The 55,588-nt window shown below is 64.4% G+C and carries 53 protein-coding genes (1 of these 53 cut by a window edge); 35 read left to right on the top strand and 18 right to left on the bottom strand.

Annotated elements, in window-relative coordinates; all coding sequences use genetic code 11:
• From RIN79_RS17520 to rpsU, 4 genes are all read left to right on the top strand, one after another.
• Positions 1-1,580: the 3' portion of a nitrite/sulfite reductase gene (locus RIN79_RS17520; RefSeq protein ID WP_309085970.1), read on the top strand. It extends 91 nt beyond the left edge of the window; only the last 1,580 of its 1,671 coding nucleotides appear in the window; its start codon lies beyond the left edge, outside the window; it ends in the stop codon at positions 1,578-1,580.
• Positions 1,555-2,292, top strand: a complete 738-nt coding sequence (locus RIN79_RS17515) for a phosphoadenylyl-sulfate reductase (protein WP_309085969.1) — start codon at positions 1,555-1,557, stop codon at positions 2,290-2,292. The genes RIN79_RS17520 and RIN79_RS17515 overlap by 26 nt, the downstream gene beginning before the upstream one ends.
• Position 2,293: 1 nt before the next feature.
• Entirely contained in the window at positions 2,294-2,827 is a 534-nt protein-coding gene (locus RIN79_RS17510; RefSeq protein WP_309085968.1) for a DUF934 domain-containing protein, read from the top strand.
• A gap of 194 nt (positions 2,828-3,021) precedes the next feature.
• Positions 3,022-3,252, top strand: coding sequence for a 30S ribosomal protein S21 (gene rpsU, locus RIN79_RS17505; protein WP_309085967.1), 231 nt, complete (start codon positions 3,022-3,024; stop codon positions 3,250-3,252).
• A gap of 84 nt (positions 3,253-3,336) precedes the next feature.
• Here rpsU and RIN79_RS17500 read toward each other — a convergent pair whose 3' ends face one another.
• The gene (locus RIN79_RS17500; RefSeq protein ID WP_309085966.1) at positions 3,337-3,546 is read right to left on the bottom strand and encodes a hypothetical protein; all 210 of its coding nucleotides are present in this window, start codon (positions 3,544-3,546) and stop codon (positions 3,337-3,339) included.
• A gap of 148 nt (positions 3,547-3,694) precedes the next feature.
• The gene (locus RIN79_RS17495) at positions 3,695-4,795 is read right to left on the bottom strand and encodes a cis-3-hydroxy-L-proline dehydratase (protein WP_309085965.1); all 1,101 of its coding nucleotides are present in this window, start codon (positions 4,793-4,795) and stop codon (positions 3,695-3,697) included.
• Between the two features lie 163 nt (positions 4,796-4,958).
• On the opposite strand from RIN79_RS17495, the gene cpaB reads away from it, so the two are divergent.
• The 7 genes from cpaB (at position 4,959) to RIN79_RS17460 (ending at position 12,841) form a co-directional block, all read left to right on the top strand.
• Positions 4,959-5,774, top strand: coding sequence for a Flp pilus assembly protein CpaB (gene cpaB / locus RIN79_RS17490; RefSeq protein WP_309085964.1), 816 nt, complete (start codon positions 4,959-4,961; stop codon positions 5,772-5,774).
• Positions 5,775-5,793: 19 nt separating this feature from the next.
• Positions 5,794-7,305 carry a type II and III secretion system protein family protein gene (locus RIN79_RS17485; protein ID WP_309085977.1) on the top strand — a complete coding sequence of 504 codons (1,512 nt, stop codon included), beginning with the start codon at positions 5,794-5,796 and terminating at the stop codon, positions 7,303-7,305.
• A gap of 11 nt (positions 7,306-7,316) precedes the next feature.
• Positions 7,317-7,997 carry a CpaD family pilus assembly protein gene (locus tag RIN79_RS17480; protein ID WP_309085963.1) on the top strand — a complete coding sequence of 227 codons (681 nt, stop codon included), beginning with the start codon at positions 7,317-7,319 and terminating at the stop codon, positions 7,995-7,997.
• A gap of 29 nt (positions 7,998-8,026) precedes the next feature.
• Positions 8,027-9,295: a CpaE family protein gene (locus tag RIN79_RS17475; protein ID WP_309085962.1), complete on the top strand. Its 1,269-nt coding sequence runs from the start codon at positions 8,027-8,029 to the stop codon at positions 9,293-9,295.
• A gap of 150 nt (positions 9,296-9,445) precedes the next feature.
• Complete coding sequence (locus RIN79_RS17470; protein WP_375165963.1) at positions 9,446-10,825, top strand: CpaF family protein; 1,380 nt, start codon at positions 9,446-9,448, stop codon at positions 10,823-10,825.
• A complete protein-coding gene (locus RIN79_RS17465) occupies positions 10,825-11,838 on the top strand; it encodes a type II secretion system F family protein (protein ID WP_309085960.1) in 1,014 nt (337 codons plus the stop codon). Before RIN79_RS17470 ends, RIN79_RS17465 begins: the two co-directional genes overlap by 1 nt.
• A 1-nt stretch (position 11,839) precedes the next feature.
• On the top strand, positions 11,840-12,841 hold the full coding sequence (locus RIN79_RS17460; protein ID WP_309085959.1) for a type II secretion system F family protein: 1,002 nt from the start codon (positions 11,840-11,842) through the stop codon (positions 12,839-12,841).
• Here RIN79_RS17460 and RIN79_RS17455 read toward each other — a convergent pair.
• The 3 genes from RIN79_RS17455 to RIN79_RS17445 are packed head-to-tail and all read right to left on the bottom strand — an operon-like array spanning position 12,838 to position 14,898.
• A complete protein-coding gene (locus RIN79_RS17455; RefSeq protein WP_309085958.1) occupies positions 12,838-13,248 on the bottom strand; it encodes a Fur family transcriptional regulator in 411 nt (136 codons plus the stop codon). The genes RIN79_RS17460 and RIN79_RS17455 overlap by 4 nt on opposite strands.
• On the bottom strand, positions 13,245-14,066 hold the full coding sequence (locus tag RIN79_RS17450) for a metal ABC transporter permease (RefSeq protein ID WP_309085957.1): 822 nt from the start codon (positions 14,064-14,066) through the stop codon (positions 13,245-13,247). Before RIN79_RS17450 ends, RIN79_RS17455 begins: the two co-directional genes overlap by 4 nt.
• Entirely contained in the window at positions 14,056-14,898 is an 843-nt protein-coding gene (locus RIN79_RS17445) for an ATP-binding cassette domain-containing protein (RefSeq protein WP_309085976.1), read from the bottom strand. The genes RIN79_RS17450 and RIN79_RS17445 overlap by 11 nt, the downstream gene beginning before the upstream one ends.
• A gap of 107 nt (positions 14,899-15,005) precedes the next feature.
• Here RIN79_RS17445 and znuA point away from each other — a divergent pair, with 107 nt between their 5' ends.
• The 3 genes from znuA (at position 15,006) to RIN79_RS17430 (ending at position 18,815) form a co-directional block, all read left to right on the top strand.
• The gene (gene znuA / locus RIN79_RS17440) at positions 15,006-16,007 is read left to right on the top strand and encodes a zinc ABC transporter substrate-binding protein ZnuA (RefSeq protein WP_309085956.1); all 1,002 of its coding nucleotides are present in this window, start codon (positions 15,006-15,008) and stop codon (positions 16,005-16,007) included.
• Between the two features lie 96 nt (positions 16,008-16,103).
• Positions 16,104-17,309, top strand: coding sequence for a zinc metallochaperone AztD (aztD, locus tag RIN79_RS17435; RefSeq protein WP_309085955.1), 1,206 nt, complete (start codon positions 16,104-16,106; stop codon positions 17,307-17,309).
• Between the two features lie 120 nt (positions 17,310-17,429).
• Positions 17,430-18,815, top strand: a complete 1,386-nt coding sequence (locus RIN79_RS17430; RefSeq protein WP_375165962.1) for a cytochrome P450 — start codon at positions 17,430-17,432, stop codon at positions 18,813-18,815.
• Between the two features lie 18 nt (positions 18,816-18,833).
• On the opposite strand, the gene RIN79_RS17425 is transcribed toward RIN79_RS17430, so the two are convergent.
• On the bottom strand, positions 18,834-19,211 hold the full coding sequence (locus tag RIN79_RS17425; protein ID WP_309085954.1) for a YraN family protein: 378 nt from the start codon (positions 19,209-19,211) through the stop codon (positions 18,834-18,836).
• Positions 19,201-20,112 carry a 16S rRNA (cytidine(1402)-2'-O)-methyltransferase gene (gene rsmI, locus RIN79_RS17420; protein WP_309085953.1) on the bottom strand — a complete coding sequence of 304 codons (912 nt, stop codon included), beginning with the start codon at positions 20,110-20,112 and terminating at the stop codon, positions 19,201-19,203. Before rsmI ends, RIN79_RS17425 begins: the two co-directional genes overlap by 11 nt.
• A gap of 107 nt (positions 20,113-20,219) precedes the next feature.
• Between rsmI and RIN79_RS17415 the strand changes: the two genes are divergently transcribed.
• Positions 20,220-21,428, top strand: a complete 1,209-nt coding sequence (locus RIN79_RS17415) for a penicillin-binding protein activator (protein ID WP_309085952.1) — start codon at positions 20,220-20,222, stop codon at positions 21,426-21,428.
• Positions 21,429-21,430: 2 nt separating this feature from the next.
• Here RIN79_RS17415 and hemW read toward each other — a convergent pair whose 3' ends face one another.
• Genes hemW through rph form a run of 4 tightly spaced genes read right to left on the bottom strand, consistent with a single transcriptional unit; the run spans position 21,431 to position 24,371 of the window.
• A complete protein-coding gene (gene hemW, locus RIN79_RS17410; protein WP_309085951.1) occupies positions 21,431-22,594 on the bottom strand; it encodes a radical SAM family heme chaperone HemW in 1,164 nt (387 codons plus the stop codon).
• Positions 22,591-23,238 carry an RdgB/HAM1 family non-canonical purine NTP pyrophosphatase gene (rdgB, locus tag RIN79_RS17405; RefSeq protein WP_309085950.1) on the bottom strand — a complete coding sequence of 216 codons (648 nt, stop codon included), beginning with the start codon at positions 23,236-23,238 and terminating at the stop codon, positions 22,591-22,593. The genes hemW and rdgB overlap by 4 nt, the downstream gene beginning before the upstream one ends.
• Positions 23,235-23,648: a VOC family protein gene (locus RIN79_RS17400; RefSeq protein ID WP_309085949.1), complete on the bottom strand. Its 414-nt coding sequence runs from the start codon at positions 23,646-23,648 to the stop codon at positions 23,235-23,237. The genes rdgB and RIN79_RS17400 overlap by 4 nt, the downstream gene beginning before the upstream one ends.
• A gap of 6 nt (positions 23,649-23,654) precedes the next feature.
• On the bottom strand, positions 23,655-24,371 hold the full coding sequence (rph, locus tag RIN79_RS17395) for a ribonuclease PH (protein ID WP_309085948.1): 717 nt from the start codon (positions 24,369-24,371) through the stop codon (positions 23,655-23,657).
• Between the two features lie 147 nt (positions 24,372-24,518).
• Here rph and hrcA point away from each other — a divergent pair, with 147 nt between their 5' ends.
• The 4 genes from hrcA (at position 24,519) to RIN79_RS17375 (ending at position 27,333) form a co-directional block, all read left to right on the top strand.
• A complete protein-coding gene (gene hrcA / locus RIN79_RS17390; RefSeq protein WP_309085947.1) occupies positions 24,519-25,589 on the top strand; it encodes a heat-inducible transcriptional repressor HrcA in 1,071 nt (356 codons plus the stop codon).
• Between the two features lie 19 nt (positions 25,590-25,608).
• Complete coding sequence (locus tag RIN79_RS17385) at positions 25,609-25,905, top strand: putative quinol monooxygenase (RefSeq protein WP_309085946.1); 297 nt, start codon at positions 25,609-25,611, stop codon at positions 25,903-25,905.
• Positions 25,906-25,985: 80 nt separating this feature from the next.
• The gene (gene grpE / locus RIN79_RS17380; RefSeq protein ID WP_309085945.1) at positions 25,986-26,654 is read left to right on the top strand and encodes a nucleotide exchange factor GrpE; all 669 of its coding nucleotides are present in this window, start codon (positions 25,986-25,988) and stop codon (positions 26,652-26,654) included.
• A 46-nt stretch (positions 26,655-26,700) separates the two neighbouring features.
• Entirely contained in the window at positions 26,701-27,333 is a 633-nt protein-coding gene (locus RIN79_RS17375; RefSeq protein WP_309085944.1) for a trimeric intracellular cation channel family protein, read from the top strand.
• 14 nt (positions 27,334-27,347) lie between these two features.
• On the opposite strand, the gene RIN79_RS17370 is transcribed toward RIN79_RS17375, so the two are convergent.
• Positions 27,348-28,340 (bottom strand): adenosine kinase, encoded by a 993-nt coding sequence (locus RIN79_RS17370; RefSeq protein ID WP_309085943.1) that lies wholly within the window; start codon positions 28,338-28,340, stop codon positions 27,348-27,350.
• Positions 28,341-28,519: 179 nt separating this feature from the next.
• On the opposite strand from RIN79_RS17370, the gene RIN79_RS17365 reads away from it, so the two are divergent.
• The 7 genes from RIN79_RS17365 (at position 28,520) to RIN79_RS17335 (ending at position 36,903) form a co-directional block, all read left to right on the top strand.
• A complete protein-coding gene (locus RIN79_RS17365; RefSeq protein WP_309085942.1) occupies positions 28,520-29,239 on the top strand; it encodes a sulfate transporter family protein in 720 nt (239 codons plus the stop codon).
• A gap of 160 nt (positions 29,240-29,399) precedes the next feature.
• A complete protein-coding gene (locus tag RIN79_RS17360; RefSeq protein ID WP_309085941.1) occupies positions 29,400-31,190 on the top strand; it encodes an acyl-CoA dehydrogenase C-terminal domain-containing protein in 1,791 nt (596 codons plus the stop codon).
• Between the two features lie 115 nt (positions 31,191-31,305).
• Positions 31,306-32,514 carry an acetyl-CoA C-acetyltransferase gene (locus RIN79_RS17355; protein ID WP_309085940.1) on the top strand — a complete coding sequence of 403 codons (1,209 nt, stop codon included), beginning with the start codon at positions 31,306-31,308 and terminating at the stop codon, positions 32,512-32,514.
• A gap of 179 nt (positions 32,515-32,693) precedes the next feature.
• Positions 32,694-34,916, top strand: a complete 2,223-nt coding sequence (locus tag RIN79_RS17350; RefSeq protein WP_309085939.1) for an FAD-dependent oxidoreductase — start codon at positions 32,694-32,696, stop codon at positions 34,914-34,916.
• Between the two features lie 26 nt (positions 34,917-34,942).
• Complete coding sequence (locus RIN79_RS17345) at positions 34,943-35,491, top strand: thioesterase family protein (protein WP_309085938.1); 549 nt, start codon at positions 34,943-34,945, stop codon at positions 35,489-35,491.
• Between the two features lie 61 nt (positions 35,492-35,552).
• Positions 35,553-36,170 carry a 2-hydroxychromene-2-carboxylate isomerase gene (locus RIN79_RS17340; RefSeq protein WP_309085937.1) on the top strand — a complete coding sequence of 206 codons (618 nt, stop codon included), beginning with the start codon at positions 35,553-35,555 and terminating at the stop codon, positions 36,168-36,170.
• A 91-nt stretch (positions 36,171-36,261) separates the two neighbouring features.
• Entirely contained in the window at positions 36,262-36,903 is a 642-nt protein-coding gene (locus RIN79_RS17335) for a helix-turn-helix transcriptional regulator (RefSeq protein WP_309085936.1), read from the top strand.
• 21 nt (positions 36,904-36,924) lie between these two features.
• Here RIN79_RS17335 and RIN79_RS17330 read toward each other — a convergent pair whose 3' ends face one another.
• Positions 36,925-38,586: a lysine--tRNA ligase gene (locus tag RIN79_RS17330; RefSeq protein ID WP_309085935.1), complete on the bottom strand. Its 1,662-nt coding sequence runs from the start codon at positions 38,584-38,586 to the stop codon at positions 36,925-36,927.
• A gap of 171 nt (positions 38,587-38,757) precedes the next feature.
• On the opposite strand from RIN79_RS17330, the gene RIN79_RS17325 reads away from it, so the two are divergent.
• Positions 38,758-39,171 carry a tellurite resistance TerB family protein gene (locus tag RIN79_RS17325; RefSeq protein WP_309085934.1) on the top strand — a complete coding sequence of 138 codons (414 nt, stop codon included), beginning with the start codon at positions 38,758-38,760 and terminating at the stop codon, positions 39,169-39,171.
• 28 nt (positions 39,172-39,199) lie between these two features.
• Here the strand turns inward: RIN79_RS17325 and RIN79_RS17320 are convergent, their stop codons facing one another.
• On the bottom strand, positions 39,200-40,036 hold the full coding sequence (locus RIN79_RS17320; RefSeq protein WP_375165961.1) for a transporter substrate-binding domain-containing protein: 837 nt from the start codon (positions 40,034-40,036) through the stop codon (positions 39,200-39,202).
• 387 nt (positions 40,037-40,423) lie between these two features.
• Between RIN79_RS17320 and RIN79_RS17315 the strand changes: the two genes are divergently transcribed.
• Positions 40,424-42,427: a glycosyltransferase gene (locus RIN79_RS17315; protein WP_309085932.1), complete on the top strand. Its 2,004-nt coding sequence runs from the start codon at positions 40,424-40,426 to the stop codon at positions 42,425-42,427.
• On the opposite strand, the gene ppk2 is transcribed toward RIN79_RS17315, so the two are convergent.
• On the bottom strand, positions 42,349-43,248 hold the full coding sequence (ppk2, locus tag RIN79_RS17310; RefSeq protein WP_309085931.1) for a polyphosphate kinase 2: 900 nt from the start codon (positions 43,246-43,248) through the stop codon (positions 42,349-42,351). The genes RIN79_RS17315 and ppk2 overlap by 79 nt on opposite strands.
• Before the next feature lie 78 nt (positions 43,249-43,326).
• Between ppk2 and RIN79_RS17305 the strand changes: the two genes are divergently transcribed.
• Entirely contained in the window at positions 43,327-44,589 is a 1,263-nt protein-coding gene (locus RIN79_RS17305) for an ATP-binding protein (protein WP_309085930.1), read from the top strand.
• A gap of 105 nt (positions 44,590-44,694) precedes the next feature.
• On the top strand, positions 44,695-45,426 hold the full coding sequence (gene phoU, locus RIN79_RS17300; RefSeq protein ID WP_309085929.1) for a phosphate signaling complex protein PhoU: 732 nt from the start codon (positions 44,695-44,697) through the stop codon (positions 45,424-45,426).
• A 21-nt stretch (positions 45,427-45,447) separates the two neighbouring features.
• Here phoU and pgi read toward each other — a convergent pair whose 3' ends face one another.
• The gene (gene pgi, locus RIN79_RS17295) at positions 45,448-47,085 is read right to left on the bottom strand and encodes a glucose-6-phosphate isomerase (protein ID WP_309085928.1); all 1,638 of its coding nucleotides are present in this window, start codon (positions 47,083-47,085) and stop codon (positions 45,448-45,450) included.
• 143 nt (positions 47,086-47,228) lie between these two features.
• On the opposite strand from pgi, the gene RIN79_RS17290 reads away from it, so the two are divergent.
• Complete coding sequence (locus tag RIN79_RS17290; RefSeq protein ID WP_309085927.1) at positions 47,229-48,719, top strand: PLP-dependent aminotransferase family protein; 1,491 nt, start codon at positions 47,229-47,231, stop codon at positions 48,717-48,719.
• 16 nt (positions 48,720-48,735) lie between these two features.
• Here the strand turns inward: RIN79_RS17290 and RIN79_RS17285 are convergent, their stop codons facing one another.
• Positions 48,736-50,538, bottom strand: coding sequence for an IlvD/Edd family dehydratase (locus RIN79_RS17285; protein ID WP_309085926.1), 1,803 nt, complete (start codon positions 50,536-50,538; stop codon positions 48,736-48,738).
• Positions 50,539-50,668: 130 nt separating this feature from the next.
• On the opposite strand from RIN79_RS17285, the gene RIN79_RS17280 reads away from it, so the two are divergent.
• The gene (locus tag RIN79_RS17280; protein WP_309085925.1) at positions 50,669-51,139 is read left to right on the top strand and encodes a carbon monoxide dehydrogenase subunit G; all 471 of its coding nucleotides are present in this window, start codon (positions 50,669-50,671) and stop codon (positions 51,137-51,139) included.
• Here RIN79_RS17280 and RIN79_RS17275 read toward each other — a convergent pair whose 3' ends face one another.
• The gene (locus RIN79_RS17275) at positions 51,140-52,321 is read right to left on the bottom strand and encodes an Mrp/NBP35 family ATP-binding protein (RefSeq protein ID WP_309085924.1); all 1,182 of its coding nucleotides are present in this window, start codon (positions 52,319-52,321) and stop codon (positions 51,140-51,142) included. It lies immediately after the preceding gene.
• Positions 52,322-52,475: 154 nt separating this feature from the next.
• Here RIN79_RS17275 and RIN79_RS17270 point away from each other — a divergent pair, with 154 nt between their 5' ends.
• The 3 genes from RIN79_RS17270 to RIN79_RS17260 all read left to right on the top strand — a co-directional run bounded on the left by RIN79_RS17270 (position 52,476) and on the right by RIN79_RS17260 (position 55,497).
• Positions 52,476-53,372: a LysR family transcriptional regulator gene (locus tag RIN79_RS17270; RefSeq protein ID WP_309085923.1), complete on the top strand. Its 897-nt coding sequence runs from the start codon at positions 52,476-52,478 to the stop codon at positions 53,370-53,372.
• 98 nt (positions 53,373-53,470) lie between these two features.
• The gene (locus tag RIN79_RS17265) at positions 53,471-53,944 is read left to right on the top strand and encodes a formate dehydrogenase subunit gamma (protein WP_309085922.1); all 474 of its coding nucleotides are present in this window, start codon (positions 53,471-53,473) and stop codon (positions 53,942-53,944) included.
• Complete coding sequence (locus RIN79_RS17260; protein WP_309085921.1) at positions 53,941-55,497, top strand: NADH-quinone oxidoreductase subunit NuoF; 1,557 nt, start codon at positions 53,941-53,943, stop codon at positions 55,495-55,497. The genes RIN79_RS17265 and RIN79_RS17260 overlap by 4 nt, the downstream gene beginning before the upstream one ends.
• The last annotated feature ends 91 nt before the right edge of the window (positions 55,498-55,588 follow it).

Below are 55,588 nucleotides of genomic sequence, written 5' to 3'. Positions count from 1 at the left end.
TCACGGAGGACCAGTTCAAGCCGCTCAGGCTGATGAACGGGGTCTATCTCCAGCTGCACGCCTATATGCTCAGGATCGCCATCCCCTATGGCACGCTGTCGTCGCGGCAGATGCGCATGCTCGCGCATATCGCACGCACCTATGACAAGGGCTACGGCCATTTCACGACGCGGCAGAACCTGCAGTTCCACTGGCCGGCGCTGAAGGATATCCCGGACATCCTGGAGAAGCTCGCATCGGTGGAGATGCACGCCATCCAGACCAGCGGCAACTGCATCCGCAATGTCACGGCCGACCACTTCGCCGGTGCCGCCGCCGACGAGGTTGCCGACCCGCGCCCCTATGCCGAGATCCTGCGGCAGTGGTCGTCCCTGCATCCGGAATTTTCCTATCTTCCCCGCAAGTTCAAGATCGCCGTGACCGGAGCGGAACGCGACCGCGCCGCCGTTCAGGTGCATGATATCGGCCTGCATCTGAAGAAGAATGCGGCCGGGGAGCTCGGCTTTGCGGTCTATGTCGGCGGCGGGCTCGGCCGCACGCCCATGGTGGCCAAGAAAATCCGCGACTTCCTGCCGGAGGAGCACCTCCTCTCCTACTGCACGGCCATTCTGCGCGTCTACAACCTCCATGGCCGGCGCGACAATAAATACAAGGCGCGCATCAAGATCCTGGTGCATGAGACCGGCACGGCGGAGCTGACGGCCCAAGTGGAGAAGGAGTTCGAGGCTCTGAAGGAGAGCGAGCTCAAGCTGCCCGAGGCCGATATCCGCGCCATCGGAACCTATTTCGCGCCGCCCGCCTTGCCGCCCCGCCCAGAGGGCGACCGGGCGCTTGCTGCGTCGGCCAATGCCGACCGGGGCTTTGCCACATGGCTGCGCCGCAACCTGCACACGCACAAGAATCCCGACTACGTTTCCGTCACGATCTCCCTCAAAGGCATCGGCGAGGTTCCAGGCGACATGTCCGCCGACCAGATGGACGCCGTCGCCGATCTCGCCAACGCCTACGCCTTTGACGAGATCCGCGTCAGCCACGAGCAGAACCTGGTCCTGCCGCACGTCGCGCGCGCCGACCTGAAGGCGGTTTATGACAGGCTGGTGGAGATCGGGCTCGCGACGGCCAATGCGGGGCTGGTGACCGACATCATCGCCTGCCCAGGCCTCGACTACTGCGCGCTTGCCAATGCGCGCTCCATTCCCGTGGCGCAGCAGATTTCGAACCGCTTTGCCGACCAGGCGCGGCAGGAAGAAATCGGCGATCTCAAGATCAAGATCTCCGGCTGCATCAATGCCTGCGGCCACCACCATGTCGGCCATATCGGCATATTGGGCGTCGAGAAGAAGGGCGCGGAACTCTACCAGGTCACGCTTGGCGGCTCGGGCGACGAGAACACGGCGCTGGGCGACATCATCGGCCGCGGCTTCGGACCGGACGAGATCGTCGACGCGGTGGAGACCATCGTCGACACCTATCTCGGCCTGCGCTTGGACAATAACGAAAACTTCCTCGCCGCCTACCGGCGGCTTGGCCCCGCACCCTTCAAGGAGGCGCTTTATGGCAGCGAAGCCAAAGCCGCTTGATTCGGAAATCGAGGCGATCGAGCTCGAGGCTCGCTACGGCCATCTGGAAGCCGAGGCGATCATCGAGATTGCCGTGGAACGGTTCCGCGCCGAGGGCGGGATCGCGACGGTCTCCTCCTTCGGAGCCGATTCGGCGGTGCTCCTGCACATGGTGGCGAATGTCGACAGCACGCTGCCGGTGCTCTTCCTCGACACCGGCCAGCACTTTGGCGAAACGCTGCAATATCGCGACCAGCTGGCGGATGACCTGGGCCTCACCAACCTGATCGTTGTGCACCCCCAACGCGAGGCGCTTTCCGCCCGCGACGCGAAGAACGACCTCCACAAGTCCGATCCCGACCTGTGCTGCGAAATCCGCAAGGTCGAGCCGATGGCGCGCGCGGTGAGCCCCTATGCCGCGTGGTTCACCGGACGGAAGCGTCACCAGGCGCAGACCAGGGCGCAGATGCCGGTCTTCGAGGCGGTAGGCCCCCGCATCCGCATCAACCCGTTGGCGCGCTGGACCACAGCCGATCAGGCCGCCTATATGCGGGCGCATGACCTGCGCGAAAACCCGCTGGTCGCCTTCGGCTATCTGTCGATCGGCTGCTTCCCCTGCACCCAGCCGGTAAAGCCGGGCGAGGACGAGCGCAGCGGCCGCTGGGCCGGTTTCGCCAAGACGGAATGCGGCATACACCTTCCCGTTCTCGAAAACCTCACGACGGCCGCTTAGGATGGATACGGGCGAACCCCAGACCGCACCGCGGCTTTGGACCGCGGAAGGCTTCCGCGAGGACCTGTGGGAGCGAACAGACGGGGCCGAGGCGCTGCGCGGGAATGGCAATCTCATCCTGCCGCTCGCGGCCTTCCTCGCGCTCGATCCGACGCTGCGCGACGGTCCGCTTGGCCGGCTAGGCGTCGAGGTGCTGCCGGGCGAGGCGATCGAGCCGCTCGTGCCCTTCCTCGATCGTTTGCCGCTCGTTGCGCTCGCCTATCCAAAGTTCAATGACGGGCGCAGCTATTCGAAAGCCGAGCTGTTGCGCTCGCGCTACGGCTACCAGGGCGACATCCGGGCCACGGGCGAGGTGCTGATCGACCAGATACCGCACATGCTGCGCTGCGGGTTCTCGAGTTTCGAAGTGAGGAACGAACCGACCTTGAAGCGCCTCGAGGAAGGACGCCGCGGTGGCATCCCGCTTCACTACCAGCCCAGCGCTGCCGCGCCCGCCGGAACGGGCAGATATTCCTGGCGCCGCGCCGCTCAGTAGCGTGCCGCTTTCCGCCCTACCCCCTGGAAGCGGAGCCGGCCTGCATTATATTTCTTTTTCATGATGCAGCAGGCGCGATTGCTGCTATAGCTCGCGCCTCTCCGAGTCGTCCCAGCCGGCGGCTTTGTAAGCCGCCTCAGCGCCGAAAGGCGCCGGCGGCATTTGCAGAAACACAAACGGAATGAGGAAATACATTGCAGGTCGTCGTTCGTGACAACAATGTCGATCAGGCCCTCCGGGTACTGAAGAAGAAACTTCAGCGCGAGGGCGTGTTCCGCGAGATGAAGGCGCGCCGCGCCTATGAGAAGCCCTCCGAGCGCCGCACGCGCGAGAAGGCCGAGGCCATCCGCCGCGCCCGCAAACTGGCGCGCAAGCAGGCACAGCGCGAAGGTCTGTTGCCGGCCAGCAAGAAGCGCGCTGCGTAAGCTGCGGACGACTTCATGCCCGCTCAAAGATGAAGAGCCGGACAGGCTAGCGCCTGCCCGGCTCTTGCATTTGCACTCCTTGGTTCAGCGGGTGCCGTGCCGGCGCTGCGCGGAGGCGCTCTCCGCCTCCTGCAACTTGCAGAGGAGATCGAGCAGCGACCCGGGCAGCTCCCGCTGAAGCTCGAAGCCCGGCAGTCGGCGCAGAAATCGCGCATTTTCCGCGTGACGAATCTGCCGGCTGATGAGACGCGCCGTCTCGGACGCACCATCTGCCTTTTCGTCCCTTCGCAGCATTTTCTCTCTCGCAAGTTTCATGGCGCTCTGGCTCATGGGCGTAACAAAGCCGGACAAAAAACGTTCCGGAACAGCCGAGAAGTGCTTTGATCAGATATAAATAGAGTGAAGTTTTCGTAAAAGTTTATGGTCCGCCGGGTCCGCTCCTTCAGAAAGACAGGACTGGAGATCCAAGAACGGCAAAATCGGGCTCGATTCCGAGCCCATGCCCCTCCGGTGTCTTCATGGCACCGCCAACGCGCCTGGGGGCATTGTGCGCAATCGTCTTGCTCACGTAGGAGTTGAAGTCCGTGGCGGAGAAGACGAACTCCGCCGGAGTGGATTGCGCGAGATGAGCAATCGCAGCCGTGACGATGTCGCCGCCCCAGGTGTCCTCGATCGTCATCGAAATGCCGTGGGCGACGCAGAGATCGCGCATCGCCCGCGCCTTGGAGAACCCACCCACTTTCGAAATCTTCAGGTTGACGATGTCCATCGCATCGTCGGCGATCGCACGCACCAGGGTTTCAAGCCCGGTGATGTTCTCGTCGAGCACGAAGGGCTTGCCCGTGCGCCGGCGGATGGAGAGGCACTCCTCATATGTGAGGCAGGGCTGCTCGATGTAAAGATCGAGGTCGGCCACCGCCGCTATCACGCGCGCCGCCTCGTGCCGCGTCCAGCCCGTATTCGCATCGGCCACCAGGATATCGCCTTCGTGCAGGATCTTTCGGCAGGCATGGATGCGCGCAATGTCTTCACGAGGATCACCGCCGACCTTGAGCTGGAACTTCGTATAGCCTTCGGCTTTGTAGCCGGCGATCTTCCTGGCCATCGTCTGCGGCTCTTCCTGCGAAATGGCGCGATAGAGCTTCACATCGGGCTGAGCTGCACCGCCGAGCAGTTTGACCAGCGGCAGCTTGGCCACCTTGCCGAGCAGATCCCAGCAGGCGATGTCGATGGGCGACTTTACGTAAGGATGGCCGTTGAGCGCCGCATCCATCGCCTGGTTGACGGCAACGATGTCGGTGGGGTCCAGTCCGATGAGTTTCGGGGCGATTTCCTCAAGTCCGGCCCTAACGCCGCGGGCATAGGCCGGCAAGTAGGCGGAGCCCAGGGGGCAGCATTCGGCGTAGCCGGCGAGCCCCGCATCCGTCTCTATCGCCACCACGGTCGAATCGAAGACCTCGACGAAATTGCCGTTTGACCAGGCGTAGCGGCCTTCCTTCAGCGGGAGATCCACCTGGTAGACATGAATGGCAGTGATTTTCACGAAGTCTCCCCGTTCCGCGCGTCGATCCTCGGAGCGCCGGACTGCGACGTCCGCAGCGCAGGCAAGGATCAGTTAATCATGCTTGTAACCGAAGTGTTAACCATAATTTGACCTTTGCGTGATCAGGTCTGCCCCGGGGTAGGTTGCGTCGAGGGGCAGTGGAATGAACAAGTCCCGCATCATGATACTGGGCGTCGCAGTCGCTGCGGCGGTCGGCGCGGGCTATCTCGCCAAGAATCTCGCTGCCTCGCAAGAAGTCGTGGTGGTGCAGCCCGGGCCTTCCGAACCGGCGATCAAGACAAGCGAGGTCCTCGTGATCGCCGAGGACGTGCCAATGGGCGAGACGCTTGGCAGCGCCGTGCGCTGGCAGGCCTGGCCGGCGGACTCGATCAACGACACCTTCATCACAAGAGATCGCGAACCCAAGGCGGTTGAGGAACTGCAGAACGCGGTCGCCCGCGTTACCCTCTATGCCGGCGAGCCGCTGCGCCGCGCCAAGCTCGTCCAAGGCGCGGGCCAGAGCTTCATGTCGGCAATCCTGCCGCCGGGGAAGCGGGCCGTCGCCACGCAGATCGCCGCCGACACCTCGGCCGGCGGCTTCATCCTCCCCAACGATTATGTGGATGTGGTGATGACGCGCCGGTCCGATGACGCGGCCGCCACCAACGGCTTCGTCACCGAGACCATCCTGGAGAACATCCGGGTATTGGCCATCGACCAGACCATCCACGAGGACGAGGAAGGCCGCCGCGTGAAGCTGGGCGAAACCGCAACGCTTGAGCTTACGCCGGAGCAAGCCGAAGTGATCACGGTGGCCCAGCAGATGGCGGACCGGCTGACACTGTCGCTTCGCTCGATCGCGGATACGAGCCAGGCGCCGGCCGATCCCGGCCTCTACCTCGTGACCGGCAAGGGGCGCGGCAACAGCGTGCGCCTCATCAAATCAGGCGAAGTCAGCGTCGTCGGCACGCGTCGATGAGCCGGAGGAAGGGATGAGGATGCTCGGATCGGGCGCAAGAAGATGCAGGCCGCTGCTGCTGGCGGCGATCTGCCTGTTTTTCGCGGCGGGTCTGCCAGGCCTGCCATCCCCAGCGCGAGCCAACGACGTCGTCAGCGCCTCGGGCGTGGGATCGCAGCGGCTTAAGCTCGGCCTCAACAAATCGCTCGTCATCGATTTGCCGCGCGAGGCTTACGATATCCTCGTTGCCAACCCTGCGGTGGCCGACGCGGTCACGCGGACCGCGCGCCGCATCTATCTTTTCGGCAAGCAGGTCGGCGAGACCAATATCTTCGTGTTCGGTCCCGATGGCGAGCAGGTCGCCAGCCTGGACGTGGCGGTGGAACGGGACGTCGCCGGGCTCGAGGAACATCTGAAGCGCTTCATCCCCAATTCGGATATCCGGGTCGAGCTCATCAACGACAATGTCGTGCTCACCGGCACGGTGGAAACGCCCATCGACGCATCGCGGGCCGCGCAGCTGGCCACCATCTTCGTCACCGGAGGCGAGGCGACGACCGGGCAATACTCCCAGACGGCGGCCGCCCCCACCGATGGCGGCGGCGTATGGATCGACAACCCCGATTCCCAGCGCCGCCAAAGCCAGATCGTCAACATGCTGCAGATCGTCGGCGAGGACCAGGTGACCCTGAAGGTCACGGTGGCCGAGGTGAGCCGCTCGGTCATGAAGCAGCTCGGCATCAACATGATCGGCTCGGGCAATGTCGACGGCATAAAATGGGGCGTGGAGTCTTTCAACCCGCCGGGCCTCGGTAAGCAACTGACCGGCTTCGGCGGCGGCCTCGCCGGATCCCTGATCAGCGCGAATCTCAATGCCATGGAACAGGCCGGCGTGATGAAGACGCTCGCTGAACCCGTCCTGACGGCGATCTCCGGCGAGAAGGCCACGTTCCGCGTCGGCGGCGAGTTCAACCTCGTGACCGGCGTCACCTCCGCAAAGTCGGAGGAGAACAAGGACGGCGATCGTATTTACGAGATCGAGAAGGTCGAATACGGCATCGGCTTGGAATTCCAGCCGACGGTGTTGTCAGCCGGCCGGATCAGCCTGAAAGTGCGCACGCAGGTCTCCGAGCCGACCATGCAGGGTTCGGTCGATCTCGGCGACACCAACATCATCTCGATCCGCAAGCGCCTCGCCGACACCACGGTGGAGCTGCCGTCGGGCGGCTCGATGATGATCGCCGGACTGGTGCAGGACGACATACGCCAGGCGGTAAACGGACTGCCCGGACTGTCCAAGGTGCCGGTCCTCGGCACGCTTTTCCGCAGCCGCGACTTCGTGCGCAATGAGACCGAGCTCGTGATCATCATCACGCCCTATCTCGCCCGGCCGGTTGCCCGCACCGAACTGGCCAAGCCCGATGATAATTTCAACGCTGCGAGCGACGGCGCCGGGATGTTTCTGGGGCGAGTGAACCGCGTCTACGGAACCATGAAAACGAACCTGCCGAACGGCCGCTATCACGGTGTCGTGGGGTACATCTACAAATGAAGGGGGCCGTCATGTCTGTTGTCCGGGGCGGCGGCGCAGCCATCCTGATGCTTGCTCTAGCCGGCCTTGCGGCGGGCTGCGCAAAGCGGGACTCCATCACGGTGGGCGCCGTACCGGACGACTACCGCACGAACCATCCCATCGTGCTGACGGAAAAGGAGCAGGTGCTCGATCTTCCGATCGGCCTGCTCGCCTACCGCATGACGCCGCAGCAGAAAGCCTCGATAGACGGTTTTCTCGAAAACTACGGCGACAGCGGCGAGTCAGTGGTCACCATCCTGGTGCCCTCCGGATCGGCAAATGCTCCCTCGGCAAGCCGCGTTGCCCAGGACATGGCCGCGTTCCTTCACCGCCGCGGCCTGCCGCGGGGCCATCTGCAGATCCTGTCCTATCAGGCGCCCGGCGAGCAGACGGCGCCGATCCGCATCTCCTATTCAACCATCAAGGCGTCAACCGGGCCGTGCGGCCGGTGGCCGGCGGATATCCTCGTCAATCCGGACAACAAGCACTACGCCAATTTCGGCTGCTCCTATCAGAACAATCTCGCGGCCCAGATCGCAAACCCGATGGATTTGCTCGGGCCGCGCAAGACGACGCCGATCGATGCGGAAAACCGCGACACGGCGATCGGCCGGTACAAGACCGGCGAGGTGGCCGAGGAGTTCTGGCGTCGCTCGGAAGTGGACTACTAGCCGGTGGCTGTGGGCAAGAGGCGTGACAGATGAGCAGCGTTGCTTTCGACACGAGCCACGAGAACTGGAGCGGCGAGCCGGACAAGGCGCTCCAGGCATTGCGGCCAGTGCCGCGCATTTCCATCCAGGCCTTCTGCGAAACCGAGGCGGTTGCGCATCCGATCGAGCGCGCCTCGCAGGACCGGCGGATGGCGAAGGCGCATCTGAAAGTGCATATGGGCGGCATCGCCACGGCGATTGAGCTCTACCAGAGCGCGGCGACGCCCAATCTTGTCATCATCGAATCGCGCGACGAGCCCAAGCAACTGATTGCCTCGCTCAAGGAGCTTGCAGAGGTCTGCGATCCGACCAGCAAGGTGATCATCGTCGGACACTATAATGATGTATGGCTCTATCGCGAGCTGATCAGATCCGGCATTTCGGAATATGTGGTGGCGCCGATCTCGATGGCGGATATCGTCAGCGTCATCGCCAACATCTTCGTCGATCCCCACGCTGCGCCGCTCGGCCGCTCCATCGCCTTTGTCGGCGCCAAAGGTGGCGTCGGCTCCTCAACGATCGCACACAATCTCGCCTGGGCCATGTCGAGCCTGTTTGAGAGCGAAGTCCTGGTCGCCGATCTCGACCTCCCCTTCGGCACGGCCAACATCAATTTCGACCAGGACCCGGCCCAGGGCATTGCCGAAGCGGTGTTTTCGCCGGAGCGGATAGACGAGGTTTATCTCGATCGTCTGCTCGCACAATGCGCCGAGCGCCTGTCCCTGCTTGCCGCCCCCTCCACGCTGGACCGGGTGTATGATTTCGAAGCGGAGGCCTTCGCGCAGGTTATCGACACCGCGCAACGGAGCGCACCGCTCGTCGTTCTCGATGTTCCGCATCTATGGACGAGCTGGACCAGGACCACGCTCGCGCGGGCCGATGAAGTGGTCATCACCGCCACGCCCGAGCTTGCCAACCTGCGCAATACCAAGAACCTGGTCGACACGCTGAAAAAGCTGAGGCCCAACGACGAAGCGCCGAAGCTTATCATCAACCAGGCCAATGTGCCGAAGCGCCCGGAAATCAGCGCCGCGGACTTTTCCGAGCCGCTGGGCGTCACGCCCCTCGCCATCATTCCGTTTGAGCCGCAGCTTTTCGGGAACGCGGCGAACAACGGCCGCATGCTGGGCGAGATGGAGCGCAATCATCCCATCGTTCAGACCTTCAACGAGCTGGCGCACGTGCTCACCGGCCGGCGCGAGATCAAGCCGAAGAAGAGGTCCGGACTTTCGGCGCTCTTCAGTCGGCGCAAGAAGTAGCGGGCACCCATGTTCGGCAAGAGAGGGTCAGGCGGGACCACGGGCGGCGATCACACGCGCTCCGCCCAGCCCATCGCAATCCCCGGGTCGAGCGGGCACACGGCTGTGTCGGAGCGGACCCCTCCCCGGGCCCCCGACGCGTTCACGACAATGCCTGCCCCATCTCCCGGCGAGGCGCAGGCCAAACGCACGAAGCACGCGGCCGTACCGGCAAGTACGCCGCCAGCGCGACCAGGGCGGGAGCGCGGAGAGAGCTACTACGATACAAAGACGCAGGTCTTCTCGGCCCTGATCGACACCATCGACCTGTCCCAGCTCGCCAAGCTCGACGCCGACAGCGCGCGCGAGGAAATCCGCGACATCGTCAACGACATCATCGCGCTCAAGAATCTGGTGATGTCCATCGCCGAGCAGGAGGAGCTCCTCGAGGACATCTGCAACGATGTGCTGGGTTTCGGGCCGCTGGAGCCGCTTTTGGCACGCGACGAGATCGCCGACATCATGGTGAACGGCGCGCGCAACGTCTATATCGAGGTGAACGGCAAGGTCGAGCAGACCAATATCCGCTTCCGCGACAATCAGCAGCTTCTGAATGTCTGCCAGCGCATCGTCAGCCAGGTGGGCCGCCGGGTGGACGAATCGAGCCCGATCTGCGACGCGCGCCTGCCGGACGGCTCGCGCGTCAACGTCATTGCACCGCCGCTGGCCATCGATGGCCCGTCGCTGACCATCCGCAAGTTCAGGAAAGACAAGCTCACGCTTGACCAGCTTGTCCGTTACGGGACCATTTCGCCCGAAGGCGCGGAGGTTCTGAAGATCATCAGTCGGGTGCGCTGCAACGTCGTCATCTCCGGCGGCACCGGTTCCGGCAAGACCACGCTGCTCAACTGCCTCACCAACTATATCGACCGCGACGAACGCATCATCACCTGCGAGGATTCGGCCGAGCTGCAGCTGCAGCAGCCGCATGTGGTGCGGCTGGAGACCAGGCCGCCCAATCTGGAGGGTGAGGGTGAGGTCACCATGCGCGACCTCGTGCGCAACTGCCTGCGCATGCGCCCCGAGCGCATCATCGTCGGCGAGGTGCGCGGGCCGGAGGTCTTCGACCTCCTGCAGGCCATGAACACGGGCCATGACGGCTCCATGGGTACGATCCACTCGAACAGCCCGCGCGAGTGCCTGAACCGCATGGAATCCATGATGGCCATGGGCGGCTTCAACCTGCCGCAGAAGACCGTGCGTGAAATCATCGTCGGCTCGGTGGATGTGATCATCCAGGCCGCCCGCCTGCGCGACGGCACGCGCCGCATAACCCACATCACCGAGGTGATCGGGATGGAAGGCGACGTCGTGATCACGCAAGACCTCGTGCTCTTCGACATTCGCGGGGAGGACGCATCGGGGCGCATCCTGGGCAAGCACGTTTCAACCGGCATTGGCCGGCCTGCCTTCTGGGAGAGGGCGCGCTACTACGGCGAGGAGGCGCGCCTCGCCGCCACCCTTGAATCCATGGAAAAGCAGGGGAGCTGATGTTCGGCCTCAGCCCCGCTCTGCTCGGCTTCGTCCTGCTCGCCGCAGGCAGCGCCGGCGCGTTGGCCTATGCGCTGCTTTTCAACACCATCGCCAGCGAGAAGACCAGCGAGAGGCGGCTGGAGGCCATCAAAAAGGCAGAAACGGACAGCACCGCCATACGGGCGAGGCGAGACCGGGCTGCGGAGATCGCCAAAAGACGCAAATCCATCCAGGAAACGTTGAAGGAGCTGGAAGCCAAGCAGAAGGACCGGGACCGCCTGATGGCCAGGCCCTCGCTGAAGACACAGATTCGGCAAGCCGGCCTGGAGGTGAGCCTGCGACGCTTCTATGTCCTGTCAGGCGGCTGCGCAGTGTTCCTGGCGTTTACGGTCTTCATCCTCGGCGCCCCCGTTTGGGCGGCTGCCGGCGCTATGGTCGCCGGCTTTTTCGGCCTGCCGCGCTGGATCGTCTCCTACTTGCGTAAGCGCCGCGTGAAGGCGTTCCTGAACGAGTTCCCGAACGCGCTCGACATTATCGTACGCGCGGTCAAATCAGGCCTGCCGATGAATGACGCGGTGCGCATGATCGCGACGGAATCGCGAGAGCCGGTGCGCTCCGAGTTCCGGCGGCTGGTCGAGGGGCAGCAGCTTGGCCTGTCCATGGCGGAAGCCTCGATGCGGATGACCGAGACCATGCCGTGCCCGGAAGCCAACTTCTTCGGCATCGTCATCCAGATCCAGTCCCATGCGGGCGGCAATCTGTCCGAGGCGCTCGGCAATCTCTCGCACGTTTTGCGCGAGCGCAAGAAGATGAAGGCCAAGGTGCAGGCGCTCTCCATGGAAGCGAAGGCCTCGGCGGCCATCATCGGCGCCCTGCCGGTGGTCGTCGCCCTGCTGGTTTATATCACGAGCCCCGGCTACATCATGCCCCTCTTCAGCACGAGCGTCGGGCATCTGATCCTCGGCGTCTCCGCCGTCTGGATGAGCATCGGCATCTTCGTCATGCGGCAGATGATGAATTTCGAGGTGTAGCATGGCGGAAGACGTTGCCCGCACTCTCACCGACCCAAGTTTCCTGATCGCGCTGCTCGTCGCCGTCGCCGTCTTCGCCACGATCTTCACGCTCGTGCCGATCACCGGCGGCGATACGCTGAAGGCGCGCATGAAGTCAGTGGCGCTGGAGCGCGATGAGCTGCGCGCCAAGCAGCGGGCGCGGTTTGCGGCAGAGGCCGAACGCAGGCGGCGCGGAGGCGGCCTGCGCCGGGAGGATGCTTCACGGATGCGCGCCGTGGTCGAGCGGCTGGACCTGCGCCGGGCGCTCGCCGACGAGGCGGCGCTCACAAAGCTCAATACGGCTGGCTATCGCGGCCAGGGGCCTTTGACGAAGTTCCTCTTCTTCCGCCTGGTGCTGCCCTTCGCCGGCCTTGCAATTGCCGGCTTCTACATCTTCGTTCTAGGGACGTTGCCGCAGCAGCCGCTCTTCATCCGCCTGTTCGTCTGCATCCTGGCCGCCTATGCCGGTTTCTATCTTCCGGTCCTCTATGTCTCGAACAAGGCCGCCAAGCGCAAGAAATCCATCCAACGCGCTTGGCCGGACGCACTCGACCTGCTGCTCATCTGCGTGGAATCGGGCATTTCGATCGAGCAGGCATTCCGCCGCGTTGCGGACGAGATCGGTTCGCAGTCCGTGCACCTGGCGGAGGAACTTGCGCTCACGAATGCCGAGCTCTCCTTCCTCCCCGAGCGCCGGCAGGCTTATGAGAACCTTGCCAACCGCACGGGGCTTGAAGCGGTGAAAAGCGTCACGCAAGCGCTCATCCAGGCCGAACGCTACGGTACACCCGTAAGCCAGGCCCTCCGGGTCTTGGCAAATGAGAGCCGGGAGGCCCGCATGAACGCGGCGGAGAAGAAGGCGGCCGCATTGCCGCCGAAACTCACCGTGCCGATGATCCTCTTCTTCCTGCCGGTCCTCTTCGCCATCATTCTCGGGCCGGCAGCGATCCAGCTCACGCAGAAGGGAATGCTCGGTAACTAGGCCCGCTCGGCAAGGCCCGCGCATGCGGCGCAGTTGCCGCGGATTTCAATCGTGGTCTTTTCCGGCTTGAAGCGATGGGCGCTCACCCACTTCCCAAGCCTTTCCTCGACCACCTCGTCGGAAAACTCATCCACCCGGCCGCAGGTCTGGCAGATCGCAAAGGCGATCATCGCATGGCCGTGGCAGTTGGGATGCGCGCAGGCCACGAAAGCGTTGATGCTTTCCAGCCGGTGGACCAGGCCGAATTCCTGCAGCTTTTCCAGCGCGCGGTAGACCTGCAGCGGCGCGCGAAACCCGTCGTCGCGCAGACGGTCGAGGATGGTATAGGCGCTGAGGGGGCCGTCCGCCTTGTCCAGCGCCCTCAGCACCAGGCTCTGGTTGCGGGTGAGTTCCGGATGAGCGGTCATGAAGGTCCTCCGGATTTGATCGGGGTAGGCCGCCTGGAAGGCAGCCGGGCGAGACTCAGCAGGAAGATGATGAGCGCGGCTACGACGATCGATGGTCCGGACGGCGTGTCGAAGCGAAGCGAGGCCGTCAACCCGCCAATCACCGCAAGGGCGCCCGCCAGCGAGGCGGCAACGGCCATCACCTCCGGCGTGGATGCGAAGCGGCGTCCGGCCGCAGCCGGGATGATCAGCAGCGAGGTGATGAGCAGGATGCCCACGATCTTCATGGCTATGGCGATCATGGCCGCCATCAGAAGCATGAAGATGAAGCGCGCGCGCTCCGGCCTCATGCCTTCCGCCTCGGCGATCTCCGTATTGACGGTCGCGGCGAGAAGAGGGCGCCAGAGCCAGGCCAGCACCGCCAGCACCAGCACGCCCCCGCCATAGATCATCGCGATGTCGACGCGCGAGACGGCGAGGATGTCGCCGAAGAGGAACCCCATGAGGTCGATCCTGATCCAGCTCATGAACGCCACCATGACGAGCCCGAGCGCCAGGGTCGAGTGGGAGAGGATGCCGAGCAGCGCGTCGGTGGAAAGGGAGCCGTGCCGCTGCAGGAACAAGAGAGCGAGCGCCGCGCCCGTCGCGACGATGAAGACCCCGGCTGTCAGATTGATCTCGAAAAGGAAGGCAAGCGCCACGCCCAGGAGCGCCGAGTGGGCCATCGTATCGCCGAAATAGGCCATGCGCCGCCACACCACGAAGCAGCCGAGCGGACCTGCCACCAACGCGAGGCCGACGCCGGCGACCATCGCACGGGTGAAGAAGTCATCGAGCATGTCCGCGCTCCTTCACCCGGAGACTTCCATCCCCATCGTCATGCGCATGGTGATGGTCTTGGCAGTTTTCGGTGATCGTGCCGTCCGCCTGGCGCACCCGACCGTCGGCCAGATGCGTGTGGTCGTGGTGATGGTGGTAGATCGCCAGCGTCTCACCGGCGCGGGCGCCAAAGAGCCGCATATATTCCGGACTCTTCAGCACATTCTCCGGCGTGCCGCGGCAGCATACATGGCCATTGAGGCAGAGCACCGTGTCGGTCTCGGCCATCACCACATGCAGGTCGTGCGAGATCAGGAGAATGCCGCACCCTGTGCGGTCGCGGATGTCGCGGATGAGCTGGTAAAGCGCGATCTCGCCGGAAAAGTCGACGCCCTGCACCGGCTCGTCCAGCACCAGGAGATCGGGTTCGCGCGCCAGCGCCCGGGCAAGCAGGGCGCGCTGGAACTCACCGCCCGACAGATTCTGAACCTCGGCGCGGGCAAGATGGGCGATGCCGGCCGCCTCCAGGGCTGCGGCGATCCGCTTGCGGTCGAGCCGCCCGGTGAGCTTCATCAGCCGCTCGACATTGAGCGGCAGGGTCCAATCCACCGCCACCTTTTGCGGTACGTACCCGACCTTGAGCGCCGATGCCCGCTCGACCGAACCCTCATCCGGCCGGACGACGCCGATCGCCGCTTTTGCCGTCGTGCTCTTGCCCGAACCATTGGGGCCGATCAGCGTGACGATCTCGCCGCGCCGGACGGTCAGGTCCACGCCGCGCACCAGCCAGCGTCCGCCGCGATGCACGCCGGCATTCCTCATCTCCACCAGTGTCCCGGGGCCATTCACCATCGCCTGCAACAATCTTCCTTCACCTTCTTGCCAATGCATATGGCACACGTTATAGCGTTACGCAATCAGATGTAATGTCATAACATTCATGTGCATGAGGGAGCCCCATGAAACCACCACGTCTTCTTCTTCTGGCCACCGCGCTCGCGACGACTCTCGCCTCGGGACAAGCTGCCGCTATGGAAGGCGTCGTCGCCTCGATCAAGCCGGTCCATTCGCTCGTCGCGGCGGTGATGCAGGGCGTGGGAGAGCCGCAGCTCCTGGTAAAGGGCGCGGCCTCGCCGCACACCTATTCCATGCGGCCCTCTGATGCCGGCATGTTGGAGGAAGCGAAACTGGTCTTCTGGGTCGGTTCGGGCGTGGAGACCTTCCTGGAAAAGCCGCTCGGAACGCTCGCCGGCGGTGCAAGCATCGTGGCCCTTTCCGAGGCGCCCGGCGTCACATTGCTCGACATGCGCGAGGGTGGCGCCTTCGAGGCGCACAGCCATGGGGACGAGGATCACGACCATGGCGCCCATGCCGAGGAAGGTGGTCATGAACAGGATCATGCTCACGCAGATGACCATGATCACCACCACCACCATGGCGGTAAAGACATGCATATCTGGCTCGATCCGGAAAATGCCCGGCTGATGGTGCGCCAGATCGCAGCCAGTCTTAGCGAGGCGGATCCCGCCAACGCGGCAGCCTATGACAAAAACGCGGTCGCTCTGGACCAGCGCTTGAACGAGCTCGCCTCAGAGATCGAACAGACACTGGCGCCGGTGCGCGGCAAGCCCTTCATCGTCTTCCACGACGCTTACCACTATTTCGAGAACCGGTTCGGGGTGGAAGCGGCGGGGTCGATCACCGTCAGTCCCGAGCAGGTGCCGAGCGCCCAGAGGCTGGAAGAAATCCGCCAAAAGATCGCCGAGACGGGCGCAGCCTGCGTCTTTGCCGAGCCGCAGTTCGAGCCGAAGCTCGTGCGCATCGTGATGGAGGGAAGCCAGGCGCGCACAGGCGTCCTCGATCCCGAAGGAGCAAGTTTGGAAGAGGGGCCGGACCTCTACTTTGCCCTTCTCCGCAACCTTGCAGACTCCCTGGCCGACTGCCTTTCAGGCGCGCGGTAGCCACGCCAATCGTCCGGACGGAAACGCCGCCTGCCGCAGCGGCAGGCGGGAATCTGCCCGGCCTTGAATGTTACGTTATGACATAAAGGAGGCAATATGAAGAGCATTCCGTGCAGCGCCCTGGGCCTTTTCCTCGGGCTTTCAATCGCACCGGCACAGGCGGAGGAGAAGGCCGAGAGCGTCTGGCGCCTTTTCGTCGCGGACCGGCACCAGCCCACCATGCATGTGCTCGATGCCGCCAATGGCAAGATCATCGAGACTTTCGAGCTGAAGAGCCAAGGGCGCCTTTATCCCACCGAGAGCGGCAAGGCGGTGTTCGCGGTGCAGGCCGATGCCGATGTGGCGGCTGCCTATGCAACGGGGATCGGTACGGACGATCATGGCGACCACGCCGATCTGGAAATTTCCGATCCGAAGGCGCTGGGCGTGGAGATCACGGGCAAGAAGCCGGTACATTTTGTGCCGCATCATGGCGACATTGCCATCTTCTACGACGGCGAGGGGGTGGTGCGGATCATAAGGGAGTCGGATGTCCTCGCCGGAAAAGCGGAGCCGAGGCAGATTGAGACGGCCGCACCCCATCACGGCGTCGCGGTCCCGATCGGGGACCACACCATCATTTCGGTGCCGAACGAGCAGGATCCTTCCGAACTGCCGGTCGGCGTGCGGGTGGTCGATGCCTCCGGCGCGCCGATGGGCGACATCTCCGAATGCCCCGGCCTGCACGGCGAGGCGCCCTCCGGCAATCTCATCGCCATCGCCTGCGACACGGGGCTCCTGATCGTGCGCGAATCGGGCGGCAAGCCCGAGATCACGCACCTTGCCTATCCGAGCGGCCTGCCCGAGGACGCCAAAGTCTCCACGCTTCTGGGCGGCAAGGGCCTCCAGTATTTTCTCGGCAATTTCGGACAGAAGGCGGTGGTGCTGATCGACCCGGAGGACGAGAATGCATTCCGCCTCATCGATCTGCCCGTCCGGCGCGTGCATTTCGCGGTCGACCCCGTGCGGCCGAAATTCGCCTATGTCTTCACGGAGGACGGGCGGCTGCACCAGATCAATGTCCTGTCGGCAAAGATCGCAAAATCCGTCGAAGTGACGGAGCCCTATTCCATGGACGGCCACTGGAACGACCCGCGCCCGCGGATCGCGGTGGCCGGGGACGAGATCATGATCACAGATCCCTCAAGGGGTCTGATCCACGCGCTCGACGCGCAGAGCCTAGAGAAGACGCGCGAGCTGATCACAGGCGGCGCACCTTACGAAATAGTCGCCGTGGGCGGCTCGGGCGCGGTGCACGAGTAAGGGTACTTTCCCGCCGACTGGCCCGCGGCTCCGGCCGCGGGCTTTTTTTGCGACGCGCGGCGGTTCCGGAATATCTGCGCGGCGATTGAACCGCCGGGGGTCCAAGCCTAGCTATCGAGCATGGCCCTGCTCACAGAACCGAAACCATCCTTCCGCCCGCCCGCACCAACCCCGCGGCAAAACCCGCCCTCCACGCTGCAGATGATGCGGATCGTCTACCGCAATCCGCTGGAACTCTGGGGCGAGCCTTCCTACAACGAGCCATGGATCTTCGTGACCGGCGGCATCGGCGGGCCGCTGCTCATCGCCAATGATCCGGGCCTTATCCGCCACGTGCTCGTGGACAATGCCAAGAACTACAAGATGGCGCGCGTGCGCCAGAAGATCCTGCGCCCGATCCTGCGGGACGGATTGCTGACGGCGGAAGGCGAGGTCTGGCGGCGCTCGCGAAAAGCCATGGCGCCCGTCTTCACGCCGCGCCACATCGCCGGCTTCGCAGGGCCGATGCTGGAGAAGGCCACCACCTTCGCCGAGCGTTACGAGCAGGCGATCGGCGGACGAGTCGACGTCTCGCGCGACATGACCATGCTCACCTTCGATATCCTCGCGGAGACGCTTTTCTCGGGCGAGGTGGCAGGCGAGCCGGAAGGCTTTGCGCATCAGGTCGATCGGCTCTTCGAGACCATGGGCCGCGTCGACCCGCTCGATCTTCTTGGCGCGCCGGACTGGCTGCCGCGCATCACGCGCATCCTCGGCCGCAACTCCCTCGCCTTTTTCCGCGGCATCGTCGCGCGCACCATGGATATGCGGAAGGAGAAGCTGGCGAGCGAAGACAGCGAAGCGCCTGAAGATTTCCTCACGCTTCTCCTGCGCGCGGAGGGGCCGGACGGGCTGACCCGTGAGGAGATCGAGGACAACATCATCACCTTCATCGGCGCCGGGCATGAGACGACCGCCCGCGCGCTCGGCTGGACGATCTACTGCCTTGCGAACCTTCCCGAGGAGCGCGAGCGGATCGAGGACGAGATCGATGCCGTGCTAGCCAGGGAGCCCGACCCGGTAAACTGGCTCGACGATATGCCTTTCACCCGTGCCGCATTCGAGGAAGCGATGCGGCTATATCCGCCCGCGCCCTCGATCAACCGCGAGGCGATCCAGAATGACTTCTATGCCGACCTGGAAATCCCTAAAGGAGCCCAGGTGCTGGTGATGCCGTGGACGGTGCACCGGCACCGGAAACTGTGGGACGATCCCGAGGCCTATATCCCCTCGCGGTTCCATCCAGAAAACCGCGACAGGATCGGCCGCTTTCAGTATCTGCCTTTCGGCGCGGGCCCGCGCGTCTGCATCGGCGCCACCTTCGCCATGCAGGAGGCGGTGATCGCGCTCGCCGTTCTCATGTCGCGCTACCGCTTCGATCTCTTGCCGGAGACTAATCCCTGGCCGGTCCAGAAGCTCACAACGCAGCCCCAGGGCGGCCTGCCGATGCGCGTGACGCGCCGATAGGACATCGGGCACGCGGCGCTACCGGTATGGCGTGTAGATGTTCTCCACATGCACCGGCCAGCGCCGGGGCAGGACGGCGATGAGATCGTAGCGCAGGCTGAGCCGGGCGTGGTCCGGCTGGCGAGCGAGCCAGAGGTCGGCCGCCGCGTCTATGCGCTTTTGCGCGGTGCAGGATACCGCCTCCATCGCCTCGGCAAGGCTCGGCCTGGCCTTCACCTCAATGATGGCGATCAGGCTGCCGCGCCTGGCGATGAGGTCGATCTCGCCGAGCGGCGTCCGGAAGCGCCGCGCGACGATTCGGTAGCCCTTGAGCATGAGGGCAAGAGAGGCGAGCCACTCGCCGCGATGCCCTTTGCGATAGGCCCTCTGCCGGTCGAGCCGGATATCAGCGCCCATCGCCGTCCTCCTTGAGGGAAAGCAGGCGCTGATAGAGCTCCGACTTCTTTGCGCCCGTCATGCGCGCGGCCTCGCCGGCGGCCTTGGAAGCAGACATCTCCGCAGACAGGGCCAGCAGTAGGCGGTCGGTCTCCTGCGCATCGGCGGGACCGATCTCGCCGGGCGGCGCCACGCAAACGACCACCTCGCCCTTTGGCGCCCCCGCCTCCTCATAGTGGGCGGCAAGCTCGGCCAGCGTTCCCAGACGGACTTCCTCGAAGGCTTTCGTCAGCTCGCGCGCCACAACCGCCTGCCGAGTGCCAAGGGTTACGGCCATGGCGGAAAGGCTGTCGGCAAGGCGGCGCGGCGACTCGAAAAAAATGACGGTTGCGGGCACTCCCGACAGCGCTTGAAGCCGGCTCCTGCGGTGGCCGGCCTTCACTGGCAGAAAGCCGGCGAACATGAAAGAATCGGTGGGCAGGCCGGAGGCGGTCAGCGCGGCAAGCACCGCCGAGGAACCCGGAATAGGGATGACGCGAACACCCGCTTCCTGCGCCGCCTTGACGAGCCGAAAGCCGGGATCAGAGACCAGCGGCGTGCCGGCATCGCTGGCAATCGCCACACTCTTGCCTTCCGCTATGGCGCCGATGAGCCGGGGTGCCGCCTCCGCCTCGTTATGCTCGTGATAGGCCACCATGCGCCTGCGGATCCCGTACCGTTCGAGCAGAACGCGGGTTACTCTGGTGTCCTCGCAGGCGAGCAGGTCGGCGGCAGCGAGCGTCTCGAGCGCTCGAATTGTGATGTCGGAAAGATTGCCGATCGGGGTCGCGACGAGGTAGAGCGCCGGCGCGAGCCGCGGCGCCGAGATCTCCGTCCCGCCCACCACGAAGGACCTGCGCCTGTCCCTTTCCTCCGGCTCCACCGTTGTCCATCCTCACGCGGCGATCATAGCTTACCGGCCAGCTTCTTTGACATGACGGCGGATGGGTTGCAAATTCGCAGGCCGACGAACCCTAAGGGAATTGCGCGGTGAGGCATTTTGCGAGCAAAGTCAGGGGGCGGGTCCGGGCCGCGGTCGTGATCGGCGGCGGTGCCCTTCTTGCCGCCTGCTCGACCCAGAATGTGCCCTCCAGCGTGCCGTCCCGCGCGCCGGTGCCCCTGCAGGCCGGCACCGCCGCCACGCCTGTTCAAGGCGAGGTGATCGGCACGGGGGAGACGCGCGTGGCGCTCCTCCTTCCGCTGAGCGCCGCCGGCAATGGCGGCGCCGTCGCCGCCGAGCTCAAGAACGCCGCCCAGCTGGCGCTGGAGGACGCTGGGTCGGACGCGCTTCAGGTCGTGGTCAAGGATACGGCGGGTACCGAAGCGGGCGCCTCGGCGGCCGCGGCAAGCGCGGAGGCCGAAGGTGCAAGACTGGTGCTTGGCCCGCTTTTCGCTGCGGAGGTGCGCGCCGCATCCGCCGGGCTCGGGCCGGCGCGGCCACCCATGATAGCCTTTTCCTCTGACCGCACGGCGGCCGCCCCGGGGACCTATCTCAATTCCTTCCTTCCCGAGGAACTGGTCCGGCGCATCATCGCCTATGCCGCGTCGCAAGGGATAAGGCGGGTGGTGGCGCTGGTGCCGAACGGCCCCGCCGGCGATCTGGCGGAAGCCGAGGCCCGCCGCACGTTGCAGGCGGCAGGCGGCGACCTGATCGCCGTCGGCCGATACGGCCATGACAACAGCTCGGTCGCTGCCGCCGTGCAGCAGGTGGCGCTTTCAGTCGGGCAGGCCGACGCGATCTTCATCCCCGACGGCGGCAATACGCCGAGCGTGATCGTCACGGCTTTGCGGGGTATGGGCGTCGATCTTTCGGGCAAGAGGCTTCTCGGCAACGGGCAGTGGACGAGCGCCGATCTCTCCGATCCCGCCCTGCAGGGAGGCTGGTTCGCCGATGTGGACCAGGCGCGCCTTGCCATCTTCAAGACACGCTATCAGCAGCGCTTTGGGACGGCGCCCTCTGTCACTGCGTCGCTCGGCTATGATTCCGTGATCCTCGCCGCGGCTCTTGCCCGGCAGGGAGGGGCGAACGCCTTTGCGCCGGCAAACCTGCAGGTCCCGGTCGGGTTTGCGGGCACGACGGGCACGTTCCGCTTCCGCCCGGACGGCACGAATGAGCGCAGCTATGCAGTCTACGAGGTCACGAATGGCGCGCCGCGCCTGATCAGCCCCGCGCCGGCCAGTTTCGCGGGGGACAGCTAGGTCTACCGCGCAAGATCGGCAACGAGGGCATCAAGGACCACCATCCCGGCCGGCGTGGCGCGCAGGCGAGAATTGCCCACCGGCTCCAGCAGCCCTTCCTCGCGCAGGATCGCCACGCGTCGCGGCGAAAGCGGATGGCCGGCGAGCTTCTCATACCGGTCCAGGTCGATCCCTTCGACGAGCCTGAGTCCCATCAGCAGGAACTCATCCGCCTCTTCCGAACGCGTCAGCATTTCGCCGCCGACGACGCCCGAGCCGCGCGCCTCCACCAGGCCGAGCCAGGTCTCCGGATGCTTCTCGGTGAAGGTCACGACCCGCCGGCCGTCGTCGATGAAGCGGCCATGGGCGCCCGGCCCTACGCCCACATATTCGCCATAGCGCCAATAGATCAGGTTATGGCGGCTCTCCGATCCCGGTTTCGCGTGATTGGAAATCTCGTAGGCGGGCAGCCCGTGCACGGCCGTAACCTCTTGCGTCGCCTGGTAGAGGTCGGCGGCAAGATCGGTGTCGGGGACAGCCAGCTTGCCTGCAGCCCGCAGGGCGAAGAACGGCGTGCCCTCCTCGATGGTGAGCTGGTACAGCGACAGGTGATCGGCGGCGTGGCCTATCGCCTCTTTCAGCTCCGCCGTCCATGCCTCCACCGTCTGCCCCGGGCGGGCATAGATCAGGTCGAAGGAGATGCGTGGAAATATCTCGCGCGCGAGCCGGATCGCACCGAGCGCCTCCTCGACATTGTGGAGGCGGCCAAGGAACCGCAGATCCCTGTCGTTCAGCGCCTGCACGCCGAGCGAGACGCGGTTCACACCCGCGGCGCGATAGCCGCGGAAGCGATCCGCCTCGACGGAGGAGGGATTTGCTTCGAGCGTGATTTCGACCCCGGCCGGCACGCGCCAGTTCGCGGCGACGGCATCAAGGATCGCGCCGACGGTTCCGGGCTCCATGAGAGAGGGCGTGCCGCCGCCAAGGAAAATGCTGGAGACGCTGCGCGCGCCCGTGCGGGCGCGCATTGCTGCAAGCTCGCGCGCAAAGGCGGCGGCGAAGCGCTCCTGGTCGACCGGCTGGTGGCGCACATGGCTGTTGAAGTCGCAGTAAGGGCATTTGGCCGCGCAGAAGGGCCAGTGGACATAGACGCCGAAGCCGGGGCCCTCGTCGAGTGCCGCGCTCACGAGACGCCCAGCCTCGCCTCTGCGAATTTCCGGAAAGCGCGGGCACGGTGGGATAGGGCCTGGCGGTCGCCCGGCTTCCAGCCGTGCTTTTCCTCGGCCGTCATCTCTCCAAAGGTCTGGTCGTAGCCGTCAGGCTGGAAGACGGGATCGTAGCCGAAGCCGAGCTCGCCGCGCGGCGGCCAGATCAGCCGGCCCTCCACCTCGCCACGGTAATATTCGGCCTCGCCGTCGGGGAAGCACAGGCACAGAACCGCCACGAAGCGCGCGCGCCTCTCCTCGGGTGTGAGGGCGCCCTTTTCGCGTAGCAGGTGCTCGACCTTCTCCATGGCGATCCGGAAATCGCGCCGGCCGTCCGGCAAGGTCGCCCAGTCCGCCGTGTACACGCCTGGGGCGCCGTCAAGCGCGTCGGCGCACATGCCAGAGTCGTCGGAAAGAGCAGGCAGGCCGGTGGCCTTGGCGGCAGCCAACGCCTTGATATAGGCGTTCTGCTCGAACTCGGTGCCGGTTTCTTCCGGCTCGGGCAGGCCGAGCTCCGCGGCCGAGCGCACCTCATACCCGAAGGGCGCAAGCAGCCCGGCAAACTCTGCGAGCTTGCCCTTGTTGTGGCTGGCGAGCACGAATTTCCTGCCTTCGATCGGCCTCAAGAAAATCCCCAGATGCGCGGCTCGGCAAATTCCAGCGAGTTGCCGGACGGATCGCGAAAATAAATGGATCGGCCACCCCGCGGCCACTCCAAATCGGCCTCTATGGCTATGTTCTGCGCCGCGAGCCTCGTTTTCCACAGCTCGATCTCGTCTGCACTGGCGGAAAAGCAAAGATGCCCCGGCCCGCGGCTCCCGTGCGGCGGCACGGGCAGGCGCGCGTCAGGCTCGGGCGGAACCTCCGTCGCCTTCGGATCGAACAGCAGCAGAACGGCCTCGCCGCAGCGGAAGAAGATGTGCCGCCCCTCCACCTTGGCCAGCAGTTCGAGGCCGAGCACGCCACCGTAGAAGCGCTCGGCCTCCGAAAGATCGTCCACGTAAACGGCGGCTTCCAGGATCGCTGACGGTCTCATGCTGCTCTACATCACCGCCATTTTCTGCAGCTCCACCAGCCGTGCGATGCCCTTCTTGGCCAGCGCCAGGAGCTGCTGGAACTGCTCCTCCGTGAAGGGCGCTCCCTCGGCCGTGCCCTGGATTTCCACAATCCCGCCCTTGCCCGTCATGACGAAGTTGGCGTCCGTCTCGGCGGCCGAATCTTCCGCATAGTCGAGGTCCAGAACGGGCGTGCCGTCGAATATGCCGCAGGAAATGGCGGCTACATGGTCCTTCAGGACGCGCTCGACCGAGACCATCTGCCGCGTCTGCATCCAGGCGAGGCAGTCGTAGAGCGCGACGAAGCCGCCGGTGATCGCCGCCGTGCGCGTGCCGCCGTCCGCCTGCAGCACGTCGCAATCCACCGTGATCTGCATTTCGCCCAGCGCCTGCAGGTCGACCACCGACCGTAGGCTGCGCCCCACCAGGCGCTGGATTTCGAGCGTGCGCCCGCCCTGCTTTCCGCTCGCCGCCTCGCGGCGCATCCGCTCCCCGGTCGAGCGCGGCAGCATCCCGTATTCGGCGGTGACCCAGCCTTTGCCGGAATTGCGCAGCCAGCCGGGCACCTTTTCCTCAAGGCTCGCCGTGCAAAGGACATGCGTGTCGCCGAATTTCACCAGGCACGAGCCCTCGGCGTGTTTCGAGACGCCCCGCTCGAAGCTGACCGCGCGCATCTGATCCGGTTGCCGTCTCGATGGTCGCATCGCCCTCGCGCCTCCAACTGCTCGTCATCTTGTGCCGGCTTGTAGCTTTCCGCTCCCACCGACGCAAAGGAAAAGCTCGGCCCCCGCCGGGCGGAGAGTTGTGTTCGACGCCGCCGCCCTTATATTTGCGCGCGGAGGCGAGAGAGCATGACCAAGCCTGTCCCGGACCAGACGCTTCAATCGCTCGACGCGCGCTCGCGCGATATCTTCAGGCTTATTGTCGAGACATATCTGCACCATGGCGAGCCGGTGGGCTCGCGAAACCTTTCGCGGCTGCTGCCGACCCAGCTTTCGCCTGCGACGATACGCAATGTGATGAGCGACCTGGAGCATCTGGGCCTCATCTATTCGCCGCATGTCTCCGCCGGCCGCCTGCCCACCCAGCAGGGCCTGCGCTTCTTCGTCGACGCCTTCATGGAGGTCGGCGATCTTACCGAGGAAGAGCGGCGGGTGATCGAGGCGCAGATCAAGGCTTCCGGCAGGGGACAGTCGCTGGAGCACATGCTCACGGAAGCCAGCCAGCTTCTTTCCGGGCTTTCGCGCGGCGCCGGGCTCGTGCTCACCGCCAAGACGGAAGCGCCCCTGAAGCATATTGAGTTCATCCAGCTCGAGCCGCGCAAGGCACTCGCTATTCTCGTCTCGCAGAATGGCGATGTCGAAAACCGTGTTGTCGACCTGCCGGCGGGGGTGACCGCCTCGCAGCTCATCGAAGCGTCGAACTTCCTCAACGCGCATATCCGCGGCCGTACCCTCGCCGAGGCCAAGGCCGAGATGGCGCGGCTCAAGGATGAGACCCGCGCCGCCCTTGATTCGCTCTCGCAGTCCCTCGTCGAGCAGGGTCTTGCCATCTGGGCCGGCACGGAGAGCGATGCCCCGGCGCGCATCATCATTCGCGGCCGTGCAAACCTGCTCGAAAACGTCACCGCACAGGCCGATCTGGAGCTCCTGCGCCACCTCTTCGAGGACCTGGAGACGAAGGAGGCGCTGATCCAGCTCTTGGACCTGGCGGAAGAAGGGCCGGGCGTGCGCATCTTCATCGGCTCGGAGAACAAGCTCTTTTCGCTCTCCGGCTCTTCCCTCGTGGTCGCGCCGTACCGTGACCAGGATTCCCGCGTCATCGGCGCCCTCGGTATCATCGGCCCGACGCGGCTCAATTACGCGCGCATCGTGCCGATGGTGGACTATACGGCCCAGCTCGTCGGCCGCATGCTGCGGTAGCCTTTCCGGAGGGGAATGAATGTTCGGTCTCATCGGCAGGATGCGCGCCCAGCAAGGCAAACGCGATGAGCTCATCGAACTGCTCCTCGCCTCGACCGACGCGATGCCAGGCTGCCTGAGCTATGTCGTCGCGCAAGCCGAGGACGACGCCGACGCAATCTGGATCACGGAAGTCTGGGACAGCGAGGCGGATCACAAGGCATCGCTCTCGCTGCCGCAGGTGCAGGAAGCGATCGCCAAGGCGCGGCCGCTGATCGCCGGCTTCGACAGCCATGTGCGCACCGTCCCGGTCGGCGGGGCCGGCCTGCCGCGCTGACCTGCTTCCTCCCCCTTGATTTTGCGGGTTCAAACCTCGATATCCGACGCGACTTCGAGGAAAACAGCGACGGAAATGCAATGAACACAGACCCGAAGGATGACCGCGCGCCGGACGAGATCCAGGCCGGGGAACCGGCCGTGGAGAATGGTGCCGAGGCGCCCGTGGAAGGCGGGGAGGCCGGACCTGTCTCCGAAGAGGATGTTCTCTTGCGCCTGGCCAAGGAGAATGAGGAATTGAAGGACCGCGCAATCCGGCTGGTCGCAGAGATGGACAACCTGCGCAAGCGTACCCAGCGCGACGTGGCGGACGCGCGCAGCTACGGCATCGCCAATTTCGCACGCGACATGCTCACCGTCTCGGACAACCTCCAGCGTGCGCTGCAGGCCGTCTCGCAAGAGGCGCGGGAACAGGCCGATCCGGCGATGAAAGGGCTGGTGGAAGGCGTGGAGATCACCGAGCGCGCCATGCTGTCCGCCCTCGAGCGGCATGGGGTGAAGCGCATCGACCCGCAGGGCGAGAGGTTCGATCCCCACTTCCACCAGGCCATGTTCGAGGTCCCCAACGCGGACGTCCCGGCCAACACGGTCGTTCAGGTGGTGCAGCCGGGCTATGTGATCGGCGATCGCGTACTGCGCCCCGCCATGGTGGGCATCGCCAAGGGCGGCCCCAAGGCGGAAGCCGCGGAGTCCAACCCTCAGCCCGAAAAGGCCGCAAGCGAAGCCGACCCGGCTTCCAGCGGCGCCTAACTTTCCTTTCCCGCGGCCTTGCGCTACCCCGGTAGCGGAGGCTGCGATGAACCCGATTCTCCTGCTCGACTATGCCGGCGTGGCCGTTTTCGCGGCCACCGGCGCGCTCGCCGCCTCGCGCAAGCAGCTCGACATCATCGGTTTCCTCTTCTTCGCCGGCGTCACCGGCACGGGCGGCGGAACCTTGCGCGATCTCGTGCTGGATCTGCCGGTGTTCTGGGTCGTGAACCCGGCCTATCTCGTCGTCTGTACTGCGGTTGCGGTATTCGTCTACTTTTCCGCACATCTGGTGGAATCGCGCTACAAGCTCCTCCTGTGGCTGGATGCGGTCGGGCTTTCGGCCTATTGCGTCATGGGAGCCGCCAAGGGTCTTGCCGCAACCGGCTCGCCCGCTGTCGCGCTGCTCACGGGCATGATGACCGGCACATTCGGCGGCATCCTGCGGGACCTTCTCGCCGGCGAGCCGTCGGTGCTGCTGAGGCCGGAAATCTACATCACGGCCGCGCTCACCGGCGCCGCCGTCTTCACGCTCGGCGAGCTTTCGGGTGCGCCGCCCATGGCAAGCGCGTTGATCGCCTTCGCCGCGGCTCTGGTCGTCCGCGGCGGGGCGCTGAGATTTGGCTGGACATTTCCGCGCTACAAGCCGCGGCCGGGCCGCCGCCCGGAGGACATCGTCTAGTCGTCTAGACGTTTCTACAACAAGCCCGCCTGCCCGGCGGCGTCCTTGAGACTCACCTGCAGGCGCGGGCCGATCTGCTGGATGCAGAGCGAGGCAGCGAGAGAGCCCAGTCGCCCGCAATCGGCCAGGCTGCGGCCATGAGTGTAACCGAAGAGGAACCCCGCCGCGTAAAGATCGCCCGCACCCGTCGTGTCGACCAGGTTTTCGACCGGCACAGGCTTGATGGAGACCGTCTCCTCCCGCGTCACCGCAATGGAGCCGCGTTCGGAAAGGGTGACGACTCCCAGCCTGCACTCCTCGCGGAACGCCGAAAGCGCCGCGTCGAAGGAAGCGGTTTGATAGAGCGATAGAAGCTCGTGCTCATTGGCGAAAACGATGTTGACCGTGCCCGAACGCATCAGCTCAAGGAATTCGCCGCGGTACCGGTCCGCGCAGAACGGGTCCGACAGCGACATGGCAACCTGGCGGCCCGCCGCGTGCGCAATCTCCGCCGTCATGCGGATCGCCTCCTTCGCGCGCGGCGGATCCCATAGATAGCCCTCGAAATAGGTGACCTTGGCGCCGCGTGCCTTCTCCTCCTCCACATCTTCCGGCCCGAGTTCCACGCAGGCGCCGAGATAGGTGTTCATGGAGCGCTCGCCATCCGGCGTGACGAAGATCATCGACCGCGCGGTGGGCGGATGCCCGTCGAGCGGCCGGGTATCGAAAGCCACGCCCTGGGCGCGGATATCGTGCCGGTAGATTTCCCCCAAGTGGTCGTTGGAGACCTTGCCGAAGAAGGCGGCCGTGCCGCCAAGGCTTGCCACCCCGGCGGCGGTGTTGCCGGCGCTGCCGCCCGATGTCTCGATCGCCGGCCCCATCCGCTCGTAGAGAAGGGCCGAGCGCTCGACATCGATCAGGTTCATCGCGCCCTTGATGATGCCGTTCTCGACCAGGAAGGCGTCGTCGCACCGGGCGATGATATCCACGATGGCATTGCCGATGCACAGGACGTCATATGCGCTCATCAAGGTCTCCGGGCGGCGCGAAGCGTTTCGCGGGGTTTATCGCCTCGACCGGGATTTGCAAGGGTTACTTACATTCGCCTTTCGGGAGCAGAGCAAGCGCGACGGAGGGCGCTCCGCTTGCGCCCACCGTTCGGCCGGCCTATCTCGCGGCGAGGCCCACCCAAGGAAGAGAGCCTCGCATGATCTTCGACGCCGCCCGCGCCGCCGCCGGACAGCTTTTCTCGCCTCCCTTCCGCAGCGCCTTCTTCAAGTCCCTCGGGCTGACCCTGCTCGTGCTCGTCGGACTGTGGTTCGGCCTAAGGGAGTTGTTTGAACTCTACGCCATGCCATGGCTCGATGCGCTCCTGCCCGGCCTGCCCTCGTGGGCGGGCTGGCTGGGCCTCTTGGCGGCGATCGCCGCGGGCATTGGGCTGGCATTGGCCCTAGCGCTCCTCATCGCGCCAATCACGGCCATGATCGCCGGCGTTTTTCTCGATGACGTGGCCGAGGCGGTGGAGAAGGAAAGCTATCCGCAGGATCCGCCGGGCGCGGCCGTACCGCTCTTCCGCTCCATCATCCTGTCGCTCAAGTTCTTCGCCGTCGTCATCATAGGCAATCTAATCGCTCTCACCCTGCTTCTCGTGCCGGGCGTGAACCTGATCGCCTTCTTCATCGTCAATGCCTATCTTCTCAGCCGCGAGTTCTTCGAGTTCGCGGCCATGCGCTTCCGCAGCGAGACCGAAGCAAAGGCGCTGCGCCGGCGCCACGCCGGCACGATCTTCCTGGCCGGCCTGGTGATAGCGGGCTTCCTCGCCGTGCCGTTCCTGAACCTGCTGACGCCGCTCTTCGCCGGCGCGATGATGGTGCACTTGCACAAGATGATCTCGGCACGAGAGACGGCTGTGGCCAGCCGAAGGTGAACACCCGGCCGGCATTTGAAGTCCGGGCTGGAGACGCGAAGGCAGCTCAGAGGCAAGGGCCCGCTCGTTTGACGTTTACGCGCACGTCAAACCTTGCTAAGACGAGCCCGACTTGGCCGTCCCCAGGAGGCGGCCGGCAACGCGTGCTGGAGAGGACCTGATGCCGACCTACAGAGCACCCGTGCGGGACACCGCCTTCGTCATCCGAGATGTGCTCAATTTCCAACGCTTCGACAACATGGCAGGCTTCGCCGATGTTTCCCCGGATGTGCTGGAAGCGATCCTGGACGAGGGGGCGAAGCTCGCGGAAAACGTGATGCAGCCCTTGAATCGCATAGGCGACGTTGAAGGATGCAAGCGCCGCGAGGACGGTTCCGTCACCACCCCGAAGGGTTTTGCGGAAGCCTATCGGCAGTATTGCGAGGGCGGGTGGATGGGCCTTTCGGCGCCGGTCGAATATGGCGGTCAGGGGCTTCCTTATCTGGTCCACACTGCCGTCGGCGAATACCTCTCCTCGGCCAACATGGCGCTGATGATGTATCCCGGCCTGACGCAAGGCGCCATCGCCGCCATCCTCACCCACGGCACTGACGAGCAGAAGAGCCGCTACCTGCCGAAAATGGTCGAGGGCCTCTGGACCGGGACGATGAACCTGACCGAGCCGCATTGCGGCACGGATCTGGGGCTCCTGCGCACCAGGGCCGTCCCCGATGGAAATGGCAGCTACAAGATTTCCGGCCAGAAGATTTTCATCTCGGCCGGCGAGCACGACATGGCGGAAAACATCATCCACCTGGTGCTGGCCCGCATCGAAGGCGCGCCCGAAGGCACGAAGGGCATCTCGCTCTTCATCGTGCCGAAGCTGAAGCTCGATGCGTCCGGCAATCCGGCCGGCCCGAATGGCGTATCCTGCGGCTCCATCGAAGAAAAGATGGGCATCCACGGCAACGCCACCTGCGTGATGAATTATGACGAGGCGGAAGGCTTTCTCTTGGGCGCGGAGAATGGTGGCCTGAAGGCCATGTTCACGATGATGAACGAGGCCCGCCTCGGCGTGGCGCTCCAGGGCCTTGCCGTGGGCGAGGCGGCTTACCAGAGCGCGGCGGACTATGCGCGCGAGCGCCTCCAGGGCCGCTCCCTGTCCGGCCCCAAGGCACCCGACAGGAAGGCTGACCCGATCATCGTCCACCCGGACATTCGCCGCAACCTGATGACCATCCGCGCCTTCAACGAGGCTGGCCGCGCACTGCTCCTGTGGACCGCGCTGCAGTCCGACATCGCTCACCGCAGTGTGGACGAGCAGACAAGGCAGGCGGCGGAGGACCATCTTGCTCTCATGACGCCGGTCCTGAAGGGCGTGCTCACCGACAAAGGTTTCGAGCATGCGGTCATGGCCCAGCAGGTCTTTGGCGGGCACGGCTATATAGAAGAAAGTGGCATGAGCCAGTTCGTGCGCGATGCCCGCATCGCCATGATCTATGAGGGCGCAAACGGCATCCAGGCGCTCGACCTCGTCGGCCGCAAGCTGGCGCAAAACGGCGGCCGCGCGGTGCAGGCGTTCTTCAAGACCGTTGGCGATTTCTGCGAGGAGCACCACTCGGATGAGAAGATGGCGCCCTATACCAAGGCGCTCAAGAAGGGCCTCAACGACCTGCAGGCGGCCACGATGTGGCTGATGCAGAACGCCATACAGAAGCCGGACAATGCGGGCGCTGCCTCCTACGATTACATGCACCTCTTCGGCCTGGTGGCACTGGGGTATATGTGGTGCCGCATGGTGAAGGTGGCGCAGGACGGGCTCGCCGCGGGCGGCGACAAGGGCTTCCTGGAACAGAAGCTGGTTCTTGGCCGCTTCTTCATGGAGCGGGCGATGCCGGAAACATCAACCCATCTTGCGCGAATTTCCTCCGGCGCGGACACTGTGATGGCGATGCCGGCTGAGGTGTTCTAGTTTCACGAATATGGAACGTTCGCGGATATGAAACTTGCCTTTATTGCCTGCCTTTGGCCTGCCGCGCGAGGGAGGTGACAGGGTTTGGCATCATCGGGGTTTAAAGGAGACAGAAATGGCTGACGCCTATGTCTATGATGCCGTGCGCACGCCGCGCGGCCGCGGCAAGAAGGATGGCGCGCTGCATGAGGTGCCTGCCGTCCGCCTGGCGGCAAAGGTGCTGGAGGCGGTGCGCGACCGAAACGAGTTGGACACCAGGCTGGTCGACGACATCATCTTCGGCTGCGTCGATCCGGTGGGCGAGGCGGGCTCGGTGATCCCGCGCTCAGCCGCCTTCGAGGCGGGCTACGACAACAGAGCCCCGGGCATGCAGATCTCGCGCTTCTGCGCCTCCGGTCTCGATTCCATCAATCTCGGCGCGGCGAAGATCGCCGGCGGGTCGGACGAGATCGTCATCGCCGGGGGCGTCGAGTCGATGTCGCGCGTCGGCATGGGCATGTCGGGCGGCGCCTGGTTCATGGACCCGTCGGTAGGCCTGCCCGCCTATTTCATGCCGCAGGGTATCTCCGCTGACCTTATCGCCACCAAATACGGCTTCTCGCGCGACGACGTGGACGCCTACGCGGTCGAAAGCCAGAAGCGCGCGAAGAAGGCCTGGGACAAGGGCTATTTCAAGAACTCCGTCATCCCGATCAAGGACCAAAACGGCCTCACCATTCTGGACCGCGATGAGCACATGCGGCCGGATACGGACATGCAGGCGCTGGCCTCCCTTAACCCCTCCTTTACGATGGTAGGAGAGATGGGCGGCTTCGATGCGGTGGCCGTCCAGCGCTATCCCGAGATCGAAAGCGTGAACCACGTCCACCATGCAGGCAATTCCTCCGGCATCGTCGACGGAGCGGCGGCGGTTCTGCTTGGATCGAAGAATGCTGGCAAGGCGATCGGGGTGAAACCCCGCGCAAGAATCCGCGCTTTCACCAATATCGGCTCGGAGCCGGCCATCATGCTCACGGGCCCGGTGGACGTGACCGAAAAGCTTTTGAAGAAGGCGAAGATGAAGCTTTCGGACATCGACCTCTTCGAACTCAACGAGGCTTTCGCCTCGGTCGTCCTGCGCTACATCCAGGCCTTCGACATCGATCCCGACAAGATCAACGTCAACGGAGGCGCCATCGCCATGGGCCATCCGCTGGGCGCCACCGGCGCCATGATCTTCGGCACGGTCCTGGACGAGCTGGAGCGCCGCGACCTGAACACGGCGCTGGTAACGCTCTGCATCGGCGCCGGCATGGGCACGGCGACGATCATCGAGCGGGTTTGATTTTATGGCCCTCTCTCCGCCTCTCTTTGCTCGGCACCTCTCCCCCTGAAGGGGGAGAGGAAGCGCCGGCCATAAAAGGCTTGGCGCACTTCCGCCCCCCACGAAGGCGGGGGAGAGGTCTCGAGGCGAAGCCGAGACGGAGAGGAGGCTTGTAGAAGAATATCGAGGGAGCACCTCCAATGGCTGACTACAAGAACTTCACCGTCGAGACCGACGCGGACGGCATCGCGCTCGTCACCTGGAACATGCCGGACCGCTCCATGAACGTCTTCACCGAAGAGGTGATGCAGGAGCTCGACCAGATCATCGACCGCGTTGCCGGCGAGGCGGGCATCAAGGGCGCGGTCTTCACCTCCGGCAAGGACAGTTTTTCCGGCGGTGCCGACCTCACAATGCTGCAGAAGATGCTGGGCCAGTTCCACGCCACCAAGGCCAAAGATCACGAGAAGGCCACCAGGGCGCTCTTCGACAATGCCGGCCGGATGAGCTGGCTCTGGCGCAAACTGGAAACCTGCGGCAAGCCTTGGGTCTCCGCCATCAACGGCACCTGCATGGGCGGTGCCTTCGAGCTCTCGCTCGCCTGCCACGGCCGCGTGGCGGTTGAAGACGATTCGGTCAAGCTTGCTCTGCCCGAGGTGAAGGTCGGCATCTTCCCGGGCGCCGGCGGCACGCAGCGCGTGCCGCGTCTCGCCAACACGCAGGAAGCCCTGCAGATGCTCACCTCCGGTCAGAATCTTTCGCCCAAAAAGGCGAAGGCGATGGGGCTAATACACGAGGTGGCTCCGCGCCGGAAGCTGATAGATGCCGCCAAGAAGATGATCAAGGACGGCCTGAAGCCGGTCCAGCCCTGGGACGAGAAGGGCTTCAAGCTGCCGGGCGGGCCGGTCTATTCGGCCGCGGGCGCCAATCTCTGGCCGGCGGCGATCGCCATCCTGCGCCGTGAGACCTACGGCAACTATCCCGCCGCCACCGCCATCTTGAAATGCGTCTATGAGGGCCTTCTCGTGCCGTTCGAGACCGGACTTAGGATCGAGCAGCGCTATTTCACCGAGATCATGCAATCGAAGGAAGCGGCGGCCATGATCCGCTCGCTCTTCGTCTCCATGCAGGAGTTGAACAAGGGCGCGCGCCGGCCGAAGGACGTTCCGGCCAAGAAGCTGAAGAAGGTCGGCGTGCTCGGCGCGGGCTTCATGGGCGCCGGTATCGCCTATGTCACCGCCAAGGCGGGCATTCAGGTCGTGCTCGTCGACCGCGACCAGGAGGCTGCCGACAGGGGCAAGGCGCATTCCGCAAACCTCATGGACGGGCTCATCAAGAAGGGCCGCGCCACGGCGGCGGAGAAGGAAAAGCTCCTCTCCCTCATCACCGCCACGCCGGATTATTCGGCGCTCGAAGGCGCCGACCTCGTCATCGAGGCGGTGTTCGAGGATTCGGCCGTGAAGAAGGAGGTGACCGAGAAGGCCGAGGCCGTGCTGAAGCCCTCCTCCATCTTTGCCTCCAACACGTCGACCATCCCGATCACGGCGCTGGCGAAGAATTCGAAGCGTCCGAAAAACTTCATCGGCATCCACTTCTTCTCGCCGGTGGACAAGATGATGCTGGTCGAGATCATCATGGGCAAGAAGACCGGCGAGAAGGCTCTGGCACTGGCGATGGACTATGTCCGCGCCATCAAGAAGACACCGATCGTGGTCAACGACACGCGCGGCTTCTACGTGAACCGCTGCGTGCTGCGTTACATGCAGGAAGCCTATTCCATGCTCATCGAGGGCGTGCCCGCGCCAATGATCGAGAACGCAGCCAAGATGGCCGGCATGCCGGTGGGTCCGCTGGCGCTCACCGACGAGACGGCGATCGACCTCGCGCAAAAAATCATGAAGCAGACGATCCGCGACCTGGGCGAGAAGGCAGTCGATCCGCGCCACATGGCGCTGATCGACACCATGGTCGACAAGCACGGCAGGCATGGCCGCAAGAACGGCAAGGGGTTCTATGAATACCCTGCCAAGCCGGCGAAAAAGTTTCTATGGCCTGGCCTGAAAGACCTCTATCGGCAGCAGGACCCCGACAGGATCGATGTCGAGGAGCTGAAGGCCCGCTTCCTTTATGTGATCGCGCTCGAGGCCGCGCGCGTGATGGAGGAGGGCATCGTCACCGATCCGCGCGAGGCGGATGTGGGTTCCATCCTCGCCTTCGGCTTCGCGCCCTATACAGGTGGCGTGCTCTCGCTGATCGACGGCGTCGGCGCGGCCGAGTTCGTCAAGCGCGCGGAGCGGCTGCAGAAGAAGTACGGCAAGCAGTTCAAGCCGCCAAGACTGCTCCTGGAAATGGCCGAGAAGGGCGAGACTTTTTATACGCGCTTCGCGCCGGCAGGCAGCGGCGAGATGAAGAAAGCGGCTTAGCCGGGCAGGAAGGGCGAGGGGGCCGCATGTATGTCTGGTTCCGGCTCCTGCGGGTGGCGGCGACAAGCCGTCGCCGCGGACATTTTCGGATGGTCGACGACGAGAGCCGGATAGCGCTTCGTTGCCTGCCCTCCGATATCGACATGAACCTTCACATGAACAACGCCCGCTACATGATGCTGGCGGATTTGGGCCGCATGGACATCTTCTTCCGCAGCGGCCTGCTCTCGGCGGCGCGCAAGCGCGGCTGGGGCCCGCTACTGGGCGGCCTGCAGGTGAGCTATCTGCGCGAAATCCGGTTGTGGCAGCGTTTCGAGCTCATCTCCACGGTGGAGACCTGGGAAGGGACGCAGGTGATCGGCCGCCATCGTTTCGTGTTCCCGGACGGCCGCATCGCGGCGATCATCATGACGACCGGTGGCGTCTACGATTTCCGCAACCGCCGCTTCCTCGATACGGGCGAAGTGGCGGCGGTCATCGGCAACGCTCATCCCCCGCGCCCGCCGAGCGAGGAGGAGAGGGCCTTCATGGCTTCTCATCAGGGCATCAGGGGGCTGGCGAAAAGTTTTGCCTGATGCCTTCCCGGTTGCGCCAGCACCCTTTAGGCTCCTTCGCCTCAAGCATATCGGAGCACCCATGCCCGTGACTATCGACTACTACATGACTTCCATTTCTCCCTTCACCTATCTGGGGCACCAGACCTTTCGCGCCATCGCCCACAAGCACGGTGCGGAGGTTCGGGTGAAGCCGGTGAATCTCGGGCGCGTCTTCGAAAATTCGGGCGCTCTGCCCCTGGCGCAGCGACCCACGGTGCGGCAGCGCTACCGCCTGGTAGAACTGCAGCGCATCGCCGACTATCGCGGCATGCCGCTCCACACCAAGCCGAGATACTGGCCGGTCGATCCGGGGCTCGCCGAGCACACCATCATCGCTCTCGTTGAGGCCGGCCATGATCCGCTGAGCTATATGGACCGTGTCCTGGCTTCCGTATGGGCAAATGAGGAGGACATAGCGGATGAGGCGATCCTCGCTGCGCATCTGCGTTCCGAGGGCTTTGATGCAGATGCGGTGCTGGAACAGGCGCGCATGTCCGAGACCGCCGAAATCCGGGCGCGAAATTCGGAGGAGGCGATCGCCGCCGATGTGGTCGGGGTACCGGCCTTCGTGCTCAAGGGCGAGCCCTTCTGGGGTCAGGACCGCCTCGAATACCTTGACCAGGCGTTGGCGAGCGGGCGAAAGCCCTTCTCCCCCTGAGCCAGTTTGTGGACAAGCCGTTGGGCAGGGGATACAAAGAACCTGCAGGCGCTTTCTGCCTGTTTGACTGCAGAATGCGGAGGTCGTGGGCGTGCTTTCGCACGAAAAGGTCTGGGCGGCTATCGACGCGCTTGCCGCGCGGCATTCGCTATCCGCCTCTGGCCTTGCCAAAAAAGCGGGGCTCGACTCCACCGCCTTCAATCGGTCCAAGCGCTATTCGGCGGATGGGCGGCCGCGCTGGCCCTCGACGGAATCGCTTGCCAAGATCATCGACGCAACCGGCGCGTCCCTCGGCGACTTCATGGCCCTGGTGGACGGAACGATGGAGCCCCGGCGGCGGCCCGGGCGTACCAGAGTTCCGCTCCTCGGCTTTGCCCAGGCGGGGACCGGCGGCTATTTTACCGATGCCGGCTTCCCCTCGGGGGAAGGCTGGGAGCAGATCGATCTTCCTGGGCAGGTCAGCGAGACCGCTTACGCGCTGGAGGTGCAGGGCGACTCGATGCTGCCGCTCTACCGCAACGGCGATGTTCTCGTCGTGGAGCCTTCCGCCGCTGTGCGGCGCGGCGATCGGGTGGTCGCCAAGACCACCGAAGGCGAGGTGATGGCGAAAATCCTCTTCCGTCAGACCCCGAGCGAAATCGAGCTCTTGTCGCTCAACCCCGACCACCCCAACCGCGTCTTCCTCAACGAGGAGATGGAGTGGATCGCCCGCATCGTATGGGCGAGCCAATAGCCACAAGGCAAAGCCGGTGGCCTAAGCCGCCAACTCTCCGGCCAGCGCCTTGTCGATCAGCGCCCGCGTCTCCTTGAGGCCATAAAGCGCCGCAAAGGAGCCGAAGCGCGGGCCGCGCTCCTGCCCGAGCAGAACCTCATAGAGCATCTGGAAAAAGGCCCCCGAAACCCCTGGGCCGCCGCTCGGGCTCTGCTTGGTGTGGTCCTGATAGCGCTCGATACTCCGCGCAACGTCCAGCGCGGCATTCTGGATCTCCTCGCCATCGGCGTCGGCGGGCAAGGCGGCCAGCTTCTCCGCCAAAGCCTGGAGCGCCTGCCGCTCCACCGCGTCCGGTTCCCGGAACTTCTTCGCAGGCTTCACGAAATCGTCGAAATAGCGGATAGCATAGCCCGTCAGCCGATCAAGTGCAGGATGCGTCTGCGGCGTCACGCCGGGCGCGTAGCGCGAGATGAAACCCCAGAGAACTCCCTTCTCATGCGCATTCGACGCGCTGACGAGATTGAGCAGCAGCGCAAACGGCACCGGCAGGTCGAGTTCCGGCGGGTTGCCGTCATGGATATGCCAGACCGGATTTCCCAGCCGGCTGTTCCAGTCCTGGCGTGGGTAGGCTGACAGAAACGCATAATAGTCGTCCACCGCCTTCGGGATGACGTCGAAATAGAGCTTCTTGGCCGTCTTCGGCTTTTGGAACATGTAGAGCGAGAGGCTCTCGGTTGGCGCATAGGTCAGCCATTCGTCGATCGTGAGCCCGTTGCCCTTGGACTTCGAGATCTTCTGGCCCTTCTCGTCCAGGAAGAGCTCATAGTTGAAGCCCTCGGGAGGGACCCCGTCCAGCGCAGCGCAGATCTGCGCGGCCAGCTTGACGCTGTCGATCAGGTCCTTGCCGGACATCTCGTAGTCCACTCCGAGCGCCGCCCAGCGCATGGCCCAGTCGGGCTTCCATTGCAGCTTGGAATGCCCGCCGGTGACCGGCGTCTCGAAGCGCTCGCCGCTCTCAGGATCGCGCCAGACGATCGTACCGGCGTCGAGCTTGCGCTCCTCGATCGGCACCTGCATCACCACGCCGGTTCTCGGGTGGATGGGCAGGAAAGGCGAATAGGTCTGCGCCCGCTCCTGGCGGAGGGACGGCAGCATGATCGCCATCACCTCGTCGAAGCGCTCGAGCACCTTCAAGAGCGTGGCGTCGAAACGTCCGGAGGAGTAGTACTCCGTCGAGGAGGCAAACTCGTAGTCGAAGCCGAACTGGTCGAGAAAGGCCCTGAGCCGCGCATTGTTGGCCGCGCCGAAGGAAGGATATTCATTCGAGAACGGGTCCGGCACGCGCGTCAGCGGCTTACCCAAATGCGCGCGCAGCATCTCCTGGTTGGGCACATTGTCGGGCACCTTCCTCAGCCCATCCATGTCGTCGGAGAAGCAGAGGATTTTCGTCTTCACCCGATCCTCCGTGAGGATCCGAAATGCGTGGCGCACCATGGATGTGCGCGCCACCTCGCCAAAGGTGCCGATATGCGGCAGGCCTGACGGCCCGTAGCCGGTCTCGAAGATGATCGTGTCCGGGAAGCCGCGTCCCTCGTAACGTTTGACGATCTTGCGCGCTTCCTCGAAGGGCCAGGCCTTGCTGTCGGCCACGGCCTGCAGCAGGTCCGGGGAGAGTTCAAGCGCCGTGTTCTGCATCGTCGTCATTTCGCTGTCCGGGTGAATGGTGTCTTTCGCAGCCGGCAGCAACCGTTCCTTGAGCCTGGCTGCCCCAGGCGTGTAGGCGCAGCCAGGCGATGCGTCAATCCGATCCGGCTTGCATTGCAGGCGCCGGCTCGCGCACCTACCTAGGGCGCTCGCCACGTGGAAAGGATGCGCATGAACGAACGGCCCTCACCTCAGGAAGCCCTCATCTATCTGCTGGTCGTCATCTCTGCGGCGGACCGCGACATGACCGATGCGGAACTCGGCCGGATCGGCAGCCTTGTCCGCACCTTGCCCGTTTTCCAGGGTTTCGGCGAGGACCGCATCATCGCCACCGCCCGCCAGTGCCAGCTGCTCCTGCAGGATGGCGACGGTCCAGAACGTGTCCTCGACCTGGTGCGCGATGCCATCCCCCCTTCGCTGCACGACACGGCCTATGCGCTGGCCGTGGAGGTGGTTGCCGCAGACCTCTACGTCGTACCCGAGGAGGTGCGGATGCTGCAAATCGTTCGTCGCCGGCTGAAACTGGATTCGATTGTCGCCGCGGCGATCGAGCGGGCCGCCCAGGCCCGCCATCGTTCGCTTTAAGGCTGCGCCAGCCTTCCAGCGACTTGGGTCAGTAAAAGCTGATCGGAAAGTAGCGCAAATAAAGCTCGGCGAAGGTGCCGCCCGCATCCACCTGCTGCAGGGCGTAGTCGAGCGCCTCGGCGAGGGCCGGCTGGTTCGGCGCCACCGCGATCGCAAGGCCTTGGCCCAGATATTCTGGGGCAAGATAAGGTCCGCCCGCGAATGTGCAGCAACCGCCTTGTTCGCGCGCAAGCCAGAAGGCGAGCCGCATCCCGTCGCCGAAGACAATCTCGATGTTTCCTGCCCTGAGCTCGTTCATGAGCTCGGAATTGTTGGCGAAGGTTGCAACCCTAACCGCGGGAAACAGATCGCGCAGCATCTGCTCGTGCGCGGTGCCCTCGACGACGCCGACCCGCTTGCCTGCGATGGCCGCATGAAGCGGTTCGGCCAGCGCGGCCTTCCTCAGCGCCACGAAACGCGCGGGAAATTTCATGTAGGGATGCGTGAAGAGAAATTGCTCGCGGCTTTGCCTCGTAACGGCAAGCCCAGCGATCAGAGCCTCGCCGTCGCCGCGGCGCAGGGCCGCCTCTAGCTCCTCAAACGGCAGCGCCTGGATTTGGCAGCGGTCGAGCATGTCGAGCTCGCGGCAGACGGCACGCGCCAGGTCGACGTGGAAGCCGCCCACCCGATGCTCCGCATCGAGGAAATTGAACGGAAAAAAATCGGTGGTCGTGAGGAACCGCAGCCGGGGCACGGCCGACATGTCCGGCTTCGTTAGCCGCTGCCTGGCGTCCCAGAAGCTCGGAATGGAGGACTGGGGGCGACCGGAAGTCGCCGCACCCGCCACCATTGCAAAAGCCAACAAAATGGTCGCGGCTACCCGCATATGCTCCCTCTCTCCGTCGGGCCTTGTATATCGCCTGTCCCTGAGGGTCAAAAGGGGCGAGACGGAGGACACATCGTGTAGAAGGCCTTGCGCGCAGCTCTTTTGAAATTTCTATTTTAACGAGTATTGGGGATTGACTGTCGAGAGGGTGTTTAACAATATGTGAATATCCGGTGCGGGGGACGAAGGTTTTCGCGCCGGACTAGGGGGCTATCGTGAAAACCGGACCTGCTCAGGATCGGCGGCAGCATGTGTATGCGCCGCGGGATGAGACATGCTGCGCCTCAAGCGCGGTACCGGTCGACCCATGCAGCGTTCACGCAGCCGGGTATCCAAAAGCCGCCTAGGCGTAGCAACCCGCGTTCTGAAAGCGCTCGGAGTATGGCGATGTTCCTGCGTAGCTCCGCCGATGCCGGCGACGCGCCCACCTTTGCCCAGGGGCCGCGCGAGTCCTCCCACCCGGCAGGCGAGATCTCCCCTTCCGGTATAGCAGAGTGGCGGCCGATCCTCGAAAAGCTCGGTGTGCCCCAGCACAAGATGCAGACCATCGAAGCGGGAGCCCGGCTATCAGGCGTTCCTTTTCAGGTGGAGCTTGTGGCCTCCGGCGTGCTCGACGAAGCGGCCCTTTATCGGGCCTTGGCGGAACATCTGGGTCTGCCCTTCATGCAGCAGGTCGTACCGGACAGCCTCTTTTTGCTGCAGGACGAGTGTCTCGAGTCGCTCCGTTTGCCTACCGGATTGAGGCCGGCCCGCGCCGTGCAGGCTTCGGGGCAGACCTTGTACCTCATCGCCCCGGAGCGCCTCGACATCTCCGCCATGCAGGGCTTCTTGCAGCGGCGCCCGGAGGTCGCAGCCCAGATGCGCGTCGTTCGACCGTCTGTCCTGCGGCAGGCGCTTATGAAGCGCGCGCAGGAGCAGCTTGCGCGAGGCTCCATTCACGGGCTTTTCGAGGTCATGCCGCACCTTTCCGCCCGCCTGGTTCTCAACGCGTGGCAAGGTATCGCGATCGGTGCGGCCATCGCGGTGCTCGTCCTCGGCTTCGCCACGGCACCGTTCAGCTCCCTTCTCATATTCCACATCTGCCTGTCAGCCCTGTTCCTGGCCTGTGTCGGGCTGCGGGTCCTTGCCGCCTTTGCCGTTCCGGCCGAGCCTCCTTCCCAGTTGTTGACATCCATGCAGACGGCGGACCTGCCGGTCTACACCGTGCTCGTCGCCCTCTACAAGGAAGCGGACGTAGTGCCCGACCTGCTCGTGGCGCTCGGAAAGCTCGTCTGGCCGCGCAGCAAGCTGGAAATCAAGCTGGTCTGCGAGAGCGACGATGTCGAGACCCTGGCCGCGATCAGGGCGCAGGAACTCAGACCTTACGTGCAGGTCATCGAGGTGCCGCCGCAAGGGCCCAGAACCAAGCCGAAGGCACTCTCCTACGCGCTTCCGATCACCACGGGAGAGTTCGTCGTCCTCTTCGACGCTGAGGACAGGCCGAATTCCTTTCAGCTCATCGAGGCCTGGCAACGCTTTCGAAATGCGGGGGAGGATCTGGCCTGCGTCCAGGCTCCGCTCTGGATTTCGAACAGGCATGAGAACTGGATCGCGTCCATGTTCGGCTTCGAATATTCGGCGTTGTTCCGCGGCTTGCTGCCGTGGCTTGCGCAGCGCAGACTGGTATTCCCATTGGGAGGCACTTCAAATCATTTCCGGAGATCAGTCCTGGAGCGTGTCGGCGGCTGGGACCCCTATAATGTCACGGAAGATGCAGATCTCGGCCTCAGACTCGCTCGCCTTGGGTACAGGACCGACACGATCACCGCTGCCACCATCGAGGACGCACCGACCAGCACCGGGGTCTGGCTGCGGCAGCGCACGCGGTGGTTCAAGGGATGGGCGCAGACCTGGCTCGTCCATATGCGGGACATTCCGCAACTCTACCGCGAGCTCGGGCCGGCTTCCTTCCTCGTCGCGCAGGTGCTTACCGCCGGAATGTGGATCTCTGCCCTTGCCTATTCGGTGTTCGTCGTGACCGCCGTCGCTCTCATCGCGAAGATCTCCATGGGGGGACCGGTGGCCAATCATCAGATGGCGTTGCTGGCTCTCGACACTGTCAATGTCGTCTTTGGCCACGGCGCCTTCCTGGCACTCGGCTGGTGGACGCTGCCCCGATATGAAAGACGCGGGTTCTGCAGGCACATGCTGCTCACGCCCGCCTACTGGCTGCTGCTTTCGGCAGCGGCGTGGCGAGCCCTCTGGCAGCTCTACCGCTGTCCTCATGCCTGGGAAAAGACGCCGCACCGGAGCCGGCGCAACATTGCAGGAGCTCAACGAAGGAAACCGGGGCCGACCCCCACCACCCGCTCGTCCTCCTCGCCCACCGCGGCCAGATCACGCCCTGCATAGGGCAATGACAGCAGGATGCGCCGGATCACCGCCAGGCGCGCCCTCCGCTTGTCGTTCGCCAGCACCACCGTCCAGGGTGCATGTTCGGTATGCGTGCGCTCGATCATCAGATCGCGCATGCGCGTATACTCGTCCCACTTCTCCATGCCGGCGACGTCGATCGGCGAAAATTTCCAGTTCTTCAGCGGGCTGTGGCGGCGATCGTGAAAACGCTTGAGCTGCGTTTCCCGGCCGATATTCAGCCAGAACTTGAAGAGGTGGGTGCCGTCGTCGACGATGGCGCGCTCGAAATTCGGCGTTTCCGAAAGGAATCGTTCGTGCTCCTCCGGCGTGCAGAAGCCCATCACCGGCTCGACGGTGCCGCGATTGTACCAGGAGCGGTCGAAGGTGACGAACTCGCCGGCTGTTGGAAAATGCGCCACGTAGCGCTGGTAGTACCACTGCCCGCGCTCAACTTCGGTGGGCTTTGGCAGCGCGACATTGCGAGCCGTGCGCGGATTCATGTGCTGCCTTGTGGCGGCGATCGCGCCGCCCTTTCCCGCCGCATCGCGCCCCTCGAAGAGAACCATTACGCGCCCACCGGTCGCCTGCAGCCAGCTCTGCAGCTTCACCAGTTCGATCTGCAGCGTTTCGAGCTGTCTTTCGTAGCTTTCCCACTTCAGCTTCCCCTCATAGGGATAGCCGCCTGCCGTAAGCGCCCGGTCCTCGATCCAGCGTGGCAGCTTCGGGTCGTCGATGTGGAACACGCGCTCTACGCCATCCACCGTGACTTTCAGCGGCTTGGAGGCGGAACGCGGGGACTTGGCCGCGGTTTTGTTCATAACTTTATCCATTACAGCGATAGCTGATGCTAGCCGTGGCGGCAAAGCCGGTCTAGTAGCTCCCTTCGGGAGTGGCTGATGCAAGAGGAACAAGGCGCGGCGCGCAGACTGCTGAAAGCTGCCGGAGAGCGGGTCGCCCGCTTCGGCCCGGTTCTGGTCGCGGCTGCGGCCGCCCTCCTGCTGCTGGACCTTTACCTTGGCGGTACCGGGCTTGGCGCCGCGCTCGCTGTCCTCGTCCTCATTGTCGTGGCGATGCTTTTTCCTGAGCGTCAGGAAAAGCGCGGCGCGGAGGAGCGGATTGACGGTGGTGCGCGCCTGATCGAAACCCTCCCTGCGACCGATCTGGCGGCCGCGGTCCAGGACCCCCTCTATATCTTCGATGAGGCTGGCGGCGTGGTCTATGCGAATAGGGCCGCGTCAGCCGCATTTGGCCCGGCCGTTCCCGGCTTGTCGCTGCAGTTGAAGTTCCGCGCGCCCGAGATGCACGATTTCATCGCGCGGGCGATAGAGGGCGTCAACGGCGATCTGGCGATCGACTATGTAGAGCGCGTACCTTTCGAGCGCGCGTACCGGGTCTCGGCGACGCCGATCGGCGAGGGTACCCGACTTTTCGTCCTTCTCTTCAAGGACCAGAGCGAGGCCCGGCGCATCGACCGCATGCGGGCGGACTTCATCGCCAATGCCAGCCATGAGTTGCGCACGCCGCTCGCTTCCATCGCCGGATTCATCGAGACATTGCGCGGTCCCGCCCGCGACGACGCTAAGGCTCGCGAGGCTTTCCTGCAGATTATGCACGACCAGACCGGGCGCATGGCGCGGCTGATCGACGACCTCCTGTCGCTCTCGCGGCTCGAGGCGAAGCCCTATGGACGGCCGGGCGAAAAGGTGGACCTGCGCCTGCTCATCGGCGGCGTGCGAGACGCACTGGCGCATTTGGCCAAGGAATCAGGGGTGACGATCGAGCTCGATATTCCCGATACTCCGCTCGAAGTGGCGGGTCACCGCGACGAGCTTGTTCAGGTGTTCGAGAACCTGCTCGAGAATGCCTGTAAGTATGGGAGTTCCGGCGGACGGGTCGTCGTCTCGGCAGGGGGTGGGGGGCCGGGCGAGGAAAGGACGGTCACCGTCACCGACTTTGGACCGGGCATTGCCGAAGAGCATCTCCCGCGGATCACGGAGCGCTTCTACCGTGTAGATGTGGAAACCAGCCGAGCGCAGAAGGGAACGGGCCTCGGCCTTGCGATCGTCAAGCACATACTGACACGCCACGGCGCCCGCCTTTCTATCCGCTCGAAACTCGGGGAGGGCTCCTCCTTCACGGTGCATTTCCCTCCGCCCTGAACGGCAGCCTTGCTGGCAAATATCCTGTCCAGGCCTATTTCTTTTTTCCGTCATGTAGATAGCCTACCAACGGTCGAGGGGTGATTTGCGGCAGGAGGAACCCCCATGCAAAGCCAGCACATCATGCGCTCCTTCGACGAGGAGCTGCGCTTTCTCGCCAACCAGATCGGCGCGATGGGCGGCTATGCCGAGCGCATGGTGGACGAGGCCGTGGCCGCCCTGGTCGGTGGCGATGTGGCGCTCGCGCGCAAGGTGATCGAGGACGATCTCTACCTTGACCTCAAGGAACGGGAGATCGGCGAGAAAGCCGTCGTCATCATAGCCAAGCGGCAACCCATGGCGGCGGACTTGCGGGAGATCGTCGGCGCGATCCGCATATCCGGCGACCTGGAACGGATCGGCGATCTCGGAAAGAATATCGCCAAACGGGTGGTCGCCGTCACCGAAGCACGGCAGCCGACGAGGCTCTTCCGGGGCCTTTCTTCGCTGACGGAGCTGGCCCTGACCCAGCTGAAGGAAGTACTCGACGCATACGCCACCCGTTCAGCGGAAAAGATCGGCTTCGTGCGCGACCGCGACGAAGAGATCGACGCGATGTACACCTCGCTCTTCCGTGAGCTCCTGACCTATATGATGGAAGACCCGCGCAATATCACCGCCTGCACGCATCTCATTTTCTGCGCAAAGAACATCGAGCGCATAGGCGATCACGCGACCAATATCGCCGAGACGGTCTTCCACATCATCACCGGCACGACAATGCCGCCGGAACGCCCGAAAGTGGACCAGAGCCACAAGATCATCGCAACCGTGCCGGCGGCGCAGGGCGGAAAATAGCCGCCGTCATCGCCGCCGAGATCAGGCTTCTCTTAAATTCGCCAGGTGCGCCACGAGCCCGGCCGTGGAAGCATCGCGGCCGGACGCATCTTTCCTGCCCTCGACGACTGGCAAAAGCTCGGTCGCGAGTTCCTTGCCCAGTTCCACGCCCCATTGGTCGAAAGCGTTGATGCGGAAAAGCGCGGCTTCGACGAAGACGCGGTGCTCGTAGAGCGCGATCAGCCGGCCGAGGGCGAACGGATCGAGCTTTTCGTAGATGATCGTGAGCGAAGGCCGGTTGCCGGGGAAGACGCGATGCGGCGCGATCGCTTCGGCTTCCGCCTCGCTCATGCCCTTCGCCAGAAGCTGCCCCCTGGCTTCCTCCAAGGTCCGGCCGCGCATCAGGGCCTCCGACTGCGCAAGGCAGTTGGCGATCAGCAGGTCATGGTGGTGCTGCAGATGCGGCTCGTGCCCGACCGCGGCGATCATGAACTCGACGGGGATTACATCCGTGCCCTGATGCAGGAGCTGAAAGAAGGCGTGCTGACCGTTGGTGCCGGGCTCGCCGAAAACAAGCGGTCCGGTCGGAACGGGAACAGCCTCGCCGTCCAGCGTCACGCGCTTGCCGTTCGATTCCATATCGAGCTGCTGCAGATAGGCGGGGAGGCGGGCGAGCCGCTGGTCGTAGGGAATGACAGCTCGGGAGGGATAGCCGCAGACCACCCGGTGCCAGAATCCGACAAGACCAAGAAGCATCGGCAGGTTGTGGCGCACAGGCGCTTCACGAAAGTGGCGGTCCATCGCCTCGGCGCCGGCCAGGAAGCGGCGGAAATTTTCAGGGCCGATCGCAATCATGATCGGCAAGCCGATTGCCGACCAAAGCGAATACCGGCCGCCCACCCAGTCCCAGAACCCGAAGATGCGATCGGCGCCGATGCCGAAGGCGGCAACTTTGTCGAGCGCGGTGGAGACAGCCGCGAAATGGGCACCAACGGCACCCGATCCCAGATGCTCGGCGATCCACGTCCGGGCGGTCTGCGCATTGGTCATAGTCTCGACGGTGGTGAAGGTCTTGGACGCAACGATGAAAAGCGTCGCCTCCGGATCGAGCCCCTTCACGGTGTCGGCTATATGCGCCCCATCCACATTGGAGACGTAATGGAGCCTTGGCCCATCGTGATAAGGCGCGAGCGCCAGCGTCGCCATGGCGGGGCCGAGATCGGAGCCGCCGATGCCGATATTCACCACGTCGGCGAACGGCTTTCCCGTTGCGCCCTTGAGCGCGCCGGAGCGGATGCCTTCGGCGAAGGCGCTCATAGCGGAGAGCACACGCTCCACTTCCGGCATGACATCACGGCCGTCGAGCTCAACGGATTGGCCGGGGGAGGCGCGCAATGCGGTGTGGAGTACCGCCCGGTTCTCCGTGACATTGATCCGCTCGCCCGCAAACATCGCCTCGCGCCGCTCCGGCACGCCGGCAGCTGCCGCGAGATTTTCCAGGAGGGAAAGCGTCTCCTCGTCGACGGCACATTTGGAATAGTCGAGGAGCAGATCCTCCAGAGATGCCGAAAAACGGGAGAAGCGCTGCGGATCGGCGGCGAAAGCGCCGCGGAGGTCAAAATCTCCATGTTCGCGGCGATGCCGCCGCAGCGCCTCAAGCGCTTGGCTGTATGCGCTCATATCGTCCGTCTCCTCTGCATGGGCCGGCGGGAACTTAGAGTGCAGGACGGCGAAAGTGAAGCGACGGCGTTGGCTTAACCGCTTGGACCAGGGTTGCCGAGCGGCTTGCGCGGCGTTAGGCTCCGCGCCGCCAGAGGAAAGCCATGCCGACCAGAAACGACGCCGCTCTATGGGCGGGCCTCATCAAAATCTCAGCCGATTCCAGCCAAACCCTGCAGGCGCAGATCCGGCAGGCGATCGTATCAGCCATTCTCGACCGGCAGATTCCGCTCTCGATGCCCTTACCTTCCTGCCGCATTCTCGCGGAGAAGCTCGGGGTGGCGCGAGGAACGGTGGTGCTCGCCTTCCAGCAACTCGTCGATCAGGGCTTTCTGATCGCGCAGGAAAGGCGCGGCCATTTCGTCAATCCGGACGTGCTGGCGACGCCGCCACGGCAGGCGCGCAAGGCCCCAGCCGCAGGGGGAATCGACTGGAAGGCACGGCGACAGGTGGTGGCGAGCGAGTTGCCCGGCGCGCCGAAGAACGACAACTGGATGCAGTCCTCCTATCCTTTTGTCTACGGCCAGTTCGATCCGGCCCTCTTTCCTACGGCCGAATGGCGCGAGTGCAACCGCATGGCGCTTGCCGTGCTCGAAATCCGCAACTGGGCGGCCGACATGGTCGACAAGGACGACCCGCTGCTCATCGAGCAGATCCAGGCACGGCTCCTGCCCCGGCGCGGCATCTTCGCCAATCCGGACGAGATCATCGTCACACTCGGCGCGCAGAATGCCCTCTATATGCTTGCCACACTTTTGATGCATCGCGGTGCCGGCGTCGCCATGGAGAATCCCGGCTATCCCGATGCGCGCTCCATCTTCAAGCTCGCCGGCGCCGAGACGCTGCCGATCCCGGTCGACTGCCACGGCATGGATGTGAAGGCGATCCCGGCCAATGCCAATTTCGTCTTCGTGACCCCGAGTCATCACTGCCCCACAATGGTGCCGCTCAGCCGCGCGCGCCGGCAGAGCCTGCTTTCGCGCGCGGAAGAACATGACTGGATCATCATCGAGGATGACTATGACAGCCAGCTCGCCGACGAGACGCCCCAGGAAGCGTTAAAAGGGCTCGATCACAGCGGCCGCGTCATCTATCTCGGCTCGATGTCGAAGACACTGGCTCCGGGCCTGCGGCTCGGCTATCTCGTCGGCCCCGCCGAGCTTGTCGCCGAACTCAGGGCGCTCCGCCGCTTCATGCTGCGCCATCCGCCAGCCAACAACCAGCGCGCGGTAGCGCTCTTCCTCTCGCTTGGTCATCACGATGCGCTGGTGCGCCGCCTTTCCGCCGCCTTCGAGGAAAGGCGCAAGAAGCTGCTCGAAGCGATCGGCCGCTTCATGCCGGACTGGGGAGCAGCGGATGTGCCCGGCGGCACCTCCATCTGGCTCAAGGGTCCGGAGGGTACCGACACGGGCGCGCTCGCCGAAGCCGCAAAGGCGCGCGGGGTGATCATCGAGCCCGGAACGCGCTTTTTCGACGGACCGGCGCAGCCCTCACCCTATATGCGGCTCGGCATTTCCTCGATCGCCGTGCAGCATATCGAGCCGGGCATTCGGGAGCTTGCCGCGGTGGTCTCTCGGCGTTCCGTCGCCGCCTGAAAGGCAGGTCCGGTGCCTAGTGGTTATCGCGCGGCGTGCCCTTTTCCCGGGCGATGCGCTGATAGGCGGGCGCAAGCTTCAGCACCATCCCGTCGGCAAGCTGGTCCACCATGGCGCGCTGGATCTCCTGCCAGGGCGTCTGGTGGCCGGGATAAGGATAGCCCCCTGCTGCTGTAAGTTCCGCGCGCCGCCTTTCCAGCTCCTCCTCGCCGATCAGCACGTTCGCGCTGCCTGTCTTGAGGTCGATGCGGATGCGGTCGCCGGTCCTGAGCAGTGCCAGGTTGCCTCCGACCGCAGCCTCCGGCGACGCGTTGAGGATGGAGGGGGATGCGGAGGTCCCGGACTGGCGGCCGTCGCCGATGCAGGGAAGGGAATGCACGCCGCGTTTGATCAGGTAGTCCGGCGGCCGCATGTTCACGACTTCGGCCGAGCCCGGATAGCCGACTGGGCCCGTGCCGCGCATGACCAGGATGCAGTATTCGTCGATCTCGAGAGCGGGATCATCGATGCGGTGATGATAGTCCTCAGGCCCGTCGAAGACGATCGCCCGGCCCTCGAACGCCTCGGGATCTTTCGGGTTCGACAGATAGCGCTCGCGAAACTCCTCGGAGATCACGCTGGTCTTCATGATCGCGCTGTCGAACAGATTGCCCTTCAGATTGATGAAGCCGGCGCTTGTTTTCAGCGGATTGGAGACCGGCCGGATGACATTGGCGTCGATGGTCACCGCGTTCTGGCAATTCTCCCGCAAGGTACGGCCGTTCGCTGTCATGATGTCCGGATGCGGCAGAAGGTCGGCTTTCATGAGCTCCGCCACCACGGCTGGAACGCCTCCTGCCTGATGAAAGTCCTCGCCCAGAAATTCGCCCGCCGGCTGCAGGTTCACGAGCAGCGGAATGTGATGCCCAAGCCTCTGCCAATCGTCGTTGTCGAGCGGCACGCCCAGATGGCGGGCCATGGCGTTGAGGTGGATCGGCGCGTTGGTGGAGCCGCCAAGGGCCGAGTTCACAACGATGGCATTCTCGAATGCCTCGCGCGTCATGATGTCGGACGGCTTCAGATCCTCGTGTACCATCTCGACAATGCGCTTGCCGGTATCGCGGGCCATCTGGCCACGCTCTCTATAGGGCGCGGGGATCGCGGCGGAGCCCGGAAGCTGCATGCCGAGCGCCTCGGTGAGCGAATTCATGGTCGACGCCGTGCCCATGGTGTTGCAGAAGCCCACTGAAGGCGCAGACGCCGCCGCGAGCTCCATGAACTGCTCATAGCCGATTTCCCCGGCAGCAAGGCGCTCGCGCGCCTCCCAGATGATGGTGCCGGAACCCACGCGCCGCCCGCCATACCAGCCGTTGAGCATGGGGCCGACGGAGAGGGCGATCGCCGGAATATCCACCGTCGCAGCAGCCATAAGCAGCGCGGGCGTGGTCTTGTCGCAGCCGATGGTGAGCACGACGCCATCGAGAGGGTACCCGTAGAGCACCTCGACCAGAGCGAGGTAGGTGAGGTTTCGGTCAAGTGCCGCGGTAGGTCGCTTTCCGGTCTCTTGAATCGGATGGCAGGGAAACTCCAACGGAATGCCGCCCGCCGACTCGATGCCGGCGCGCACGCGCTTGGCAAGCTCGATGTGATGCCGGTTGCAGGGCGAGAGGTCGGAGCCGGTCTGAGCGATGCCGATCAGCGGCTTGCCGGACTGCAGCTCCTCACGTGTTAGGCCGTAGTTCAGATAGCGCTCCAGATAGAGCGCAGTCATGCCCGGATTGTCCGGATTGTCGAACCAGTCCTGCGAGCGAAGCCGCCTTTTGCCGCTGCCTTGGGTCATCACATCTACCTTCCGGTTGCCGGGAAAACGGATATTGCATCAAGCTGCAGGCGACAAGGCCGTGGCCTGCCTGGATGGACAAGATGCTCGTGCTAGGCTAGCCAAGGGCGATTTTGTGAAAGGACGAGCCATGGCCATGATCATCGAAGGCGAGGAACGGATCGCGGCACCGGTCGAGACCGTCTGGCGCGCGCTGAACGATCCGGAGGTGCTGAAGGACTGCATCCCCGGATGCGAGACGCTGGAGAAGAAATCCGATACAGAGTTCGTCGCCGCCGTCTCGCTGAAGATCGGCCCGATCAAGGCGCGCTTCAACGGCGCGGTGGAGCTGACGAACCTCAACCCGCCGCACTCCTACACTATCTCGGGAGAGGGCAAGGGTGGCGTCGCAGGCTTTGCCAAAGGCGGCGCGGATGTCTCGCTGAAAGCCGACGGCGCCGATACGACTATCCTCACCTACAAGGCCAAGGCCGATGTTGGCGGCAAGATGGCCCAGCTCGGCGGGCGCTTGATCGAGTCGACCTCCAAAAAGCTTGCGTCGCAGTTCTTCGCCGATTTCAACGCACGCGTAAGCGGCGCGACGGAAGCGCAGAGCGCATAGCTATTCGAAAACGATTGCGGGAGCGGCACCTGCCGCCGCTACACGTTCGGCTTGCAGCCTCTCCGCTACCCTGTGTGCGATGGCACGATAGGTCTTCGCCTGAATGCCTTCCGGGTCGGAAACAACGATCGGCGTGCCGGCGTCAGAAGTTTCGCGGACCTCCATGGTCAGCGGCACCTCGCCCAGAAAGGGCACGCCGAGGCGCTCCGCTTCGGCCTTCGCGCCGCCATGCCCAAAGATGTCGTAGCGTTTGCCCGTATCCGGCGCGATGAAATAGCTCATATTCTCGACAATGCCCAACACGGGCACCTCCACGCGCCGAAACATGTTCAGTCCCTTGCGGGCATCTATGAGCGCCAGATCCTGCGGCGTCGACACGATCACCGCGCCAGCGAGCGGCACCTGTTGGGCCATCGTGAGCTGAGCGTCGCCCGTCCCCGGCGGCATATCCACCACGAGAACGTCCAGCGGCGCCCAGGCGACATCGCGCAGAAGCTGGCGGAGCGCCGACATAACCATCGGCCCGCGCCAGATCATGGGCGTGTCCTCCTCGACGAGGAAGCCCATGGACATGACCTTCAGCCCGTGCGCCTCCATCGGCCGCAGGGTCTTGCTGTCGATCATCTCAGGCTTGCCTTTGAGACCGAGCAGCCGGGGCATGGATGGACCGTAGATATCAGCATCGAGAATGCCGACCTTGAGCCCCAGCGCTTGGAGTCCTAACGCGAGATTGACCGCAGTCGTCGATTTCCCGACGCCGCCCTTGCCGCTCGCCACAGCTATGATCGCCTCCACGCCGGGTACGCCGGCCTTGGCCGATTGTGGCGGCGCGCCGTGGCTGTGGCCCTGCGGGTGGGCATGAGCTTGCGCCGGCGCTCGCGCGGGCGGCGGCTTCGGAGTGGGTGCTGCCCGCGGGCTTGCGCCCATGCCGCCGGTCCGCTCTGCAGTCAGCGCGACCACGGCTCCAGTCACACCGGGAATCGTCTTGACGGCCCGTTCCGCCGCCTCGCGCAGCGGCTCCAGCTCCTTGGCGCGGTCGGCGGGTACCGTGATGGAGAAGAAGACCTTGCCGTCCGCGATGAAAATCTCCGAGACGAGACCGAGGGAGACGATGTCGCCCTCCAGATCCGGCCCCCTGATCGTGCTGAGCTTGTCGATGACGGCTTGGCGGCTGACGGTCATTCGTTCCTCGGACTCCTACTACCGCGCCTGAGATAATGCAGATATGCCCGCGGACCAACCCGGCATTCACTTGCTCTGTTACGCAGGTGGCCAGGCCAGCTGCTTGCGAGCGCAGGATGGAAAGGGGTACTCGTAGCCAAAGAAAGCGCAAGCCATGATCGACAAGCTGGAATTCTTTATCGCGCTCGCACGGGAGCGGCATTTCGGCCGGGCGGCCGCGGAACTGGGCGTGACGCAGCCCACGCTTTCGGCCGCCATAAAGCAGCTGGAAGACCAGCTCGGCGTGATGCTGGTGCAACGGGGATCGCGCTTCCAGGGTCTTACTCCCGAGGGCCAGCGCGTGCTCGAATGGGCGCGGCGCATCGTCGGCGATGCGCGCACGATGCGCGAGGAGATGCGGGCAGCGCGGCGGGGCCTTGCCGGTCACGTGCGCATCGCAGCGATTCCAACAGCGCTCGCCATGGTGCCCTCGCTCACCACGCCTTTCCGGGAAAAGCATCCGCAGGTCACGTTTTCCGTCGTGTCCTGCACCTCGCTGGAGATCCTGGCGCTGCTCGAAAACCTGGAGATCGATATCGGCATCACCTATCTCGACAATGAGCCGCTGGGGCGGGTCGTGTCGGTGCCGCTCTATTCCGAGCGCTATCAGCTCATCACCGCGGCCGGGAACCGGTTTTCCGATCGGAGCGAGGTCACCTGGTCCGAGGTGGCCGAGCTGCCGCTCTGTCTGCTTACGCAGGACATGCAGAACAGGCGAATCATCAACCAGCATCTGGAGGAGGCAGGCGCCCGCGTCCATCCGACGCTGGAGTCGAACTCCATGATCCTGCTCTTTTCGCATATCCGCACCGGCAAATGGGCATCCATCATGCCGCTCAATCTGGCGGAGGTGCTAGGTTTTGCCGAGCCGATCCGGGCCATCCCCATTGTCGAGCCGGATGCCAGCCATCTGGTCGGCGTGGTCGCGGTCGAGCGCGAGCCGCACACGCCCATGGTTTCCGCACTCCTCTATGAGGCAGGGCTGGCGGCGGAGACCTTTGCACGCGCTTGATAGAAATTTCCTATCAAGCGACGAAACTGCTATATTGATACCTGACAGAGTTGCCGTATCTCTCCATGTGAACTCTATCCAGGGAGGGCGCTGCGGAAATGCAGCCTGCACGTACCGAGATCCTATCCGCGGTGATGCCTATTGTCGACCAGTGGCGGCATGAGGAAGGACCGCTCCTGCCGATTTTGAACGGCATCCTGCGGGAGTTCGGCTATGTGCCGCGCGAGGTCGTACCCGCGATCGCCGAGGCGCTCAATCTTTCGCGCGCCGAGGTCTACGGCGTGGTCTCCTTCTATCACGATTATCGCGAGAATCCTCCGGGGCGGCATGTGCTGAAACTATGCCGGGCGGAGGCCTGCCAGTCGATGGGCGGCGATGCGATCGCGGAACGGCTTCAGAACCTCCTTGGCTTGAAGTTCGGCGAGACCGCCGCGGACGGATCGGTCACGCTGGAGCCGGTCTATTGCCTCGGCCTTTGCGCCTGTTCGCCCGCGGCCATGCTGGACGGGGAGGTGATCGGCCGCCTCGATGACGAGAAGGCGCGGGAGATCGCCCGGGAGGTGCGGGCATGACGACAAAAATTTATATCCCCCGCGATTCCGGCGCGCTGGCGCTGGGCGCCGAGAAAGTCGCGACCGCGATGGCCAGGGAGATCGGGCTGCGCGGCATCGATGTGCAGATCGTCCGCAACGGCTCGCGCGGCCTCTACTGGCTGGAGCCGATGGTCGAGGTCGAGACCGAATTCGGACGCGTCGCCTACGGTCCGGTGAAGCCTTCCGACGTGCCGTCGCTGTTCGATAGTAAATTTCTTTCAGGCGGAGCACATCCGCTTTTCCGCGGGAATCCTGGGGAAATACCCTTCCTGAAGCGCCAGACGCGCCTCACCTTCGCTCGCTGCGGCATCATCGACCCTGGCTCGCTTGAAGATTACGAGACCTATGGCGGACTTACCGGTCTGCGCAACGCGCTTTCCATGGCGCCCGAACAGATCGTGGCCCAAGTGACCGAATCGGGCCTGCGCGGCCGCGGCGGCGCCGGCTTCCCCACGGGCATCAAGTGGAAGACCGTGCTCGAGGCGCAAGCCGATAGAAAATACATCGTCTGCAATGCGGACGAAGGCGACTCCGGCACCTTTGCTGACCGCATGATCATGGAGGGCGACCCCTTCGTGCTGATCGAGGGGATGGTGATCGCCGGCATCGCGGTCGGCGCCACCAAGGGCTATATCTATCTGCGTTCCGAATACCCGGATGCGGAAAGGGTGCTGAACGAGGCGATCGCGGTAGCGCGGAAAGCTGGCATTCTGGGCAAGAGCGTCCTGGGTACGGGCCCTGCGTTCGAGCTCGAGGTGCGCATGGGCGCCGGCGCCTATGTTTGTGGCGAGGAGACCGCGCTCCTCGATTCGCTCGAAGGTAAGCGCGGCATGGTGCGCGCCAAGCCGCCGCTGCCGGCCCATGAGGGCCTGTTCGGTAAGCCGACCGTCGTCAACAACGTGATCTCGCTCGCGTCCGTTCCGATCATCCTGGACAAAGGCGCGACCTTCTATCGCGACTTCGGCATGGGCCGCTCGCGCGGCACGATCCCCATCCAGATCGCCGGAAACGTAAAATATGGCGGGCTGTTCGAGACGGCATTCGGCCTCACGCTCGGCGAGATCGTGGACGACATAGCTGGCGGCACCGCCACGGGCCGGCCGGTGCGCGCGGTCCAGGTGGGCGGGCCGCTAGGCGCTTATTTTCCGCGCGCCCTGTTCGACACGCCCTTCGAATACGAGGCGTTTCTGGCCCGCGATGGCCTGATCGGCCATGCCGGCATCGTGGTCTTCGACGACACGGTGGACATGCTGAAGCAGGCGCGTTTCGCCATGGAGTTCTGTGCCGTCGAAAGCTGCGGCAAGTGCACGCCGTGCCGAATCGGCTCAACGCGCGGAGTCGAGGTGCTCGACCGACTGGCAAAGGGCGTGCAGGCGGACCAGCAGATCGAGATCGTCAAGGATCTCTGCAACACGATGAAATTCGGCTCGCTCTGCGCACTGGGCGGATTCACGCCCTATCCCGTGATGAGCGCGCTTACCCATTTTCCCGAGGACTTCCGCCGGCAGCCGGTGCGGGAAGCGGCGGAGTAGGAGGAAGAACCATGTGTTTCGTAAACGAGATCGACTACGGCACGCCGGCTTCAAAGTCGGACAGGACGGTCACGCTGACGATCGACGGGAT

The organism is Chelativorans sp. (assembly GCF_031180965.1).
Lineage (GTDB): Bacteria > Pseudomonadota > Alphaproteobacteria > Rhizobiales > Rhizobiaceae > Chelativorans.
The sequence above is the reverse complement of the archived record's forward strand: the minus strand, read 5'-3'. Positions and strand labels throughout refer to the sequence as shown.

What these genes read in the sequence shown, in the direction of transcription:
- RIN79_RS17430 (WP_375165962.1), top strand. Translation starts at nt 17,430, where the DNA reads ATGGCCCTGCTCACAGAACCGAAACCATCCTTCCGCCCGCCCGCACCA.
- znuA (WP_309085956.1), top strand. Translation starts at nt 15,006, where the DNA reads ATGAAACCACCACGTCTTCTTCTTCTGGCCACCGCGCTCGCGACGACT.
- RIN79_RS17450 (WP_309085957.1), bottom strand. Translation starts at nt 14,066, where the DNA reads ATGCTCGATGACTTCTTCACCCGTGCGATGGTCGCCGGCGTCGGCCTC.
- RIN79_RS17260 (WP_309085921.1), top strand. Translation starts at nt 53,941, where the DNA reads ATGACGACAAAAATTTATATCCCCCGCGATTCCGGCGCGCTGGCGCTG.
- RIN79_RS17315 (WP_309085932.1), top strand. Translation starts at nt 40,424, where the DNA reads ATGTTCCTGCGTAGCTCCGCCGATGCCGGCGACGCGCCCACCTTTGCC.
- RIN79_RS17340 (WP_309085937.1), top strand. Translation starts at nt 35,553, where the DNA reads ATGCCCGTGACTATCGACTACTACATGACTTCCATTTCTCCCTTCACC.
- RIN79_RS17270 (WP_309085923.1), top strand. Translation starts at nt 52,476, where the DNA reads ATGATCGACAAGCTGGAATTCTTTATCGCGCTCGCACGGGAGCGGCAT.
- hrcA (WP_309085947.1), top strand. Translation starts at nt 24,519, where the DNA reads ATGACCAAGCCTGTCCCGGACCAGACGCTTCAATCGCTCGACGCGCGC.
- RIN79_RS17305 (WP_309085930.1), top strand. Translation starts at nt 43,327, where the DNA reads ATGCAAGAGGAACAAGGCGCGGCGCGCAGACTGCTGAAAGCTGCCGGA.
- RIN79_RS17345 (WP_309085938.1), top strand. Translation starts at nt 34,943, where the DNA reads ATGTATGTCTGGTTCCGGCTCCTGCGGGTGGCGGCGACAAGCCGTCGC.
- RIN79_RS17445 (WP_309085976.1), bottom strand. Translation starts at nt 14,898, where the DNA reads ATGGTGAATGGCCCCGGGACACTGGTGGAGATGAGGAATGCCGGCGTG.
- RIN79_RS17325 (WP_309085934.1), top strand. Translation starts at nt 38,758, where the DNA reads ATGAACGAACGGCCCTCACCTCAGGAAGCCCTCATCTATCTGCTGGTC.
- RIN79_RS17290 (WP_309085927.1), top strand. Translation starts at nt 47,229, where the DNA reads ATGCCGACCAGAAACGACGCCGCTCTATGGGCGGGCCTCATCAAAATC.
- grpE (WP_309085945.1), top strand. Translation starts at nt 25,986, where the DNA reads ATGAACACAGACCCGAAGGATGACCGCGCGCCGGACGAGATCCAGGCC.
- RIN79_RS17500 (WP_309085966.1), bottom strand. Translation starts at nt 3,546, where the DNA reads ATGCTGCGAAGGGACGAAAAGGCAGATGGTGCGTCCGAGACGGCGCGT.
- phoU (WP_309085929.1), top strand. Translation starts at nt 44,695, where the DNA reads ATGCAAAGCCAGCACATCATGCGCTCCTTCGACGAGGAGCTGCGCTTT.
- rph (WP_309085948.1), bottom strand. Translation starts at nt 24,371, where the DNA reads ATGCGACCATCGAGACGGCAACCGGATCAGATGCGCGCGGTCAGCTTC.
- RIN79_RS17465 (WP_309085960.1), top strand. Translation starts at nt 10,825, where the DNA reads ATGTTCGGCCTCAGCCCCGCTCTGCTCGGCTTCGTCCTGCTCGCCGCA.
- RIN79_RS17350 (WP_309085939.1), top strand. Translation starts at nt 32,694, where the DNA reads ATGGCTGACTACAAGAACTTCACCGTCGAGACCGACGCGGACGGCATC.
- RIN79_RS17275 (WP_309085924.1), bottom strand. Translation starts at nt 52,321, where the DNA reads ATGACCGTCAGCCGCCAAGCCGTCATCGACAAGCTCAGCACGATCAGG.
- RIN79_RS17460 (WP_309085959.1), top strand. Translation starts at nt 11,840, where the DNA reads ATGGCGGAAGACGTTGCCCGCACTCTCACCGACCCAAGTTTCCTGATC.
- ppk2 (WP_309085931.1), bottom strand. Translation starts at nt 43,248, where the DNA reads ATGAACAAAACCGCGGCCAAGTCCCCGCGTTCCGCCTCCAAGCCGCTG.
- RIN79_RS17360 (WP_309085941.1), top strand. Translation starts at nt 29,400, where the DNA reads ATGCCGACCTACAGAGCACCCGTGCGGGACACCGCCTTCGTCATCCGA.
- RIN79_RS17425 (WP_309085954.1), bottom strand. Translation starts at nt 19,211, where the DNA reads ATGGGCGCTGATATCCGGCTCGACCGGCAGAGGGCCTATCGCAAAGGG.
- aztD (WP_309085955.1), top strand. Translation starts at nt 16,104, where the DNA reads ATGAAGAGCATTCCGTGCAGCGCCCTGGGCCTTTTCCTCGGGCTTTCA.
- RIN79_RS17455 (WP_309085958.1), bottom strand. Translation starts at nt 13,248, where the DNA reads ATGACCGCTCATCCGGAACTCACCCGCAACCAGAGCCTGGTGCTGAGG.
- pgi (WP_309085928.1), bottom strand. Translation starts at nt 47,085, where the DNA reads ATGAGCGCATACAGCCAAGCGCTTGAGGCGCTGCGGCGGCATCGCCGC.
- RIN79_RS17480 (WP_309085963.1), top strand. Translation starts at nt 7,317, where the DNA reads ATGTCTGTTGTCCGGGGCGGCGGCGCAGCCATCCTGATGCTTGCTCTA.
- cpaB (WP_309085964.1), top strand. Translation starts at nt 4,959, where the DNA reads ATGAACAAGTCCCGCATCATGATACTGGGCGTCGCAGTCGCTGCGGCG.
- RIN79_RS17515 (WP_309085969.1), top strand. Translation starts at nt 1,555, where the DNA reads ATGGCAGCGAAGCCAAAGCCGCTTGATTCGGAAATCGAGGCGATCGAG.
- RIN79_RS17510 (WP_309085968.1), top strand. Translation starts at nt 2,294, where the DNA reads ATGGATACGGGCGAACCCCAGACCGCACCGCGGCTTTGGACCGCGGAA.
- RIN79_RS17355 (WP_309085940.1), top strand. Translation starts at nt 31,306, where the DNA reads ATGGCTGACGCCTATGTCTATGATGCCGTGCGCACGCCGCGCGGCCGC.
- RIN79_RS17280 (WP_309085925.1), top strand. Translation starts at nt 50,669, where the DNA reads ATGGCCATGATCATCGAAGGCGAGGAACGGATCGCGGCACCGGTCGAG.
- RIN79_RS17330 (WP_309085935.1), bottom strand. Translation starts at nt 38,586, where the DNA reads ATGACGACGATGCAGAACACGGCGCTTGAACTCTCCCCGGACCTGCTG.
- RIN79_RS17485 (WP_309085977.1), top strand. Translation starts at nt 5,794, where the DNA reads ATGCTCGGATCGGGCGCAAGAAGATGCAGGCCGCTGCTGCTGGCGGCG.
- RIN79_RS17285 (WP_309085926.1), bottom strand. Translation starts at nt 50,538, where the DNA reads ATGACCCAAGGCAGCGGCAAAAGGCGGCTTCGCTCGCAGGACTGGTTC.
- RIN79_RS17400 (WP_309085949.1), bottom strand. Translation starts at nt 23,648, where the DNA reads ATGAGACCGTCAGCGATCCTGGAAGCCGCCGTTTACGTGGACGATCTT.
- RIN79_RS17320 (WP_375165961.1), bottom strand. Translation starts at nt 40,036, where the DNA reads ATGCGGGTAGCCGCGACCATTTTGTTGGCTTTTGCAATGGTGGCGGGT.
- RIN79_RS17370 (WP_309085943.1), bottom strand. Translation starts at nt 28,340, where the DNA reads ATGAGCGCATATGACGTCCTGTGCATCGGCAATGCCATCGTGGATATC.
- RIN79_RS17475 (WP_309085962.1), top strand. Translation starts at nt 8,027, where the DNA reads ATGAGCAGCGTTGCTTTCGACACGAGCCACGAGAACTGGAGCGGCGAG.
- RIN79_RS17385 (WP_309085946.1), top strand. Translation starts at nt 25,609, where the DNA reads ATGTTCGGTCTCATCGGCAGGATGCGCGCCCAGCAAGGCAAACGCGAT.
- RIN79_RS17375 (WP_309085944.1), top strand. Translation starts at nt 26,701, where the DNA reads ATGAACCCGATTCTCCTGCTCGACTATGCCGGCGTGGCCGTTTTCGCG.
- RIN79_RS17470 (WP_375165963.1), top strand. Translation starts at nt 9,446, where the DNA reads ATGCCTGCCCCATCTCCCGGCGAGGCGCAGGCCAAACGCACGAAGCAC.
- RIN79_RS17265 (WP_309085922.1), top strand. Translation starts at nt 53,471, where the DNA reads ATGCAGCCTGCACGTACCGAGATCCTATCCGCGGTGATGCCTATTGTC.
- RIN79_RS17365 (WP_309085942.1), top strand. Translation starts at nt 28,520, where the DNA reads ATGATCTTCGACGCCGCCCGCGCCGCCGCCGGACAGCTTTTCTCGCCT.